The following is a 57,671-nucleotide window of genomic DNA, read 5'->3' as shown; positions in this document are numbered from 1 at the left end:
CGGGTGGCCGCTCACCCGCGCCCGGTACGCGGCGAACACATCACGGGCCAGCGGAGCCATCGACGCACCGTCGGCCGCGATGTGATGGACCACGACCACCAGCACGTGCGCGTCCGGCGCGGTGCGATACAGCCGCGCCCGCACGGGCACCGATTCGGTGATGTCGAATCCCGCTTCGACGGCTTGCCGGATCCGATCGGCCAGTTCCGTCGCACCGGCGACCGGCTCCGGCGCGAATGTCACGTCCGCGCCGATCGCCTCGACATCCCGCACGACCTGGCAGGGCTCGCCGTCCACCAGCGGGTACACCGTCCGCAGTGGCTCGTGCCTGGTCACCACGTCGAGGAACGCGGCCCGCAGCGCATCGGTGTCCAGCGAGCCGGTCAGCCGGGCCGCGAAGCAGATGTTGTATGCCGCCGAGGCGGTGTCGAACTGGTTGAGGAACCAGATCCGCCGTTGCGCCGCAGCCAGCGGGACCGCACCGCGACGTTGCCGCGCGGTCAGCGGAGCCACGGTGGACCTGGTCCGCACCGAAATCCGTTCGGCCAGGGCGGCGATCGTCGGTGCGTCGAACACGTCGCGGATGCCGACGTCGACACCGACGGCTGCCTGGGCCCGCGCCGCGAGCTGAGCGGCCGAGAGCGAGTTGACGCCGATCTCGAAGACGTTCGCCGTCACGCTCACCCGGTCCGCGCCGGTGAGTTCGGCGACCAGGCGCGCCAGCACCGCCTCGGCGTCGGTGCGCGGCGAGACGAAAGTCTCGCCGTCGTCGAACACCGGCCGGGGCAGCGCCGAGCGGTCGAGCTTGCCGTTCGCGGTGAGTGGCATCGCGTCGAGCACCTGCACACCGTCCGGCACCAAGTAGGAGGGCAGTGTGCGGGTCAGTTGCTCGCGAATCGCGCGGCCGTCGGTCACCGCGCCGGGAGCCAATGTCACGTATCCGACGATGCGTTCGGTCGTCACGATGGCCACCGCCCGCGCCACCTGTGGGACGGCGCGCAACGCGGCTTCGATGTCACCGGGCTCCACCCGCTGACCGCGCACCTTCACCTGGAAATCGCTACGGCCCAGATACTCCAGCTCACCGGTCTTCCGCCAGCGAACCAGGTCACCGGTCCGGTACAGCCGCTCCCCCGCCGCACCGAACGGGTCGGCGACGAAGGCGCCGCAGGTGAGATCGGCGCGCGCGTGGTAGCCGCGCGCCAATTGGACGCCCGAGACGTACAGCTCGCCGACCACGCCGACGGGCACCGGCCGCAACCGCGAATCCAGGACGTAGACCTTCATGCCCGCGGCAGGCGCTCCGATCGGCACCGTCGCGGCGGCCGGCGCATGCGGCGCACACCGCTGGGCGGTGACCACCTCCGCCTCCGCCGGCCCGTACCAGTTCACCACCTCCGCCTGCGTGAAGACACGCGCCGCGGCGTCGACCGTGCGTTGCGCCAGCGCCTCGCCCGCGACGAACACCCGCCGGATCGAGGGCAATTGCGCGACGCCCGAGGACTCCAGCAGGACATCGAGCATCGACGGCACGAAGTGAACGGTGGAGATCCCGTACCGCGCGATGACCTCCGCCAGGTACGCCGGGTCGCGATGGCCGTCGGGTTCGGCGACGACGATGTGCGCACCGGTCTGCAACGGCCAGAACAGCTCCCACACCGCGATGTCGAACGTGATCGGCGTCTTGTACAGCACCGCGTCCGACGTTGCGTGCGGCCACTGCCGCTGCGCCCAGGCCAACTGGCTCACGGTGGCGGCATGGGTCAGGGCCACCCCCTTGGGGACGCCGGTGGAGCCGGAGGTGAACAGCACGTAGGCCAGATGGTTCGGCCGCAGCGGCGTGCGCCGCTGCGCGTCGGTGATGCGGTCGCCGGACAGATCTGTCACGTCGATTCGATCGATCGGCGCGTACTCGAATCCCTCCGGCAAGTCGCCGCCATCGGCCGCGGTCGTCAGCACCAGCAGTGGACGGGCCGCGCCGAGGACGTGCGCGATCCGTGCGCTCGGGTGATCCGGGTCGATCGGCAGGAACGCCGCGCCCGCCTTCACCACCGCGTAAACCGCCGTGACCAGTTCGGCCGATCGGCGGATGGCCACCGCCACAATCGTTTCCGGCCCGGCGCCGCGCGCGATGAGCCAGCGGGCCAGCTTGTTGACCCGTGCGTCGAAGTCCCGGTAGGTCGAGGCGCTTCCGTCCGGAAGTCGCAGTGCCGTGTCGTCCGGGGTGCGGGCGACCTGCTCGTCGAAGACATCGACGAGCGTCCGGCCGGGTGCGGCGGAGCCACCGGTGTCGTTCCACCGTTCCAGCACCTGGGACCGCTCGGCCTCGTCGAGCAATCCGATCTCGCCGACGGTGGCCTCGGCCTCGCGGGCCGCGGCATCGAGGACTCCGACGAATCTGTCGGCGAAGCGCCGCACCGTGTCCTCGTCGAAGAGGTCCGTGGCGTAGGTCAGGCGCAGCGTCATGCCGGTCGGCTCGTTGTGCGTGCCGTGGCCTTCGCTCACCATCAGCAGCAGGTCGTAGATCGCCGCGCTGTCGCCAGGGTCCACATTCTCCACGGTGAGCCCCGGCAGTTCGACGCGAGCCCGCGCCATGTTCTGGTAGGCCAGCAGCACCTGGAACAACGGCGTATGCGCGGTCGAACGCACCGGGTTCAGCGCGTCCACCAGTTGCTCGAACGGCACGGTGGCGTGATCGAACGCCTCGATATCGGTGCGCCGTACCTGGTCCAACAGGCTCGAGAACGTCTGATCGAGCGTGACCGGCGTCCGCATCACCAAGGTGTTGACGAACATTCCGACCAGGTTGTCCAGCGACCGGTCGCCGCGTCCCGCGTGCGGCACGCCGACGGTGACGTCGTCGCTGCCGGACAGCCGCGACAGCAGCACCGCCAGGGCCGCGTGCACCACCATGAACGTGGTGGCACCGGCCCGCCGCGCCAGCGCTTCCACCCGGCCTTGCAGTTCCCCGGGGATGGCGACCTGTATCACCGCGCCGCGCTGGGACTGCTCGAGCGGCCTCGGCCGGTCGGTCGGTAATTCGAGCAGATCGGGCACGCCCGCCAATTGCGTACGCCAGTAGGCGATGTCGCGAGCGATGTACGAGTCCGGGTCGTCCGCGGAGCCGAGGACCGCGCGCTGCCACAGGGCGTAGTCGGCGAATTGCACGGGCAGCGGCGCCCAGCCCGGTGCGGCACCGCCGGAGCGCGCTCGATACGCCGTCACCAGATCGGCGGCCAGCGGCGCCACCGAGAAGCCGTCGCAGCCGATGTGGTGGGCGGCCAGCGCGAGCGTCCACGCCTCGTCCGACATCTGGTACAGCGCCACGCGCAGCGGCACGCCCTCGGCCACGTCGAATCCGGTGCCACAGAACTCGGCCAGCCGGTGCGGCAGTTCCCGCTCGCCGACCGCCTGCGGGGTCAGGTCGCACGCCGCCATCACGTCCTGGGCGTTCAGCACGACCTGGGTGGGCGTGCCGTCGACCGCCGGATACATGGTGCGCAGGCTCTCGTGCCGCTCGACGACATCGCCGACCGCGGCCGTCAAGGCCGCCAGGTCGAGCGCGCCGTCCAAACGAATCGCCAGCGGCACGATGTATCCGGGTGCGGACGGATCGAATTGATTGAGGAACCACATCCGGGTTTGCGCGTGCGACAGCGGGATACGGTCCGGCCGCGGGCCCGCAGTCGGCGCCGGAAGGCTCGGGACCGCGCGCAGCCGGGCGATCCGCTCGGCTAAACCGGACACGGTCGGGGCTTCGAAGATCGCGCGCACCGGAATGGTCACGTCCACGACGTCGCCGATCCGGCTCAACGCGCGCGTCGCGACCAGCGAGTTGCCGCCCAGCTCGAAGAAATTGTCGTCCGCGCCGATCTCGGGCCGGTCGAACAGTTCCGCGAAGACCGCGGCGATCGCCTGTTCGACCAGGCCGCGCGGCGCACGGAACTCCGACTCCCCAACCCCCGGGTCGGGCTCGGGCATCGCCCGGTAGTCCACCTTGCCGTTGGCGTTGAGCGGAATCGAGTCGATCCGGGTCACCGACGACGGCACCATGTAGGCCGGCAGCCGCTCCAGCAGGAAGCTTCGGACCTGCCGGGTGTCGAGCGCCGCGTCCGCGACCACGTACACGACCAGCCGCTGCTCGCCGCCGTCGGCGCGTACCTGCGCGACGGCCGCGTGCACCTGCTCGTGCGCGATCAGCGCGGCCTCGATGTCGCCGAGTTCGATCCGCAGGCCGCGCATTTTCACCTGGGTGTCGGCGCGACCGACGTAGCGCAGGTGGCCGCCCTCGTCCCAGCGCACGAGGTCGCCGGTGCGGTAGAGGCGAGCGCTGCCCGCGCCGCCGATGGGATCGGCGACGAACGTCGCCGCGGTCAGGCCCGGCCGATCGTGGTATCCGCGCGCCAACTGGACACCGCCCAGGTACAGCTCACCGGTGACGCCGATCGGCACCGGATGCAACCGCGAATCCAGCACGTGCACCGCCACATTCGCCTCGGGGGCGCCGATCGGCACGGCCACGCCCTCGACCCTGTCGATCCGATGTGCGGTGACGCTGACCGCCGCCTCCGTCGGGCCGTACAGGTTGTCGATGCGCGCATCGCTGAAATCCCGGAAACGGCGGACGGTCTCGACCGGCAGCGCCTCGCCGATGCACAGCACGCGCCGCAGGCCCGCGACCTGCTGCGGGGCGGCCACCTCGAGGAACGCCGACAGCAGCGACGGCACGAAATCCACCGTGGTCACCCGGTACTCGGCCAGCAGCCGAGCGACCTCGCGCGGGTCGCTGTGCGCGTCGGGACCGGCGACCACCAGCGCCGCGCCACAGGTCAGCGCGGAGAACAGCTCCCAGACCGACAGGTCGAAAGTCACGGGCGTGCGCAGCAGCATGACATCGTCGCCGCCGAGGCGGTAGTGCTCACGCATCCAGCGCAACTGGTTCACCACCGCGGCGTGCGGGACGGCCACGCCCTTGGGCACACCCGTCGAGCCGGAGGTGTAGATGACGTAGGCCAGATCCGCCGGGCGCAGCGGCCGCGTCCGGTCGGCATCGGTCAGCGCCGATCCGTCCATGTCCTGGGCATCGAGGTCGGCGAGCAACCAGACCGGTACGTCGCCGGGCAGACTCGCCCGGTCGGCCGGACGGGTGAGCACCGCGACGGGCCGCGCGGCGGAGAGGACGGCACGCACCCGGTCGACCGGGTGGTCCGGATCCAGCGGCAAGTAGGCCGCCCCCGCCGCGTGGATGGCATACAGCGTCGCCAGCAGATCCACCGAGCGGTGCATCGCCACCGCCACCACGGTTTCCGGCCCCGCCCCGCGCCGGATCAGCGCACGGGCCAGAGAATTCACCCGTGCCCCGAATTCCCGGTAGTCGAGCCGCGCCCCGCTCGTAGCGTCGAACACCGCCGGGTACTCCGGCGTCGCCGCGACTTGCATGGCGAACAAGTCCGCGATCGTCGCCGCCGGAGCCCGCGTGGTCGCACCGATCGACCGTTGCGCGATCCGGTGTGCTTCCGGCTCGGTCAGCAGATCGATGTCGCCGATGGCGCGAGTGGGATCGAGGACGATCGCGCGCAGCAACAGCAGGTAGCGGTCGAACATCGCCGCGACCGTCGACTCGTCGAAAAGATCTGTCGAATAGCCGAATTCGACGGCCATGTCGCCCGGTTCGCCATCCGGCTCCAAGGCGTCGACCAGGTTCAGGTGCAGGTCGTATTTCGCCACACTCGGATCGGCCATCTGCGCCGAGACCGTCAGGCCCTCGAACCGCACCGTCGGTATCTCGATGTTCTGGAACGAGAAGCCCACCTGGGTCAGTGGCGCGTGTGCCGTCGAGCGCGGCGGATTCAGCACCTCGACCAGGCGCTCGAACGGGATGTCGGAGTTCTCGAACGCCGCCAGGTCCGTGGCCCTGACCTGGTCCAGGATCCGGACGAAGGACGCGTCGGGCGCGATGTAGGTCCGCAGGACCAACGTGTTGACGAACATGCCGACCAAGCCGTCCAACCCCGGCTCGCCCCGACCGGCGATCGGCGTGCCGACCGCGATGTCCCCGGTGCCGGACAGCCGCGCCAGCAACGCCGCGTAGGCCGCGTGCATCACCATGAAGACCGTCGCGTCGTGACGGCGGGCCAACGCGACCACCGCACGATGCAGATCCGCGGGGAGCGTGGTAGCGACCGTCGCTCCGCGGAACGACTGCTTCGCCGGCCGCGAACGGTCGGTGGGCAGATCCAGTACCTCGGGCAGGTCGGCGAGGGCCGCGAGCCAGTAGCGGGTCTGGGCGACGGTCGGGCTGTGCGGATCGTCCTCGGTGCCCAGCAGCTTCCGTTGCCACAGCGCGTAATCCGCGTACTGCACCGGCAACGGCGCCCACTGCGGGGCCCGGCGCCGGACCCGAGCCTTGTACGCGGTCATCAGGTCCGCGGCCAGCGGCGCGAGCGAGGACCCGTCGAAGCTGATGTGATGGACGACGAGCACCAGGGCATGGTCGCCGGGCCCGCTGCGCAGCAGCGCGACCCGGAACGGAACCTCGGTGGTGACGTCGAAGCCCACCGTCACCTCGGCGGCGACGCGCGCCTCGACCTCGTTCGCCGCGACTGTCACCGGTGTCAGCGCAGGCAGCGCCGTTTCCACCGGGACGATCACCTGATGCGGCCCGCTGTCGCTGTCCGGATAGACGGTTCGCAGCGCCTCGTGCCGTTCCAGCACGTCGGCGACGGCCGCGTGCATCGCGGCCACGTCGAGATCGCCCGACATCCGCACGACCAGTGGGATGTTGTAGACCGGCGAGTTCGTGTCGAACTGGTTGAGGAACCACATGCGGGCCTGAGCGGGCGACAGTGGGATCCGGTCCGGACGCTCCTGCGGCGCCAACGGCACCCGGGTCGCCGCGTCGGCACTGCGCAGGCGCTCGGCCAGCGCACCGATGGTCGGCGTCTCGAAGATCGCGCGCAAGGGCACCTCGACACCGAACGCGCCGCTGAGTTGCGCCGCCGCGCGGGTGGCCGACAGCGAGTTGCCACCGAGATCGAAGAAGCTGTCGAGCACGCCGACGCGGTCGATGCCGAGCACGCCCGCGCAGATGTCGGCGACGATCTGCTCGGTCGCGTTGCGCGGCGCGACGAACTCCACCGCGGGAGCGAATTCCGGTTCCGGCAGGGCGGCGCGGTCGACCTTGCCCACCGACGACAGCGGGAGGGTGTCGAGCACCATGACCGTGTCCGGGACCATGTGTGCCGGCAGGCGTTGTGCCGCGTACTTCGTCAGCTCCGCGGTCTCCACGGCGCCGTCGGCGGGTACCACGTACGCCGCCAGCCGTGATCCGCTCTCGGCGTGCACGCCCACCACGACCGCTGCCGCGACGCTCGGATGTCCGGCGAGGACGGCTTCGATCTCGCCGAGCTCGATGCGCTGGCCGCGGATCTTCACCTGAAAATCGGTGCGCCCCAGGTATTCCAGGGTGTGATCGGCGGTCCAGCGCGCCAGGTCACCGGTGCCGTACATGCGGGTGCCCGCGGGGCCGTAGGGGTTGGCCACGAACGTGGCGGCCGTGGACGCGGGCCGGTTGAGGTACCCCCGCGACAACTGCACACCCGAGACGTACAGCTGACCGGTCACCCCGACCGGGACGGGCCGCAGCCGCTCGTCCAATACCACCGCGTCCACACCACGGATCGGGCCGCCGATGGTGACCGGGTCACCGACGCACAGCGGATCGCTGATCGCGACCATGATGGTGGTCTCGGTGGGGCCGTACCCGTTGTGCAGCCGTCGCCCCGGCGCCCACACGGCGACCGTCTCGGCCGACACCGCTTCCCCGCCCGCCACCAGCACCTGCAGCGAATCGAGACCGGCGGGCGACATCGTCGCCAGCACGCTGGGCGTCACGAACGCATGCGAGACCTCTTGTGCGCGAATCAATTCCGCCAGCTGCGCACCGGCGAACACCTCCGGCGGCGACACCACCAGCACCGCGCCGTTCGCGTGCGCCATCAGCACCTCCAGCATCACCGCGTCGAAGCCGGGCGCGGCCACCTGCAACACGCGAGACCTGCGATCGACGCGGTAGCGCTCACGCTGCTCGAGCGCGAAATTCGCCAAGCCCTCGTGCGTGACCGCCACGCCCTTCGGTTTGCCGGTCGAGCCCGAGGTGTACACCACGTAGGCCGCGTCGGCGACCCGGCAGGCTCGCACGCGATCGGCATCGGTCACCGCCGCGGCGGATTGCGTCGCGACGAACGCCTCGGTGCCCGGGTGGTCGAGGATCAGTTGCCGCACCTGATCGGGCAGCAGGGTGCTCGCGGCCTCGACGGTGAGCGCGACCTCCACATTCGAGTCCGCGATCATGTGCGCCACCCGCTCGCTGGGGTAGCGCGGGTCCACCGGCACGAACGCGGCACCCGCCCGCGCTACCGCCCACACACCGACCACGAACTCCACCGACCGCCCCATCGCCAGCGCGACCTGGTCCCCCGGCCCGACGCCCCAGTCGATCAGTACCCGGGCGAGACGATTCGACCACTCGTCCAGCTGCCCGTAGGAGAGCACTCGATCCCCCGCCACCACGGCCGGCGCGGTGCGCTCACCGACCAGCAGCACATCCGCCAGCACCCGGGGCTTTTCGGCGCGACCACCGGAAGCCGGGACCAATCCCAGCCGCTCGACACCGGACAACAGATCCACTTCGCCGACCCGAGCCCGGGGATTGGATACGAACGCGTCGAGCATCCGGTTCAGCCGCTCGGCGAGTTCTTCGACGGTCTCCCGGTCGAAAAGATCCGTGGCGTAGTTGATGCGCAGCGCGACATCGCCACCCGCCGCGGTGTTCTCGGCGACGGTGACGATGATGTCCACCTTCGCCGGTTCGGCGCCCGGATCCAGCAGCTCGACGGTGAGTTCGGACAACTCCAAGCTCGCCCGGTCCATGTTCTCGAACGCCAGATACACCTGGCACAGCGGCGCGTACGCCATGGACCGCTTCGGGTGCAGTTCGTCCACGACGCGCTCGTAGGGCAGGTCGCTGTTGGCGAAGGCATCGACGTCGATGTCCTTGACCCGCGCCAGGAATTCGGTGAACGACTCCACGAAGGACACCTCGGTGCGCAGCGGCACCGTGTTGACGAACATGCCGATGAGCGGTTCCAGCGCGCGTTCGCCACGGCCGGCGACCGGCGTGCCGATGGTGATGTCCGCCGAACCCGACATCCGCGCCAGCAGCACGGCCAGTGCGGCGTGGACCACCATGAACGTCGTGACGTTGGCCGCGCGAGCCAGCCGCTCGACCCCGGCGAAGGTCTCTGCGGGGATCACGGTGTCCGCGACGTCGCCGCGCATGGATCGGCGGGCCGGACGCGGGCGGTCCGCGGGCAGCTCCAGCACCGGCGGCATCCCCGCCAATCGCTGCGACCAATACCGCAACTGGTGGGCGGCTCGCGAATCCGGATCGTCCGGGTCGCCGAGCAGGCGGTGGTGCCAGACGCTGTAGTCGGCGTATTGCACGCTCAACGGCTCCCAGTCCGGGGTCTTCTCCTGCACCCGAGCCTCGTAGGCGATGGCGACATCGACCGCGAGCGGCCGCAGCGAGGATCCGTCGCAGCAGATGTGGTGCAGGACAACGGCCAGGACATGCCGTGAGCGATCGGCCGCGGCGAGCAGCGCCACCCGGATCGGGGCGCGTTCGCGCAGATCGGTCCCGGCCGATGCCAGGTCACGGATCCGCTGCTCGATATCGTCCGGATCGGTCGGCTGTGGGGTCAGGTCGAGACCGGCGACGACCTCCTCGGCAGGCAGGATGACCTGTGTTCCCTCGCCGTTCACGGCGGGGTAGACGGTGCGCAGCGATTCGTGCCGATCGATCACGTCGGTCAGCGCGGCTCGCAGCGCCGCCGCGTCGAGACGTCCGGTCAGCTGCACGATCAGCGGGATGTTGTAGGCGGCCGAGTCCGGGTCGGTCTGGTTGACCAGCCACATCCTGTTCTGCGCCGGCGCCAGCGGTATGGGCTCGGGCCTGACTGCCGCGCGCAGCACGGGCCTGCCGGAGCGGCCGCCGTCCTCGAGGCGCGCGGCGAGCCCGGCGACGGTCTGCTCGACGAACAGGTCGCGGACCGACACGTCGCACCGGGTCACCTCCGCGATACGCACGGCCGCGCTGGTCGCGGTGATCGAGTTGCCGCCGAGTTCGAAGAAGCTGTCGAACACGCCCACCCGGTCTGTCCCGAGCACCTCCGCGAAGACGTCCGCGATCGATTCCTCGACCACCGTGCGGGGCGCGACGTACGCCGCGGCCGAATCGAAGACCGGCTCGGGCAGCGCCCGGTAGTCCACCTTGCCGTTCACGGTCAGCGGCACCGCGTCGATCACGACGACGCTCGACGGCACCATGTATTCCGGCAGCATCCCGGCGACATGCGTACGCAGGCCGTCCGGCTCGCAGGTCGCGCCGACGGCGGGGACGACATAGCCGACCAGCCGAGCCGCCTCGGTGCCGGGCAGATGCACGACGACGACCGCGGTGGCGACGCCGGCGTGGCTCAGCAGCGCGTTGCGGATCTCGTCCAGCTCGATCCGGAACCCACGCAACTGCACCTGCTGGTCGGCACGACCGCGATATTCGAGCTCGCCCTTGTGATTCCAGCGCGCGACGTCGCCGCTGCGGTAGAGGCGCTCCCCCGGCCGCCCGAACGGATTCGCGACGAAGCGTCCCGCGCTCAGCGCCGGTCGCCGGAGGTAACCGCGAGCGAGTTGCGTTCCCGCGACGTAGATCTCGCCCCAGGCGCCGAGCGGGCACGGACGCAACCGCTCGTCCAGCACATAGGTTCGCAGGCCGGGCAACGCCGGGCCGACCGTGCTCGGTGCGCCCGGTACGGCGATGTCCGGCGTGAGGTCGGTGTAGGTGACGAAGACGGTGGTTTCGGTGATCCCGTAACTGTTGGCCAGAACCGGCAGATTCGGGTTGTGCTCGTACCAGTCGGCCAGTGCGGCGGGATCGAGAGCCTCCCCCGACAGGATGACCACCCGCAGCGACAATTCGCCCTCGGGCTCCCCGGCGTGCGCGTACCGCTGCCGTGCGGCCGCGAACTGGTAGAACGCCGACGGCGTTTGGCTGAAGACCGTGACCTTCTCGCGTGCCGCGAGGCGCACCATGTCGTCCGGCGATCGAGTGATGGGGCCGTCCACGACGACGATCCGACCGCCGGTGACCAGCGCACCGAAGATCTCCCAGACCGAGTAGTCGAAGGCGAAGGAGTGGAACAAGGTCCAGACGTCGTCGGGCCGGACGCCGATCTCGGCACACGAGTTCACCAGGTAGGTGGACACGGCGCGATGGGTGATCGAGACGCCCTTCGGCCGGCCGGTCGATCCGGAGGTGTAGATGACGTAGGCGAGGTGGTCGGGGCGCAGCAAGCCGGTCCGATCGGCCTCGGTGATCGGGTCCGCGGCCTGCTCGGCGGCGAGAACGTCGTCGAACAGCACGACGCGGCCGGGATCGCCCGGTACGTGCTCGCGCATGCTTCGCTTCGTCACCACCGCGATCGGGTTCGCGTCGCTCAGCACATATTCGAGCCGTTCGGCCGGATGAGCCGTGTCCAGCGGGAGGTACCCAGCGCCCGATTTGAGCACGCCGAGCACGGCGACGATCAGATCCGCATCCCGTGGCAGCGCGATGGCCACCAATGATTCCGGCCCCGCGCCGAGGGCGATGAGCCTGCGGGCGAATCGATTGGATCGTTCGTCGAGTTCGCGGTAGGTGAGCGTGGCGGCGTCCGAGGTCACGGCGACCGCGGACGGCGTGGCCGCCGCCTGCTCCGCCAGTAGATCCACCAGTGTGGCGGAGGGGGATTCGCCGTCGTGTCCCGCGAGCTCCTCGACGATGCGCAGTTCCTCGGCGGGTCCGACGAGCTGGATGTCACCGATGCGGGTGTCCAGGGGCGAGTCCATCATGCGGTGCAGGAAATCGAGGAACCGGTCGGCGTGCGCCTCGAGTTCGTCCTGCCCGTAGAGGTTCGGATTGCCGTGCAGTTCGATGAGCAACGGGGCGTGCGCGCCCGAGCGGTACAGATTGAGCTGCAAATCGTCGAGCGCACCGGAGGTCAGTGCGCGGTAGCGGCCGACGGCCGAGCCGAGACGAATCTCCGAGTCGAAGAACAGGATGTTCACGATCGGGCCGAAGGAATTCGCGGCCGAGTCGATCGCGGCGGAGTCGCGGCGCAGGTCCTCGAACCGGTACAGCTGGTGGCGCATCGCCGAGACCAGCTCGGAGACCGACGCGTGGACCAGTTCCTCCACGGTGGTCGAATGGTGCACGGCGAAGCGAATCGGCACCATGTTCGCCAGCATCGCGGCGGCGTTGCGCAGGCGCTTGGTCACGCGGGCGGTCACCGGCAGCGACAGCGCGACGTCCTCGGTGCCGGTCATCCGGGCGAGGAAGGCGGCGAAAGCGGCGATCACCACCTGCGCGGCGGACGCGTTCACCTCGTCGGCGAAGCGGTCGAGCCGGTCGGACAGGTGTTGGGGCAGTTGCAGACCGGCCACCCGGTCGACCTTGCCGAAGCGGGCCGTGCGGCCGGACAAGCTGACCGGCGTGGGCAGGCCGGAAACCTTGTTCAGCCAGAACGCTTTGTCCGCCTCGTAGCGCGAACTGGTGCGATAGGCGTGCTCCGCTGCGACGATGTCGTGCAGGCTCGCCGCGTCCAGTCGCGTCGGAGGCCTGCCCTCCAGCAGAGCGTTGTAATGCTCGGCCATCCGCATCAGGCTGTTGAAGGCGCCGTACCCGTCGATCACCAGATGGTGCGCGCGGCCGTACCAGAAGTAGTGGTCCTCGCCGACCCGGATGAGCCTCGTCACGGTGAGCCGGTCGCGGCTGAGGTCGACGGCTTTGGTGTTGTAGTCGCGGCGCATCCATTCCATCGCCGCCGCGACCGGATCCTGCGCATCGCTGAAATCCAGCACCGGCTCGTCGTAGATGATGCTGCGGTCGACGAATTGATACGGCCGGCCGTCGGATTCGATTACGCGCACGACAAGGGACTCGGTTTCGTGCCCCCCGGCGTTCACCGCCCGCGTGAACGCGTCATGGTCCACCGGGCCCTCGATCTCGACGCAGTGTGCGATATTGACAGCCGGTCCACCGGGCATATGGTCCGCGAGCCACATGCCGTACTGCGCACTCGAGAGCGGAATCAGCCCCAGATCGCCGTCGGCGGTTCCGTCTGACTTCAGATTCATCGCATGACCCCTTATTCCTACCCGGACGCGCGAGGGCACGGCCGAAGGACGTCGGCCCACCGCATCCGAAATCTGTCGCTTATATGCACTTCGTCTACGTCGAGCGGCGCCACCCCTGCTCGGCACCGCGCCTATACCAGGTCTCGCGTGTAGCTGGATCCGCCGGTGTCCGTGTCCGCAATCCGAACTCGGACATCTACGGGGACTCCCACACCTCCCGTTTGTCGGCATTCAAGTCGTCTCAAAATCTGAAAACAGAACTTTTGAACCTGCGGTGAAGATCGACACTCTGGTGGGGCAAGCTATCTGACAGCAGCTCGACTCAGTCTAGTGGCATCAAACCTCCCAGCTCCGCACGGAGGCCGGGCGTTTCGAATCTCGGTTCGAGCGCAGCGGCCGTGACACGTCCCGCGCGATGCAGCCTCCGCGCGCTCGTATCGCTCAATGAAGTGCCTGGTGCAGAGCGGTGGATCCACTAGGGAGCACCCGCGATCGGGCATCGTACATGCCGGGTAGATGCCGGAATCAAGTCGGGATGGCAGTCGAGCCCCAGAAGGCGGTCGGCGACTCCCGACAGCCCGGCGTCGACATCACACTATCGATCAGAGGCGAATTGATCTTCGAATAGCAATATACTGGCAATCTCGTCTTCTGATATAAGAAGCCGCTTCGACACATTTATCGACTCCGGCTAATCAATTTCCGAATCCACAGCAATGCCACTCGATTCAATGGCAGGTCCGACACCGAATTCGCAGTACATACTTCCGCCTGGAATCGCGTTGCTACGCTACCAATTCCGCGTCGGGCGCCGTTGTCTTTCGCGGAAGGGTGTCACCCAGTCACGAGCGTTTCAGCGCTCGCGTCCCGCACGGTTCGGCGCGCGGACCGAAGGCGGCCGGCGGTCGACGGCGGGCCACCGAGCGGTATCCGGCCGGTCAGACCGCGAATCGGCTTCGCCGACCGGTTCGGCGGCCACATGCGGAAGACCGGCATGTGGCCGGCGCATTCGCCCACCGTGCCTGCGCAAAGCATGGCGCCCCGCCATGGAGTGCGTTATTCCCGCGGCGGAACTCGCACATCATGGCGAAACCGCGCACGATCTCGCCGGATATGCCCACGAATAATTATCGGGATGATGGTTCGGTAAATCCGAACTACCCTCGCCCGCTGCGGCTCAACGCTGTTACTCGACGAGTCGGAAGCCGGTGACGATCGTGGGTTCGATCGCGATGACCGTATCCATGATCCCCTCGGCCCACGGCCGCAGCAGCCGCGTATAGCGCGCGACCCGCGCGGGGTCGGTGACCGTCCGGGCCAGGCCGGTCACGACGACCGACCAACCCACATGGCTCACCGCGTCGATGTCATCGGCCTCGTAGGCCACGACGACGGAGGGATCGGCACGGACGGTGCCGGTGAGCCGCGAGGTGACCCGGGTACGCACGATGACTGCTCCACCGTCGACGAAATGGTTGACCGGGCGGATCGCCGGGAGCGCGTCGCGGGTGAACACCACGCGCCCGTAGGCCACACCCGCCAGCAGTCGCAGCGCCTCCTCGCGGTCGATCTCGACCATCGTGCGGCCGGGAATGCCGTTGTCCGCCACGCGGCCGCCGGAGGCGATCATGATCTCGTGCCGAGGCACATCGCGCGTGCTTCCACCTGCCAACGACCTCGCTTCCCGGTCTTCACTCGACATCACGGCCTCCCATACCATCACCGAGTCCTACTGCCGGACAGGGCAGAAAGTCCCCGATCGGTCCTCTCCCGGCAGGCACACCCGCGCAGCCCGAGGCCCACTCGCCGACCGCTGCTGGTCACGGTCCGGAAACCTCCGGCCGGGAGGGTCGCCGGATCTCGGCACGCTGCCGTAGCCGCCGGATCTCCCGCTCGATCCCCTCGGCGAGCACCGCGATATCGGGCGTGGTGTCGAAATCTCCGGTGATGCCGAACGTCAGCTGCCCCGCATAGCTGAGGACCGCGATCGCGGTGCGCAACCGCATCGCGATGGGCGTGGCCGGAAGCAGTTCCGTCACCGTGCGCCCCCGGACGGTCAACCGGTCGCGGGGACCGGGCACGTTCGTCACCAGCGCGGCGACGGTTCGCTGCGGAAACCTTGCCAGCAGACGGAGACTCCACGCGATGGGCGCGAACGGGAACCGGCCCGCCAGCGCGAGCAGCGAGTTCTCCGCTTGCGCTTCGCCCCGCGCCTTGTGTCCGGTCATCCGCTGCCGAATCGCTTCCAGCCGCTCCACCGGGTCGGCGACATCGATCGGCAGGAATGGCAGCATCGCCGAAATACGATTGTCCAACGTGGACTTCGCCTGGTCCGATCGCATCGATACCGGGACGACCGGCCCGAGCCACGACATACCGGCGCTGCCGTCCGATGGGTCCGTTCAGCGAACATTCCGCGGCGGGCGACACGACGGCGGACACCAGTGGCGTCAGACCGCGCGTCATGGCGGCCACGGAACGTGGCACGACGACGGGCAGCCGCGTCACGCCGCGAACCACATCGAGCCATCGCAGCTCGCCGCGGCCGCGCGGCTCGGCCGCGGCCGTCCCGGTCTCTCCTGGGACGGCATCGCAGAGACTCCGGAACACCGAGATGCCGGACACGCCATCCACCAGGCTGTGATGCGCTTTGACCAGCAGCGCCCAGCGGTCGCCCGCGAGATGTTCGACGACGACGCACTGCCACAGCGGATGGTCGCGATCGAGTCGCTCCTCCAGTTCCGTGGCCACCAGTTCACACAACGCGGGCTCGTCGCCCGGCGTGGGCAGCGCGGTCCAGCGAATGTGGTGTGCGAGATCGAAATTCGGGTCGTCTTCCCATACCGGCGTGGCCAGATCGAGCGGCGCCCGCCGCACCTTCTGGCGCAGGCGTGCGTTCTGCTCCACTCCCCTGGCGAGGACGCCGCCGAACTCGCGCCTGCCCGGTGGAGCACCGGAGATGATCGCCACCGCGCCGATTCCGAGACTGATATGCCGGTCGGAGTCCTCCAATTCCATGAAGCCCGAATCGAGGGGCCGTAGTTCTGTCATGGGCATGCTCATTCCGGTGGTCGAAATCCGGCGCTTTCCGGCCGCAGGGCACGGGCGAGGAACATCGCGACACCTCGATCACTGTTCGTCGCGGGCCCGCCGGATCCGGTCCGTCGTCGGCGACCGGCGCGAGCGGCCCGAACAGGGTTTACTCGGTACGTCCTCTCAGCATCGCGCGAAGCATCGGCGCAGATGATGGCCGAAGGTCACCGAAAGCAGAGCACTCCGGCCACGCCGCGCGCATCGACGGCTGACGGGCACGGTGCGGACCGACGCCGGACCACTCGGTCATGCCCGGTGTCAAGGCGCAGCGGGCTCGACTCGACCGCGCACCAGGTGAAGAATCGACGTATGCGAACCGTACTCGTTCTCGGTGCGGGGTTCGGAGGGCTCGAGCTGGCCACCCGTCTGTCGGGCTCGCCGGCCGACGATCTCCATGTCGTCATCATCGACCGCAACGACGCCTTCACCTTCGGCTTCGCCAAACTGGACATCTTGTTCCGCGACCTACCGCCGGAGGCCGCCCGCGTCCCGTACGCGCGCTTCGCTCATCCACGCGTCGAATTCCGGCAAGAGGAGGTCATCGGGATCGACCCGCGGACCCGCCGCGTACGCACCGACCGCTCCGTGTACGAACCCGACATCCTCGTCGTCGCGCTCGGCGCCGACTACGACTGCGGCGCGACCCCCGGCTTCGTCGAAGACGGCTACGAGTACTACTCGATCGAGGGCGCCCGCCGACTGCGCGACCGCCTCGCCGGCTTCGAGGGCGGGGCCGTGGTCGTCGCGGTGCTGAGCGTTCCCTTCAAGTGCCCGCCCGCGCCGTATGAAGGTGCGATGCTGCTGCACGAGCAGCTCACCCGGCGCGGGGTCCGCGACCGCACCCGGATCCGGTTCCTCACCCCGATGGACTCCCCGATTCCGGTATCTCCGGATACCTCCGCCGCCATCATCGAAGCGCTGACCCGGCATGGGATCGATTACTCGCCGGGACAACCGGTCCACGCGCTCGACCCGAGCCGTCACGTCGCGGTCACCCGCGACGGCGATCTGCCCTACGACCTGTTCGTCGGTATCCCGAAACACCGGGTTCCCGCCGTGGCCGAGGCATCGGGGCTCACCGAGGGCGGCGCCGATGGCTGGATCGCCGTCGACCCGCGGACCTTGCGAACGCCGTACGCGGGCGTCTATGCCATCGGTGACTGCGCCGACGCACCGGTCCCGCGTGCGGGCGTGTTCGCCGAGGACGCCGCCCGCACGGTCGCCGCGGGCATCGAAGCCGAGCTGTGCGGATCGGCGGGCGCGCAGCGGTACCGCGGGCGGGGTACTTGCCATATCGAGTTCGGGGACGGACTGGTCGGAAAGGTGGAGGCCGATTTCCTCTCCGGTCCCGCGCCGGTCGCGCCGTTCTCCGCGCCGTCGGTGGAACTGGCCGGGGAGAAGGCCGCGGCCGCGGAGGCCCGGCTGCGCCGCTGGTTCACCGGCTGACCGGGTGCTGCCCGCCCGGTTCGCCCGCCTGCCACGCCCGTGTCAGTACGTCGGCGATGCGGGCCAGACCGGATGCCGTGGTCATCTGCCAATGTGTCGTCGACACGCCGTGGTTGTGCAGGCGGCCGTCGACGACCGCACTCCAGATCGACGCGCCGACCGACCCGGTCGGATCGTCGAGTGCGGCGGTGAAGTAGATGACGTCGCCCTGGTACGCAGGCGGGTCGTAGGCGCTGCGCAGCGCGACCGAGTGCACCGCCGCGTCGAGGATCCGGGTGACGCGATCGGAGCCGAACGACGCGAACGGCTCCGGGAGTTCGGTCATCTTCTCGGGCAGCGCGGCCCAGTCCACATCCGCGACGTTGCCGAGGTCACCGGCTTGCTCACCGAGCAGACCACCGATCAATTCGGCCACCGGCACTTTGCCCGCGTCGGCGGGCGGGGTGCCCGGTGGATCTGCCATGTAACTGTCCATCACCGCGAGCAACGCGACCTGCTCGCCGTCACGTTGCAATTGCACCGCCATCTCGTGTGCGAGAACGCCGCCGAAGGACCAGCCGAGCAGATGGTAGGGACCGGTCGGTTGTTTCGAACGGATCAGCCGGACGTAGCGCTGGGCCCATTCCTCGATCGAACCCGGCATCGCCTCGTCGGTCCCGAGCACGGGCGTTTGCAGACCGTAGAGGGGGCGTTCGGGGTCGAGGTAGGCGGCGAGGCCGGCATACGACCAGGAGATTCCCGAGACGGGGTGAACGCAGAACAGCGGCGCGGCCGAACCCGCGGGGCGCAGCGGCAGCAGCATGTCGAAGGCCGCTTCGGTCTCCACCGCGCCGCTCGTGCGGCGAGCCAGATCGGCCACCAGCTCCGCGGGCGTGGGTGCGGTGAACACCCGCATCACCGGAATCCGAGTGCCGAGCGCGGTCGACAGCCGAAGCGTCAGCTTCGCGGCGAGCAGGGAGTTTCCGCCGTGTTCGAAGAAGTTGTCGTCCATGCCGAAGCGCTCGGCGCCGAGCACCGCGGCGAAAGCGGCGGCGACGGTCGCCTCGACGGGAGTGGTGGCCGCGCGGAATTCCCGCGTACGGAATGTGGGTGCGGGGAGCGCCCGCCGGTCGAGCTTGCCGTTGGGGGTCAGCGGAATGGCATCGATCACGACGATCGCGGCGGGCACCATATAGCCGGTCAGGTATTCGGCTACCTGGGCGCGCAATTCGGCCGGGTCCGGCCGCGCGCCCGGCTCGGGTAGCACGTAGCCCACGAGCTGATCGCCGAGCGCGGGATCGGTCCGGACCAGCGCGACGGCCTGACACACGCCGGGACAACGCCGCAGCGCCGATTCGATCTCGCCCAGCTCGATCCGGAAGCCGCGCAACTGCACCTGCTGATCGCCGCGACCGGCGTAGGCGAGCCCGGCGGCGTCGCCGACCCGGCTCCAGCGCGCGAGGTCACCCGAGCGATACATCCGGGATCCGGGCGGCCCGAACGGATTCGCGACGAATCGCGTCGCGGTGAGTCCGGGCCGTCCCGAGTAGCCGCGGGACAGCTGAGCGCCCGCGACATAGATCTCACCGGGAGTACCGAACGGCGCCGGGCGCAGGCGGATGTCCAGCACGTGGGTGTCCAGCCCCGGCAGCGCCCGGCCGATCAGGCTGATCGGACTGTCCATCAGGTGCTCCCCGACCTCGAGGAAGGAGACGTGCACGGTGGTCTCGGTGATGCCGTACATGTTGACCAAGCGCGGCGTGTCCCCCGGATGACGCTCGGACCACCGGCGCAGGTGCCGCAGATCCAGCGCCTCACCACCGAATATGACGTACCGCAGCGCGAATTCCCCGGACGTCTGAACGGCGTCGCGGTCGGCTTCGACGAGTTGGCAGAACGCCGACGGCGTCTGGTTCAACACCGTCACCCGCTCGCGAACGAGCAACTCGCGCAACAGCTCCGGTGAGCGCGACGTCGGGTAGTCGACCACGACGACGGTGCCGCCGGTGACGAGCGCGCACCACAGCTCCCACACCGAGAAATCGAAGGCGAAGGAGTGGAACAGCGTCCAGACGTCGCACTCGCCGAACGCGAACAGCGGCTGCGCCTCGGTGAACAGTCGCACCGCATTGCGGTGTGTCACGCCGACACCCTTCGGCACGCCCGTCGAGCCCGAGGTGTAGATGACGTAGGCCAGGTTGTCCGCGAGCAGCGGCACCACCCGGTCGGCGTCGGTGATCGGATCGTCGGCGAACTCCGCCGTCTGCTCCAGCAAGACGGTGGGCACTCCGGCATCCGGGAGGGCCGATCGCTCGGCATCCGTGGTCAGCACGCACACCGGCGCCGCGTCGGCGAGGACGAAGGCCAACCGCTGCGCCGGGTAGGTGAGGTCGATGGGCAGGTACGCGGCACCGGCCGAGAGCACCCCGAGCAGCGCGACCGGCAGGTCTTCGGTGCGCGGCACCGCGACGGCCACAACGGTTTCCGGGCCCGCTCCGGCCGCGATCAGCGCGCGGGCGATGCGATTCGCGCGTCTGTGCAACGCCCCGAAACTCAGCGTGGCGGCGCCGAATCGGACAGCCACCGCCTCCGGCCTGCGCCGAGCCTGTGCACCGATCAGCTCGGGCAGCGTCGCCGCCGGCGCCTCGCACGATTGCGTTGTCGCCGGGGAGTTCTCGTCCTCGTCGAGGATATCGATGTCCCAGACCGGCGCCGCGGGATCTTCCGCGACCGCGGACACGATGCGCTCGAACCGGCGAGCGAAGGCGCGGACGGTCGAATCGTCGAAGAGTTCGGTGGCGTAGGTGAAGGTCACGGCCAGTTCGGTCCGGCCGTCATCGCGCCGTCGCGGCTCGACGACGACGTGCAGATCGAATTTGGCCGTGATCTCGCCGTTGTCGACAGCGGTGATCGTCAGGTCCGGCAACTCGAGGGTGGGCTGCTCGATGTTCTGGAACGACAGCATCACCGGGAACAGCGGGTTGTGTGCTCCGGTGCGCGCAGGGGCGGCCTCTTCGATCACGCGCTCGAAGGGCACGTCACCGTTGGCGAACGCCGAGAGAGCCGTTTCCCGGGTCCGGTCGAGGAGATCGTGGAAGGTCGCGGCGGGATCCACCTCGACACGCAGCGCCAACGTGTTGACGAACATCCCGACCAGGTCGTCCAGTGCGCGGTCGCCGCGCCCGGCGACCGGGGTGCCGATCACGACGTCCGTGGCGCCGCACAGGCGCCCGATCAGCGTGGCGAGCGCCGCGTGCACCACCATGAACAGCGTGGCGTTGTGGTCGCGCGCGATCCGGGTCAGCCGCTCGTGGATCCCCGCCGGAATGGTATGGCCGATCGACGCGCCGCGGGTCGAGGCAGTCGATGGGCGGGGGTGGTCGGTCGGCAGCTCCAGCGGCCCCGTCAGCCCGGCCAGCTGAGCGCGCCAATACGACAGTTGCCGCGCCGCAATGGAATCCTGGGCGTCCTCGGGTCCGATGGCGGCGCGCTGCCAGATCGCGAAATCGGCGTACTGGACCGGCAGCGGCGGCCAGTCCGGCGCGCCGCCCTCGAGCCGGGCCACGTAGGCGGTCACCAGGTCGCGGGCCAGCGGCGCGAGCGACGACCCGTCCGCCGAGATGTGGTGGGTCACGATGACGAGCAGATGATCGAGGCCCGAGCTGAACAGCCGCAGGCGAACGGGTGCGGCCGCGGTCACGTCGAAGCCCGCGGACATCAGCCCGTTCACCCTGTCCGTCACATCGGTGACGCCGTGCTCGACCGCGAGTCCGCCGGGCAGGACCGCGCCTGTGGGAAGGATTTCCTGGTACGGCTGCCCGTCGGCGTCGACCGGGTAGCGGGTGCGCAGCACCTCGTGCCGTTCGATCACGTCGGCAACCGCGTGGTCCAGTGCGCTCAGGTCGAGGACGCCGGTCAGCCGGACGGCGAAGGGCAGGTGGTAGGCGGGCGAGTCCGGCTCGATGCGGTTGAGCAACCACATTCGTTGCTGTGCGAGCGATAGTGGGATGCGATCCGGTCGTCGCGACCGCGCCAAAGGCGGACGAGCGGTGCCCGCCCCACCGGCGACCACCCGCGCGGCAAGCGCTGACACCAGCGGCGCCTCGAACAGGTCACGCACGGTGACCTGCGATCGCAGCGCCTCGTTGACCCGCGCGACGGCTCGGGTCGCGAGCAGCGAATTGCCGCCGAGGGCGAAGAAATCGTCGTCGATGCCCACGCGCTCGACACCGAGCAGGTCGGCGAACACTTGAGCGACGGCCTGTTCGACGGCATCACGAGCGGCCCGGAACTTCCTGACCTCGACCACCGGCGCGGGCAACGCCTTGCGATCGAGTTTGCCGCTCGCGTTCAGCGGCAGCGCGGGCAGCTCGACCAGCGCGGACGGCATCATGTACGCGGGCAGGACCGCCGAGATCGCGGCCATGAGTTCTGCGTCGTCGACGACCTGCCCGGGGCACGGGACCACATACGCCGCCAGCCGCTCCCCCGACGCCGAACCCACCACCGCCGCCACCGCTTGGCTCACCGACGGCTGCGCGAGCAGCGCGGTCTCGATCTCACCGAGTTCGATCCGCTGTCCGCGGAGCTTCACCTGGAAATCGGTGCGCCCGAGGTATTCCAATCGCTCGGGCTCGTCCGCGCCGGGTGCGCGCCAGAGGGCCAGGTCGCCGGTTCGGTACATCCTGGTGCCGCGACCGAACGGGTTCGCGACGAAGCGGCCCGAGGTCTGTGCCGCCTGCCGCACATACCCACGAGCGAGCTGATCCCCGGCTAGGTACAGCTCGCCCGGTACCCCGGCCGGCACCGGCCGCAGCTGCGAATCGAGCACGTAGACCTGGGTGTTCCACTGCGGCCGGCCGATCGGCACCGTCTTCCCGCCGCCCGTTCCCGCGGGCTGGTACGTCACCGACACCGCGGCCTCGGTGGGTCCGTACAGGTTGTGCACCTGCGCACCGGTGACCGACCGGACCGCGCGCACGGTCTCCGGCGGCAGGGCTTCGCCGATGACGAACAGATGCCGCAGTGTCCCGAGGCTTTCGGCCGGCGCGTGCGCGGCGAACGCCGTCAGCATCGACGGCACGAAATCGGTGACGGTGACGCCGTGCGCGGCGATGGTCGCGGCGAGGTAGGCCGCGTCGCGGTGCCCGTCGTGTTCGGCGACGACCAGCTTCGCGCCCGACCGCAGCGGCATCAGGTAACCCCACAACGAGACGTCGAAGGTGGCCGCGGTCTTCTGCAGGTACGCATCCCCCGGCCCCATGGGGTACTGGTCGAGCATCCACGCGATCTGGTTGCCGATCGCCTCGTGCGAGACCGCCACACCTTTCGGACGTCCGGTCGAGCCCGACGTGAAGATCACATACGCCGGGTGCTCCGGCAGCACTGTGCGCGCCAGTTCCTCGGCCCGGAGCGGAGCGCCCGAGCGCCGATCGGCTCCGAGGGCGTCCAGATGCAGGACGGTGACGTGGCCGGGCATCGGCACCGCGTCGGCGGAGGTGGTGAGCACGCAGACGGGCCGGGCGACGTCGAGAACGTGCGCGATCCGCTCGGCGGGATGATCCGGGTCCAGCGGAACGTACGCGCCACCGGCGGTGAGAATCGCGTACATGCCGACCACCAGATCCAGCGAACGCCGAACCGCGAGTCCCACCAGCGTTTCCGCGCCGACACCGTGGTCGACGAGCACCCGGGCGAGCCGGTTGACCCGCTCGTCGAACTCGCGATAGGTCAGCTGCCGGTCTACGCAGGCGACCGCGACATCGTCCGGATGCCGTTGCACCGCATGCCGGTACCCGTCGAGCACCAGACCCGCTGGGACCGGATGCCCGGTGTCGTTCCACTTGACCAGGATCGCCGTGCGCTCCGCGGCATCGAGCAACTCGATCTCGCCGACCACGTGATCCGCCGACTCGGCGACCGCCGTGAGAATTCCGCACAGCCGCCGGGCGAACCCCGCCACCGTCGCCTCGTCGAACAGCTCGGTGGAATAGGTGAACGCCGCCGAGATCCCCAGCGGCGTCCGCTCGTCCTCGTGCGGAACCATGGTCAGTTCGAGATCGAATTTCGCCAGCGGCAGCGTGAAGTCGAGCGCGGAGACGATGAGCGCGGGCAGTTCCAGCGTCGCAGGCGCGATGTTCTGGAAGGTCAGCATCGTCTGGAACAACGGGTGATGCGCGCTCGACCGCACCGGGTCCAGCACCTCCACAAGGCGTTCGAACGGCACGTCGGCGTGCCCGAACGCCTCGAGGTCCCCGGCGCGCACCCGCTCGAGCAGCTCGGCGAAGGTCTGGCCCGGATCGATCTCGATGCGCAGCGCGAGGGTGTTGACGAACATGCCGATCAAGCCGTCCACCGTGGCCTCGCCGCGGCCGGCCACCGGCGTGCCCACGGTGATGTCGCGGGTATTCGACAGCCGGGCCAGCAGGACGGTGTACGCGGCGTGCACGACCATGAACAACGTCACGTCATGTCGGTGCGCCAGCCGGTTCAGCGCGGTATGCACCGTCGTGTCGATCTTGAATTCGTGAGTGGCGCCGCGACCCGAGAACACCGCGGGGCGCGGGCGGTCGGCGGGCAGGTCCAGCCTTTCCGGCAGGTCCGCCAGCCGCTGCCGCCAGAATCCGATCTGCCGGGCGAACGGGGAGTTCGGATCGGTCTCCTCGCCGAGCATTTCGCGCTGCCACAGCGTGTAGTCCACGTATTGCAAGGGCAGCGGCTTCCAGGTGGGAGCGCGGCCGGCGGCCCTGGCCGAGTACGCGGTCATCAGGTCGGCGGTCAGCGGGCCCATGGAGGAGCCGTCCGCGGCGATGTGGTGGACCACCCCCACCAGCACGTGCTCGGTCTCGTGCGAGCGCAGCAGACGCAGCCGGATCGGCGGCGCCGCCGTGACGTCGAAGCCCTCGATCACCGCGGCGACCGTACGCTCGGGGATGTCGGTTTCCGCCACGTCGAGCACCGGCAGCTCGGGCACCGCTTCCGGATCCGACATCGCGTGCACCCGTTGGGTGCCCATCCCCTCGTGCTCGGGGTAGCTGGTCCGCAGCACCTCGTGCCGCCGCACCAGGTCCCGGATCGCGGCCCGCAGCGCCGCCACGTCCAGCTGCCCGCTCAAACGCACCGCCAGCGGGATGTTGTTGCTCGCTGCGGCCGGGTCGAACCGGTTGAGGAACCACATCCGCCGCTGCGCGAACGACAGCGGCACCCGCTGCGGTCGAACCATCGGTCGCGGCACGGAACAAGACGCCGGGCCCAGTTCGTCGAGACGTTCGGCCAGCCTCGCCACCACCGATGCCTCGAACAGCAGCGCGACCGGAACCCGGACGCCGAGCGCGGCGCCCAGCCGTGCGGCCGCCTGCGTCGCGATCAGCGAATTGCCGCCGAGCTCGAAGAAGTCGTCGCCGGTGCCCACGCGGCCGGTGCTCGCGCCGCTCGGCGGCAGAAGCAGCGCCGCGAAGACCTCGGCCACCACCCGCTCGGTCGGCGTGCCGGGCTCCCGGAACTGCCGGGCGGTGAGCACGGGCTCGGGCAGCGCTGCGCGATCCAGCTTGCCGACCGGCGTCAGCGGCAGTGCGTCGAGAACCGTAATCGCGGCCGGAAGCATATAGGCCGGAACGGTTTTCGCGAGAAATTCGATGAGTTCGGTGGTGTCCAGCGCCACCCGGCCGCTGCCGCCGGGGATGGACCCCACCCGTGGTAGCACGTAGGACGCCAGCGCCGCCGCGCCGGACGGCAGTGTCGTGCCAAGTGTCGCGGCGTAGTCGACGTCGGGGTGGGCGGTCAGCGCGTTGTCGATCTCACCGAGCTCGATCCGCAGCCCCCGGATCTTGACCTGGAAGTCCACCCGGCCGTGGTGTTCGAGGAGTCCTGCCGAGGTGCGCCGCACCAGATCACCGGTGCGATACATGCGGGCGCCGGGTACCGCAGCGAACGGATTGGCGACGAACCTGCCCGCGGTCAGCTCGGGTCGCCCGAGGTACCCCTGTGCCAGCGCGGGACCGGAAAGGTACAGCTCCCCGATCACGCCCGTGGGCACCATCCGTAGCCGCGCATCGAGAACATGGACGCCCAGCGCCGGTACCGGAGTGCCGATATGAGTGGCGCCGCCCACGGGGATCGCCTCGGTGCCGGTGGCGAAGACAGTGGTCTCGGTGGGGCCGTAGACGATGTAGAAGGACCGGTCACCGGTCGCCCACCGGGCAACCAGTTCGGGACCTACCCGCTCACCGCCGCACAGGATGGCGCGCAGATCGTCGAGTCCGGCCGGTTCGATGGATTCCAGCGCTCCCGGCGTGATGCACAGGTGCGTGACCCGCTCGCGCCGCAGCAGATCGGCCAGCTCGACGCCGCCGAATACCACGGGTGGCGCCACGACCAGAGTCGCGCCCGCCGAAAAGGCGAGCAGCATCTCGATCACCGAGAAATCGAAGCTCGGCGTGCACAGATGCGAGACGCGCGACTCCCGGGTCACCGCCCGGGCGGCGATTTCGTGCTCGACCAGATTCGCGAGACCGGCGTGGGTGACCGCGACGCCTTTCGGCTTGCCCGTCGAGCCGGAGGTGTAGATCACGTAGGCGAGGTGCTGTTCGGTCAGGACGCGCGATCGGTCCAGATAGCAGACCGAATGGCCGGGCTCGGCGGCGGCCCGCTGCCGGTGGACGACGGAGTCGAGTTCGATCCACTCCATCCCGGGCGCGGCGAGTGCGGCCCGGTGCGCCGAGGTGGTGAGGCCGAGGAGCGCGCCGGAATCCGCGATCATGTGCGCGATTCGCTCCGGCGGATACGACGGATCGATGGGCACGTAGGCGGCACCGGTCTTCGCGACCGCCCAGACCGCCAGCACCGACTCGATCGAGCGGGTGATGGCCACGGCGACGAAATCTGCCGGCCCCACACCGAGTCCGATGAGATAGCGGGCCCAGCGCGAGGACGTCTCGTCCAGCTCCCGGTAGCTCAGCTCACGTTGATCCGCGGGATCACCGGTGGGATTGTACCGGACGGCAACCGAATCGAAAGCCGTGTCGACCGCGGCCGTAAGCAGTTGGGGAAACAGGAGATTGCGTGCTCGTGAATGCTGGGCGCGACGTGCGGAACGGCGTGTCATGGTCATACGGCGGGGAGTTCACTCTCTGGTCGATCACTGTCCGCTCTGGCTATGGAGCCAGAAGCGGTGCCTCAAATGCGTGAACCATGACCCGAGCGTGCGGATCGGACCTTAGCGAACTCCGCGCGGATCGGCGCGCCCAGGTTGGGAAAGGTGACAGGAGTACCCCGGCGCACTTTGGGCTACGACATGGTGTGATGCGAAGTACATTCATTGCTGTATGTAATAGATGTGACTGAGATCACTACTCGCCAACGCGGTTGACCCTCCCGACCCCGAGTTTTCCGGCGACCTCTCGCGCCGAGACCGGCATGATCGAACCAGAACGATCCTTGACCGTGAGCGAGGAGGAACCGTGCGAAGTCCATCCCTTCATGTCGCCTCCCTATACGAGGGCGAAGAGATCTACCGCAGCGAACTCGGCTCTCTCACCCGGCTCACCGCCGACAGCTTCCCGATCCTCAACGGGCTCTCGATCAAACGCCTGACGCTCGCACCGGGCGCCATCCGCGAACCGCACTGGCACGCCAATGCCACCGAACTCACCTATTGCACCGCGGGGCGGGCGCTGGTCTCGGTTCTGGACGACGGCAGCCGATTCTCCTCGTTCCTGGTGCGCGCGGGCGAGATGTTCCACATCGATTCCGGCGCGTTGCATCACGTGGAGAACGTCGGCGACAGCGATGCGGAGTTCATCCTGGCTTTCCGCCACGAACGGCCGGAGGACTTCGGCTTCAGCGCCGCGCTGGGAGCGATGACCGATTCGGTGCTCGGCAATACCTACGACCTGCCCGCCGAGGACTTCGCGAGGATCCGGCGCTGCACCACCGCGAAGCTCGTCGTGCGACGCGACGGAGACCCCGACATTCCACCCACCGCCCACTTCGGCGACCCGCACCACTTCGCGCTCGAGGCGATGCCCGCGCCGGTGGACTCGCCGGTCGGTTCCGCGCGCACCGCCCGCGCACAGTTCTGGCCTGCCCTGCACGACATATCGATGTACTCGCTACGGGTCCGCGAAGACGGGATGCGCGAACCGCACTGGCACCCCGTGACCGCCGAGATGGGCTACGTCCACCGAGGCTCGGCACGGATGACGATCATGGATCCGGACGGCGCCTTGGACACCTACACCGTGCACGAAGGTTCGGTGTACTTCGTCCCCCGCGCCTACCCGCATCACATCGAGGTCGTCGACGCCCCGGAGATCCACCTGCTGATCTTCTTCGACCAACCCACACCCGCGGACATCGGCTACCGCGCCTCGATGAGCGCTTACTCCCGCAAGGTGCTCGCCGCGACGTTCGGCGTCGCTCTCGACGCACTTCCCGACTTGCCCTTCACTCCCACCGACCCGTTGATCGTCACACGGAACAACACGCTCGCCCCATAGCCGAGTCCGCCCGACCCTTCCGCCCCCGCAGCTGCCAATTGACTCACTGGTAATTTACTATCGGGTCAATTCAACTCTGCGAATGGATACCAATTGGCGACAAAGTCATGGTGGGGATGGGGCAATCGGGAAGACGCGGTCACCGGCCCCGAACGATCGGCGCTGACGAAGCGCGTAGCGGCCCTGCTCCCGGACGCCGATCTCGCGGTGCACGACGCGCCGGACCTGACGACGCTGGATGTACCCGCGCCCCGCATCCGAGTGCCCGCCGCCCTGGCCCCGCTGGCCTCCGAATACCTCGCCGATCGCGTCGCCCACGGCAACGGGCAGGCATTTCGCGATGTGGTGCGCAATCTGCTCGGCCGGGTCGACCACGTACCCGATCAGGTGTTGCGGCCACGAGCCGAGCAGGACGTGGTCGACATCCTGGACTGGTGCGCGAGCGCGGGCGTCGCCGTGGTGCCGTTCGGCGGCGGGACGTCGGTGGTGGGTGGTGTCGAACCCCGATGCGCCGACGACTACGCCGGGGCCGTGGCACTGGACACCAGCCGCCTGGACCGGCTCATGGAAGTCGACCGCACCAGCCGGGCGGCGCGGATTCAAGCGGGCATCCTCGGCCCCGCCCTGGAAGCGGGACTGCGACCGGACGGCTTGACCCTCCGGCACTTTCCGCAGTCGTTCGAGTTCTCGACGCTCGGCGGCTGGCTGGCCACCCGGGCGGGCGGCCACTACGCGACCGTCTACACCCACATCGATGACATGGTCGAATCGATGCGGGTGGTGACACCGGCCGGGATCAGCGAATCGCGCAGACTGCCCGCGTCGGGCGCTGGCCCCTCACCGGATCGGATGTTCCTCGGGTCGGAGGGCGTCCTCGGGGTCATCACCGAGGCCTGGATGCGCTTGCAGGATCGGCCGCACCTGCGGTCCGGAGCGTCGGTGGTCTTCGACGACTACGGTGCGGCCGTGGCCGCGACGCGCGCCATCGCCCAGTCCGCGCTGTACCCGGCGAACTGCCGGCTGCTGGATCCGGTGGAGGCGTTCATCAACGCGGGTGCCACCGCCGCCGGCGGAGTGCTGATCCTCGGATTCGAGTCCGCGGATCACCCCGTGGACGAACCGATGCGCCGGGCGGCGCAGATCTGCCGCGAGCACGGCGGCGCCATCCCGGACGGCATTCGAACCACCGACTCGGCGCGAGACCCGGCCCGCACGGGCGCGGCCGACACGTGGCGCTCGTCGTTCCTCCGCATGCCGTATCAGCGCGACGCGCTCGCGGCCCAGTCCATGATCGTCGAGACCTTCGAAACAGCCTGTACCTGGGATCGTTTCGAGGCCCTGCGCGCGGCGGTGCAGGACGCGACCACGGCCGCGTTCCGATCCGCCGGGGTGACCGGTGTGGTGACCTGCCGGTTCACCCACGTCTACCCGGACGGGCCCGCGCCCTACTTCGGCATCTACGCCGCGGGCCGCTGGGGCCGGACCGTCGAGCAGTGGGACGAGATCAAGACCGCCGTCTCGGAGGCACTCCACGCCGGCGGTGCGACCATCACCCACCACCATGCTGTCGGCCGCGACCACCGCCCCTGGTACGACCGCCAGCGACCCGAACCTTTCGCCACGGCACTACGGGCGGCCAAGTCGGCACTCGATCCCGCCGGGATACTCAATCCCGGCGTGCTGATCGACCCGGCTGCTGGCCTGCCCGCGCCGGAGCTCCCATGAGCAGGCCGGGCACCAAGGGGGTGCCGCGCGGGCAGCGGGAAGATCAGATCCTCGACGTCGCCACCACCGAGTTCGGTGAGCACGGCTACGCCACGGCCTCCATCGCCGAGATCGCCTCGGCCGCAGGCGTTTCCAAGCCGCTCGTGTACGCCTACTTCGGCTCCCGCGACGGCCTGCACGCGGCCTGCGTGCACCGCGCCGGGAAGAGTCTGGTCGAGGCGGTCGCGGCCGCTCAATCCGCACAGGGGGCGCACGACCGGGCGCTCGCGACACTGACCGGCATCTTCCACGCACTGGACGGGCGCACGCAGAACTGGAAGATCATCTACGACGCCACACTGCCACGACCGAGTGCGGCCTACTCGGTGGCCCGGCGGTACCAGGACGCCTTGAACGGCATGGGCTCGGCGGGTGTCTCCCAGATCCTGGCCGATGCGGGCAGCCGTGACGGCGACGATCACTCGCTGCTGCTCACGCTGTGGTTCAGCATCGTGTCCAGCACGATCTCCTGGTGGAGTGATCATCCCGCCCACTCACCCGAGGACATGACCGAACGCTGCCTGCGCCTGTTCACCATGATCCGCCCGACGACCGCTCCTGGAGCGTGACCGTTCCAGCGGTGGTCACCACTTGTTTCAGTGCAGAACCCGCGCTCGGTCGATACGTTGCGCGGGCTGGAAGCCGGTGCCGATGGTGAACGCGAGCGGAATGAACGCCGCCTGCATGACCTTCTCGTACGTTCGCCGTGCTGGAACACCAAGAGCGCGAACAGCTCACCGGATCGCTCGGAAACTGCTCGCCGCGCGCTGACGATCCGACCGGCAGGCGCGTCTCCCGGGAACCACCCACGCCCGGATAAGCGCCGAAGCCCGCAGTCTCGTTCGACCGAACCGCAGTGCAGCACGACTGACGATGGCCGCCGCTTCCGGCCACGCCCGGGCTACCACCTCGGCCGGAGAGGGCACCGGGAGCGGCGTGACCCTTTCGCGCTCAGCCGCTCGGCGTCGAGGCGCGGAGGGGCTCGTCGAGTTCACGCCGGTAGAAGTCCAGGAAACCGTCCGGGTCGGGGCCCGCGTTCTGCATCACGAGGTGGTCGAAGCCCGCATCGGTGTACTGCTTCGCGGCCTCGAGATAGCGGGCCGGGTCCGGACCGCAGGCGAAGTTGTCGAGGATGTCCGCCAAGCGGACGGTGGTCGTCGCGGCGGCGAAATTGACCGGGTTGGGCAACTCGCTCATCACCTTCCATCCGGTGACAGCCCAGCGCGTCGTATCCAGCACCGCCTTCGCGGCCGTCTCCTCGTCGGGAGCCCACGCCATGCCGACCTCCGCGTATCGGGGCCCGGTGCCGCCCGCCGCGCGATAGCTCTCGACCAGCTCGGACTTCGGTTCGGTGGCGAACAAGCCGTCACCGAGCTCGGCGGCGATCCGGGCCGCCTCCGGCCCGCCACCGGCGACGGCGATCGGTGGAAGCGTTTCGGGCAGGTCGAAGACGCGAGCGTCGGAGACGGTCAGGAACTCCCCGTCGTAGGACTGGTAGCCGCCGCTCCAGAGCAATCGGATGATCTCGAGGGCTTCGCGAAGCATCCGGTGGCGGATCCGCACGGGCGGGAACTCACGGCCGACCACATGTTCGTTGAGACGTTCGCCAGAACCGACTCCGAGGGTGAAACGGTTGTCGGACAAGATCGCCAGAGTGGCTGCCGCCTGGGCGATGATCGCGGGGTGATACCGCAGGATGGGGCAGGTCACGCCGGTCGCGAGTTCGATCCGCTCGGTCTTCGCCGCAATGGCTCCGAGCACGGTCCAGGCGAACGGCGAATGCCCCTGGTTGTCCAGCCAGGGATGGAAATGATCGCTGATCTCGACGAAGTCGAACCCGGCCGCTTCCGCCCGAACGGCTTGGCGGACCAGTTCGTTCGGACCGAATGCCTCGGCCGCCAGCTTGTACCCGATGCGCATCGCCACCTCCTGCTTCGGCTGGGAGCGGCCGGCCATCTCCAGAACCGGCTCTTGGCGCGCTTACCCGGCATCCGGCAGCGAAAACTCGGCCGCACCCGTACCGCCACGGGTTCGCTCGTGGCGGTGGCTACCGCGTCACCCGAACACCGTCCGGACCGTCGGCGGGACACCGCACGGTCCGCTCAGTCGCGAGTCGGCCAGTAACTGGCGGCGTGCCTGCCCTGCGGGACGTAGGTGTTCTCGTCGTCGACCTCGGTGACGCCCAAGTGGAGCAGTAGCAGGACGGTCACCAGGCTGATGCTCACGATCAGCGGGGTGAGCAACTGCGTCGCGCCGACGCCGGCGGGTGGATGCATGTGCTGGGTTTCGTGCACATGCATCGCGAACATGCCCGTGTAGTGCATGCCGGACACCGCGACACCCATCACCAGCGCCGCGCCGATGGTGGCGATCGTGCCGCGCACGTGCAGGGTGAACCACAAGGCGGCGGTCGCCGCGACTACCGCGATCACCATGGACACCGCGACGATGCGTCCGTCGTAGCCGATCGTCGCGTCGGATTTCATCGCGTACATGCCCGCGTAGTGCATCGCGCCGACGCCCAGACCGGTGACCGCACCGCCCGAGAACAGCGCCAGCGGCCCCAATGTTCGCTGGTGAGCGATGCGCAGTCCGATCCAGACCACGCCGATCGCGATCAACGCGCTGATCAGGGTGATCGGGACGTCGTAGCGGATCGACGCCCCGTCGATGGCGAAACCGAGCATCGCGATGAAGTGCATGACCCAGATTCCGGTGCCGCCGATCGCGACCGCCGCGGCCAGCAACCAGCCGTCGCGGGCGGAACCGTTGCGCGACCTGGCCATGCATCGCAGCCCCAGCAATGAACCGGTGAACGACATGACATAGGCGAAGATGGGCGTGAGCCACCCGTGGCTGAAGTGGTCGATTTCCAGCACGCGACACTCCCTCGCTGGATAGATTCGAAGCCTCGATCAGACTAGCTCGAACCTCACATAGTGAAACTGCAGGTAGATGATTTAGAGTACTACTATCCTCTTTAAAAACATAGGATGAGTCCCGGATAGCGGGAAATGCGCTGAAGTGCCTAACGGATCGTTCGCGCTCCCACCCTCCCCCTGTATCCGGCCGCCGAAGCGGGAATCAGCTAGCAGATGGCTTCCACAGCGCCATAGCGGGGCGCGCGTCGCACGATCGAGGGCTTCACTGGCACGGCCGCCGGTCCGGCTACGCGCGACGACCGGACCTGTGCCGAGATCACGGCTGCCGACCGGTTGCTCTCGGAGAACCGAGAATTTGCTGCATGGGAGCAGGCGATCCACGACAATGGGAAGAACGGCTTCGAGTAGGGACTTCTCATGGAAACCCACACCGACGAGATAGCTGAGAAGATCTACCGCATCTCCACCTTCATTCCGGAGGTGGGGCCCACCGGCTTCACGGTCAACCAATTCCTGCTCGACGCCGAGGAGCCGTTGCTGTTCCACTGCGGCATGCGCGCGCTGTTCCCGGTCGTGTCAGCGGCGATCACGCGGATCATGCCGGTGGAGCGGTTGCGCTGGATCACCTTCGGCCATGTGGAAGCCGACGAGTGCGGCGCGATGAACCTCTTCCTCGCTGCCGCGCCACAGGCTCAGGTCGCCCACGGCCTGGTCGGATGCCTCGTCTCGCTCGACGATCTGGCCGACCGGCTACCCCGCCGGTTGACCGACGGCGAGGTGATGGATCTCGGTGGCCGTCGCGTGCGGCATCTGGACACCCCGCACGCACCGCACAACTGGGAAGCGCGGGTGCTCTACGAGGAGACCACCGGTGTGCTGTTGTGCGGCGACCTGATGACCCAGCTGGGCAAAGGACCAGCGCTGACCTCATCGGACCTGGTGGAGCAGGCCGGAGTCGCGGAGGATGTCTTTCATCCCACGTCGCTGGGGCCCGCCGTGCCCGCCGCCCTGAATCGGCTGGCCGAGTTGGCGCCGACCACGTTGGCGATCATGCACGGTTCGAGTTTCGCCGGCGACGGGGCCACCGCTCTGCGCGAGCTCGCGAACGTCTATCAGGACCGCCTGGACTCCTGAGCGCCGCCGAATCGCTGTCGCGACGCAGGCCGGACTTCTCGCCGCATCCGAGTTCTCGGCCGGCCCGTCCCGGCTCGATCCCCCGGTCGTTCGTCGAAGTGCCGCGGAGGACAGACGAACCCGTTTCCGAATGCACGTGCAAGAGTCGATTCCCGAACAGCGACTGACTCTTTCAGCAAACGAGCGTTGGGGCACAATCGCAGTTAACTCTCGCTACGGTGCACCGCCGCGATGCGGCGAGAGCGGCGACTCGCTCCGGTACACACCTTTCACCCCCCGGAACCCGCTGGGCCCGCTGTCCGGCAGCAGCGCGAACGGGACGAACGAGACGCTGGTTCCGCAGCGCGACAAGCCGACCCGAGTGTCGGCCGAGATCCGTTCTTCGATGCACTTCACGACATCTGGCGAACTTTCAGCGTTTCTTCGTATGTCTCACCGGGGTAACGGCGTATTGTCGCGCTATGCCGACTGCGACGTCGATCGACACCGGAGCCGAACACCTCGCCTGCTGGGTCACCGTCGTCGGGCAACGTCTACATCAGTTGCCCACCGCAAACCCGCATGTCCTACTCGCGCACGCGATGAGCGGGTTCCTCGCGATCGGGCGAGCGAGCATGGCCCTGCTGACCACTTCCGCGAATCCCACCGACATTCGAGACCACGATCTCGTCTTCGAGATCACCGCCGACGCGGAACGATGGCTCACCGACGCGGCGACCGAACCGGTCGTCGCGAAGATCACCGATCGTGGCGAGCACATTCAGCGCTACCTCAGTCCCGTCGCGCTGGATACCGTCGCGAAAGCCCGCCTGCGGCGCTGCGCACAGGCAACGGCGATCCACACCCGCGATCTGCTGGCCGGGATCGACGCCGACCCGGATGCCTCGGACGATATCCGTGACCTGGCCCGGGATCTCGCCGCGCGAGCGAACATCATCGCCACCGTCTACGCCGAGGACCCGCAACAGCTGCTTTCGATGTCCAGCAGGTGATCCGCCCGGCTACGCGGTCGGCGAAAGACCCGGTATGACACAAACAGTGCTGATTCTCGCCAGTGCGAACAATGGGCTGACGCAACGAGCCGCGCTCGCGATTCGCCGGTCCGGACGCCTCGCCCGGACCGAAATCGTGCACTGCGCAACGGATATCCGCGCGGCGGTGGAATCGAACTGCTTCGATATCGTCGTCTGCCCCTATCTGACGACGAGAATACCCACTGACGTCCATTCGAAGTGGACGTGCGTCATCGTTCATCCCGGACCGGTGGGCGATCGCGGCCCCCATTCCCTGGATTGGGCGATCAGTGAACGCGAACCCTTCTGGGGCGTCACGGCGCTGACCGCCGTCGAGGAAATGGACGCCGGGCCCATCTGGTCCACGCGAATATTCCCATTGCCGGCCGAACGCAAGTCCGCCGTCTACAACACCGTGGTCGCGGACGCCGCGATCGAGTGCCTGCTCGAAGCGCTCGACAAGGCCGCCGACCCGGCCTGCTCCCCCATTCCGCAGTCCGAGGCGCCGCGACCCATCGCGCATGCGCGGACCCGGCCGCCGATGCGTCGTCACGACCGCGCGATCTGCTGGAGCGACGACGCGGTCATGATCCTGAGCCGCATCCACGCAGGCGACGGCGCACCCGGGGCACCCGCGACCATCGGCGACGCACCGATGCTCGTCTACGACGCATTCCTGGGACAGGGCGATCCCCAGGCGCCGCCGGGCACCGTGATCGGCCGCCGTGACCACGCCATCGAAGTCGCCTGCGGCGACGCGGGCATCTGGATCGGCCGCCTCCGGCCCCGCTCCGGTGGCCGGCCGTCGTGTAAAGGACCAGCCGTTCAGGTACTTGCCGCGTCCGGCTTTCCGGTCCAGGCGATACCGTTCGAGCAGTCCGGTGCAGCTCGGGAGATCCGATACCGGCGCGAGGGCGATATCGGATTCCTCGACATCGACTTCTACAACGGCGCGATGGACACCGCCCGCTGCGACCGGCTGCTCGCGGCGTTCACCGACGCGGCGGCGCAGGACACGAAGGTGCTCGTGCTCGCGAACACCGGCCCGTACTTCAGCAACGGCATCGACCTGAACTCGGTGGAATGGTCCGCCGATCCCGAGGGCGAGACCTGGCGGAACCTGCTGGCCATCAACAACCTCTGCCGGGCGATGCTGACTTGTCCGACCCAGGTCACGGTGGCCGCGGTGTCCGGAAATGCCGGAGCGGGCGGTGTCATGCTGGCCTCGAGCGCCGATCTGGTCGTCGCTACCGAAAGAGCGGTGTTCAACCCCCACTACCGGACGATCGGATTGTCGGGTTCGGAATTCCACACCTACACCTTGCCGCGACGGGTCGGCAGCGCATCCGCTCATCGGCTGCTGAACGAGTGTCAGGCCCTGGACGCGGCCTGCGCCGTCGAGCTCGGCATGATCGATGCGGTGGCACCCAGCGGACGATTCGGCGAATGGGTGGCGGAGCTCGCCGGGGAATGCGCCCACCCGGCCAGGTGGGCGGCGATCATGGCCGCGAAGCGGACTCGCTCGATCGACTTGAATTCCGTCGAGGCCGCCGAGCTGCGGCGGATGGCGCAGGACATCTTCCTCGACCGGAACGAATTCCGCCGCAAGCGGCAGGAGTTCGTCTACAAGGGGACACGGCGCCCTTCGGCAGCCGGAACCGGACCGTAGAACCCGACCAGCGCGCGTTCACATCGCCACCGCGATGATCGATAATGGTCGTATGCCGACGGTGTTGCTGGGCGGCGACGTCATGCTGGGTCGAGGGGTGGACCAGATCTTGCCCCATCCCGGCAACCCGACGCTGCGCGAACGGTACGTCGACGACGCACGAACCTACGTCGAGTTGGCCGAACGCGCGTACGGCGAGTTCACCCATCCGATCGGCTACGGGCAATTGTGGGGTGATGTCCTGCCGTTCCTCGACCAGATCGCCCCCGAGGTGCGGTTGCTGAATCTGGAGACCTCGATCACCGCCGACGGCGCGTTCGCGCCCGCCAAGGGCATCCACTACCGGATGCATCCGGACAACGTCCCCGCGTTGACCGCGATCGCACCGGTGGTCTGCGCGCTGGCCAACAATCACGTCCTCGATTTCGGAATTCCCGGAATGGCCGAGACCCTCGTGACGCTCGACGCAGCGAATATCGACCGTGCCGGCGCCGGGGCGGACCTAACGGCCGCCCGTGCCCCCGCCACGGTGGAACTCACCGATGGCCGCCGCGTGGTGATCGTCTCGGTCGCCGCCGGTTCGAGCGGAGTCCCGGAATCCTGGTCGGCCCGCAGTGACCGGCCGGGGCTGTGGCGAGTGGGCTACTCCCCCGGCGCCGCGGCGGCCGAGGATGTCGCGGCCGAGGTGGCGGCGCACAAGCGTGACAACGATATCGGCATCGTGTCCGTGCACTGGGGACCGAACTGGGGTTACGAAGTCACGCGAACCGAAATACAGTTCGCGCATCGATTGATCGACGCTGGAGTCGACTTGGTGCACGGACATTCCGCCCATCATCCGCGTCCGATCGAGATCTACCGCGGCAAACCGATCCTGTACGGATGCGGCGACGTCATCGACGACTACGAAGGCATTCGCGGCCACGAGCGCTACCACGCCGACCTGCATCCGCTGTATCTGGCATCACTGGATCCCGGCTCGCCGGAGGTCCGGCTGATTCCACTGCGGGTACGGCACATGCGCCTGGAATGGGCTCCGCGCAGCGAGACCCGCTGGCTGTGCGAGAAGATCGAGGACATCAGCCGCAGCTTCGGCACTCGCGTGGCACCCCGATCCGGTGATCTTCCGGTGGTGTTCAGCGCAGCACGACGGTGAGATGGCGCTGGAACCACTGCACCGCCAGGTCGGCGACTTGTGCGAGCGCCCCGGGTTCCTCGAACAGATGTGTAGCGCCCGGGACGATGTCCAATTCGCTCGGACATGGCATTCGCATCTGGGCCTCCCGGTTGACCCCCAGCACCCACTTGTCGTCACCGCCCACGATGAGCAGCGTGGGGGCGCGGACCGAACCCAGGCGCGGACCCGCGAGGTCCGGTCGCCCGCCCCGGGAGACGACCGCCGCGATCTCGGCGCCCGGTTCGGTCGCCGCCCACAGCGCGGCGCCCGCGCCGGTGCTCGCCCCGAAATATCCGGTCGGCAGGCCGCCGACGTCCGGCCGCGTCCGTAACCAGCGGGTCACCTCGACCAGGCGATGAGCGAGCAGCGGGATGTCGAAGACGTGTGCGCGGTCGCCCTCTTCCTCGGCAGTCAGCAAGTCGACCAGCATCGTCGCGAAACCCGCCCGGTTCAGGACCTCGGCAACGAACCGGTTTCGCGGACTGCGCCTGCCGCTGCCGCTGCCATGCGCGAAGGCGATCAGGGCGGTGCTGTCCGGTGGCACGGCCAGTACCCCGGCCGGCCGGGTGTACTCCGACGGCACGATGACTTCTTCTGTCCACGTCGGGGACCGGTGTGCGGACGGCATCGAACACCTCCTGGTATCCGGGGTACCCCAGTGGCCGGTCGTGCGCAAGAGGCGATCGCGGACCGCTTGCACGACGGGCGCGACGGTGGCAACGGAATGTGCGACCGAGGTGGTTGGTCCATTCGGGCGAGTCTCTCCCGCCCCACATGCCGCGCCCGACAGCCGACGGTCAGTCCGCGTCTTCGGGTTCGGCCGGCCGCTTCGACGAAACGACCTGCACGTGCCACGGCAGACTGAACAGGCCGCCGGATCGGTTGCGGATCCACTGGGCGACGGCGGCGACGGCCGAGCCGAGCGATGTCGCGCCGGCGAGCAGCGCCCACGGCGTGAGACCCGCGGACGAGTACGCGACCTGACCGATACCCGGCACGACCAGTCTGCCGTTGCCGAACGCCCAGCTCATGAGAGATCCGATCTGTCCCCCGAGATCCGTACGGCGTCCGACCATCGCCTTCATGTCACCGCCCTTGCTGTTGATGTAGAGCACGGTGAACAGCACGAACAGTGCGGCGACCAGCGAGGACAGCGTCGCCAGCCGACTGAGGGCGGCGATGCGCAGGCGCAGGTTGATCACGATCACCAAGATCGTGATCACGATGGCGGCGCAGGCGAGCAAGGCCCAGAACCCGGTGATCTGCGCGGGACGCGGACCCGAGCGCGACCAGACGTTCATGAACCGGGTGGTGATCTGCATCCGGCCGAACGCGTTGGTGCTGACGCTGCCGTCCGCACCGCGCGCGGTCATCCATGGCTGGAACAACAATATGAGCGTCACAAGGCTTCCGACCGCGGCCCACACATAGCCCCAGTACCCGCGCAGCGCGACCGAAATTGCCTTCGCCGGCACGGCACCCTTCTCCACCCAGTTCTGCTTGGCGGGGCGGCCGTCTCGAGTTTCATTCGACTGCCAGGGCGTTGGCTGCACCATTGCCTCAGTTTAGGGTCGCGCAACCGCCCAATTCGGGCACGGCTCACCGCCGGTGGGAAGTGCCGCACTGCCGAGGCCGTCGACACAGCGACCGGAGTCCGGCTTCTGGTGTCGACGGCATCGAACTGGGCCGAGTCGAGGCCGAAACAGTAGGACAGGGGTGCACGGCGCGCATCGGCCGGGTAACGATCTCCGTTATCGTGCGTCGCCCCTTCATCGACAAGCCGGTCATGCGGTGCCGCCGCGGCGGCGGCACCGGCCTCGGACGGTCACCCACCGCCACCACCTGGCAACGCCGGTCTCCATTGAGCAAAGATTGGCGAATACGCACCGGAGTACCCAATTAGGGCGTGAGGTGGGGGCGCAGGAATCTTTCGGTATGTTTTGCACCCGCGTTCGGGTCCGCTACCCCGAAATAGGCACCAGAAGTGATCTTCCTGTTACGCAACGCCGGGGACCTTGACATTTCTTTGCCTGGCGTTCACCGCCCTTAAGGTGAAGCATGAAATCCGTGAGTCAGAGATAAGTTTCACTCAAGTCAAAGGATGCGTAATGTCCACCAGAATCACGAAAGTTCTCGCCGCTACCGCAATGGCGGTCTCCGTGGGTGTCCTGGCGGCTCCGGCTGCTTCCGCCGAAACGACGCCGTCGGATCTGGCGACGCCGGTTTGGGGCTCCGTCGTGCTCTGCATTCCGCTCGGCAGCGCCGTTTGGTGCATCTGATAGCACCTGGTGTGCGGCCGCGCCGAACCGAGGCGGGTCGCACTCCGGCGGGGTCCGAGGCATTCCGCCGGGTCTCGCGCGAACTGACGGAGGGAGGTGCAGCACAGTAGTCGCCGCCGCACGTGGATCGACCGTCGCGGCGGCGCTGTGACGCATGCCCCCTTGTGTCACACTCCGCCTCGCCGCTTCGTCCACTCGATGAACCACTGAGACGAAGGAGTAGGCGATGCGGATAGCGGTCATCGGTGCAAGCGGGCGGCTCGGCCGGGACGTGATCGACGTCTTGGCGAACCAGGGTCATGAGGTGGTGCGGATCAGCCGGTCGACCGGCGTAGACGTCTACACCGCAGACGGTTTGGCGGGGGCGTTGGCCGGAGTGGATGTCGTGGTCGACGCGGTGAACGCCACGACCACCGAGACCCATGCGGTGACCGACTTCTTCCGCACCATCGCGCGGAACGTGCAACGTGCGGCGGCCGCCGCCGGAGTGCGCCGGATCGCGGTGGTCTCCATCATCGGCATCGACCCTTTCACCGCGGGGCACTACGCCGGGAAGCTGGCCCAGGAGAACGCCTACCGCGAAGGTCCGGTGCCCGTGCGGATCCTGCGCGCGGCCCAGTTCCACGAATTCACCGAGATGATGCTCGACTGGACCACCCGCGGCGACACCGCTTATGTCCCGAAGTACCGGGCTCAGCTCGTCGCCGCGCGAACTGTCGCCGAGCATTTGGCACAGCTCGCCGTCGCGGAGACTGCGCCCGAGCAGGTCGAGATCGCCGGGCCGGACGAGTTGGGCCTTGCCGCGGCGGTAGCCGAGGTGGCCGCTCGAAGGGGCGAGCCGGCCCGGGTGGAAGAGATCGTCGACACCGGCGACCCGGATCACGAATTGCAGGCCGGTGGCGCGCTCTTGCCCGGGCCGGGTGCGATCCTCGCCGGGCCGACTTTCGAGCAATGGCTCGAGCGGAAGTACGCGGCACAGCCGTGACCCGCGCGCACAGAACGAAGGTTCGCTCTTCTTGACTTCAGGTCGACCTCAACTCGCAAGCTGAACGCACTACGAGGAGAGGGAAACGTGACAACCTTCGGAGAAAAGCAGAGCCGAGACTACGACCAGCGGGCTACGCGCCTGCTCGGGGGCCTGTACCGCAGGATCGCCGCCGACATCGACGCGGCGGCGCACCCGGGCGCGGGGGTGCTCGACGTCGGGACCGGGCCGGGGAAAATGCTGGCGCTGCTGTATTCACGGCGGCCGGACCTGCGTCTGCACGGCGTGGACCTGTCGTCCCACATGATCGACCTCGCCGATGCGGCGCTGTCCGGCAGCCCGGCGGAACTCTCGGTCGGCGACGTCGCGGCGCTGCCCTACCCCGACGACAGCTTCGACCTGGTCGTCTCGAGCCTGAGCATGCACGAGTGGCCGGAAATCGATCGCGCGATCGCCGAGCTGGCACGCGTATCGCGCCCCGGCGGCACCGTGGCGATCTACGACTTCCGGTTCACGCGCTCGGCAGCCGCGCAGCGCGCGTTGCGCCATTCGTTCGAGGCTGTGACGGTACGGCGAGAGCCGGTACGTCCGCGGTGGCATCCGATCGGGATGTACCTGCGGCTCACCGCCCGCGCCGCCTAGAGTGCGGGTATGGCGGGCGGCGACATGTCGATCGGTGAGCTCGCGGCGCGCTTCGCCCTGGCCACCCATGTGCTGCGGCACTGGGAGGAAGTCGGATTGCTCGCGCCGCGGCGGGACACGGCGGGCCGGCGTCGATATCACGATGACGACGCGGAGACCGTGGCGATGATCCTGCTCGGCAAGCAAGTGGGTCTGTCGCTGGAGGAACTCGCCGCATTGTTCGCCGAGGCCTCCGACCGGGCCGCTCGCCGCGATCTGCTTCGGGCGCACCGCGATCGGCTCGTCCGCCGCATCGCTCAGGCCACCGCGGCGCTGGAGTCCATTTCGCACGCTCTCGATTGCGCCGCCGAGGACTTCCGCGACTGCCCGCACTTCCAGGCCAAGGTCGCCGACGCCCTCGCGCTGGTAACAAACCGGTCAAGGCCGCGAGGGTAAATCGTTATGGCGCACGGAATTCCGCCTGACGACGGAGTTTGCGCCCGGACAGTCGGTGCGATGCGCTTCGGCGGCAACCGGGGGGGTTCTGCGCCTGTTTTCTCGGATTAGGATCGATTCCTGCGAACAGTGACACAGCAGCCAGTGACACGTCGACTCGATAGAGGTGCCCCGTGAGCAGGACAATTCGAATTCCCGCGGCGGAACTCGCCGATCATATCGGCGAGTCCGTCGTCGGATACGGCACCCTCACCCAAGCGGGAGCGGTTCAGCCGGGCGGCCATTCCGTGGTCGCGGTCTTCGGCGTGGAGACCAACCGGCGCGAGAAATCCTTCACGCCAGGACAATTGGTCGAACTGGAGGTTGCCGACTGACCGCTAGGCCGGCCGGGAACGTACCGGTCGACCGCCTCAGCCGATCAGCGCGTTCATGATCGTCCCCGCGCTGGTGGCGATGACGCCGCCGAGCATGCCGCCTGCGACCATTTTCGCCGACGCGAGCGGACCGCCGTTCCACTTCTCCCAGGCGAATCTTCCGCCGGCGTAGGCGATTCCGGTGACGCCCGAGAGAATCACGAACCACGTGAAATACCGGAACAGCTGGAGGATTTTTTCCGAGCTCGGGGGAGCTTCGGGGACCGGGTTCTCCACCTGAGCCAACAGAAATGCTTCGACTGCCGTATGGATCATCATTGATCTGTCTCCATCGCGTTTCCGCAGGACGAGTTATACGCAATCGATATGACTTTCGAAGTATCGCGATCCGCCTGGCTCACGTCAACCCTCTCGCGGGGGCGAGGACATCCGCGGCGGCATCGTTTCTCACCAGAAGCCGTGTCAGGTCCCCATCGGCGGGTAGTGCGTCACCGTGAGCGACGACGGTGACGGCACGGCAGCCGGTGATCTCGATCCGGTGGCCGCGCGGGCGGTGATCGAACAAGCCGATCGGATCGCACGCCGGGCGCGGACATCTGATTGTCCGGTCCTCGTCCGTATCCGCCGACGCGTGGGCTACCGCTTCTGGGCAACGACGAATACTCGCCGGAATGGCAGCCACGTCGTGCCGTCGGCGCGCCGCGGGTAGGCGTTGCGCAATAGCGGAGCGAGTTGCGCGGTGAACTCTCGCCACCGCGCGTCGTCGAGCGCGCCGCGCACGGGTCGCAGCGCCGTGCCGGTGAGCCATTCGAGCACCGGATCGTCACCGGTCAGGCGCTGTAGATAGGTCGTCTCCCAGGCGTCGACATCCGCGCCCGCGGAGGCGAGCAGGTCGGCGTATCCGGCGGGATCGAGCACCGCCCGCGGTTCGAGGATGCCCGCCCGGCCGAGACTGTCACGCCACTCGTCGCGAGCGGCCACCACACGGATCGCCCGGTGGGAGGCGGCGTCGAAGTTGCCGGGCACCTGAACGGCCAGGAACGCGCCGGTGCGGAGCCTGCGCATCCACTGCGCCATCAGGCGAGGATGCTCGGGTACCCAGTGCAGGACGGCGTTGCACACGACGACATCGGTCGCGGGGCCCGGCTCCCACTCTTGCACCGCCCCGAGCGTCGCATCGACGCCGCGCTCACGCGCCGCCGCGACCATCTCCGGCGACGAGTCGAGTGCTCGCACGGTTGCCTCGGGCCAGCGCCGCGCCAGGGCGGCCGTGAGATGCCCGGGACCGCAGCCCAGATCCACCACCACCTGGGGACCGGCCGCCGTAACCCGGGTCATCAGGTCGAAGAAGGGCCGGGACCGGTGGTCGTCGAACGCGAGGTACTGCTGGGGATCCCACATCGGCCGCTCCCGAGACGTTTACCAAACCGTACGTACGTACTTTACGCCGATCCGTCATAGTTGGGCCGTCATCACGGTTTCGTAACGGCACGCTCTGGGTATCACATAGCTATGACGGATCACCGACCAACCCGGATCGCCGGTGTGGAACCGGGAACCGGCGCGCTCGCTTCAGCCACGTGCCTTGCCTTTTCGATCGGCATCGCGACGATCACCCAATCCGCGTTCACCACCCTGGTGGCGTGCGTGAGCATTGTGGCGGGGCTCACGCTGGTACTGAACATCCTGCCGCACCGGCCATAACCGCACGGCCCTTGCCTCGCACGCCGAATCCTGGTGGCATCTACCGGGTATCGACGTCAATCGGAGGCAGGCATGCTGTCGTTGCAGGAGATTTCGGATCGACTCGAGATCGAAGACCTGATGGTGCGGTATTCGCACGCGGTCGACACTCGGCAGTGGGACCTGCTGGACAGGGTGTTCACCCCCGACGCACAAATCGACTACTCGGCCATGGGCGGCTCGGTGGGCGATCTGGCGACGACGAAGGAATTCCTCGCGTCCGTGCTCCCGAACTTCCCGGCCTTTCAACATCTGATCAGCAACTCGTCCATCGAAGTCGACGGTGACACTGCCACAGGACGGACGATGTGCCACAACCCGATGCTGGTGTCCGGCGGCGACGGGCCGCCGACGATGATGCTGTGCGGACTCTGGTACCTGGACACGTTCGTCCGCGTAGACGGACAGTGGCGGATCGACAAGCGCGTCGAGGAGAAGAGCTTCCTCTTCGTGGCGCCGTCCGCGCCAGGCATGGGCTGACGCCGCGGGAGCGCCGTTCGCCGCCCTTCAGCGGGCAGTCAGCGCCGAGGGCGGGGCGTCGGAGGTGTGCAGCTGTTCGCCGGGAGCGGGGTTCGCGCCCCCTGCGACGCTGCGCCTGCCGGCGATCAGGAACAGCACGACGAGCACCACGCTGAACCAGACATACGTGTTGCCGATGAAGTGCTGCCAGGGGGTCCACGCGGTCTCCCGGTGCTCGCCGTCGGGCAGCCAATTGTGCGGGCCGATGACGAAAATGGCGGCGGTCACCACGAACGTCACCCACCAACCGATCGCCCGCTTCGCGGGCAGGCGAGTCGCGTGCCCGACGACGGCGAACAACGCGGGCGCGATCCACACCCAGTGGTGCGACCAGGAGATCGGCGAGACCAGCAGCGTGAAGACGGCGTTGAGGGCCAGCGCGAGCGCGGGCAGACCGGCGGCCCGGCGCATCGCGGTGACGACCAGCGCGAGCAGTAAGACGGCGAGGACCAGCCAGATCGCGGTGAAGGCGGGCTCGGGCACTTCGAATCGAGCGAACATCGCTTGAATCGACTGGTTGGTATGGAATGCCGAGCCGCTCAGCCCGGATACGTTGCCGAGACCGCCGAACCAATACTTGACCGATTCCTTCGGCAGGATCGCGAAGCCCAGCGCCGTCGCGGCCGCACCGGTGACCGCGGCGGTCGCGGCCGCACGGTAGTCCCGGCGGACCAGGAAGTAGAGCACGAACGCCGCGGGTGTCAGCTTGATCGCGGCGGCGATGCCGATCAGCATGCCCCGGCGCCAGCGCGGCTTGTGGGTGAGGCAATCGGCGGCGACCAAGGCCATCAGCAACAGGTTGACCTGACCGAAGTCCAGCGTGGAGTGGATCGGCTCCAGCAGCAGTCCCAGCGGAGTAGCACACGCGGTGGCCCAGACCGCGAGCCGGCGCTGCGATTCGTCGGGCCATACCCGCCGTGCCACCAGATAGAGCGTGAGAGCGAGCGCGGCCACCGAGGAGACGAAGAAGCTGGCGGCGGCCACGTCCCAGGGCAGCATCGCGAACGGGCCGAGGGCGAGCGCGGCGAACGGCGGGTAGATGAACGGCAGCCCCGCTCCGATGGTGGTCTGCGGCAATTGCCCGTACATGTCGGCGCCGTGCCGCATGGCGTCCACGCCCAGCCGATACACCTGCAGGTCGATGAACCCGCCGGTGATCTTGTGGAACGGCCCGACCGGTGTCAGGAGACAGAACGCGGAGAACGCGATCGAGAGGACCGGCGCCAGCCGAAGCACACGCCCGAGTCGACGGTTCTGGGACATCGGCGTTCCGGCGGTGGCGGTGACACTACTCATCCGCGGCGACTATACCGACCCCGGTCCGGTCGTTCAGCACGTGGGAGGGCGATTCGCGCCCGGCGCGTGAGTGCCGCGCAAACGGGTAAGCCGACACCGGCATCAGGCGGCAGAGGAGGTCGGCGCATGGCGGTCGCGGCTCCGTCGGCGGCAGGAGGCGAACAGCGATGAAGGCGCCCGGCGCCGCGATGTTCGTCCCGGAGGACGCGGACTTGGCGCGGCTGCGCGAGGCGGCCCGCGACTGCCGTGGCTGCGATCTGTACCGCCACGCCACGCAAACGGTGTTCGGTGCGGGTCCCCCGGACGCGGACGTGGTGTTGATCGGTGAGCAACCCGGCGACCAAGAGGACGTGGCGGGACAGCCGTTCGTCGGCCCGGCCGGACGACTGCTCGACCGGGCGCTGGCGGACGTCGGCATCGATCGCGACGCGGTTTATTCGACCAATGCGGTGAAACACTTCAAGTTCGTCGAGCGCGGCAAACGACGGATCCACAAACAACCCGGCCGCACCGAGGTGGTGGCCTGCTCGGCGTGGCTCGACGCCGAACTCGATCTGCTGCGGCCGCGGTTGGTGGTGTGTCTCGGCGCGATCGCCGCGCAGGCGCTGCTGGGACCCTCGTTCAAGGTCAGCGAACGCCGCGGTGAGGTCATCGAGACAGCGGGCCATCGCGCGATCGCCACGGTGCATCCGTCGTCGGTGCTGCGCGCGCCGGACCGCACCGCGGCCTACGATGCGTTCGTCGCCGATCTGCGCATAGTGCGCGAACAACTGGGAAAGTCCGCGGCAACGCGCCCATCCGGGCGCGACCCAGGACAGGAGAGCGGATGAGCACCGACGAGATCGATCCGGAACTGCTCGAACTGGCCACCAAGGTGTTCGACTTCGCTCGCCACGGTGACGCCGCGAGGCTGGCCGCCTACGTGGACGCGGGCGTGCCGGTCGACCTCACCAACGAGGCGGGCGACACGCTGCTCATGCTCGCCGCCTACCACGGACAAGCCGAGGCCGTGGCGGCGCTGCTGAAGCGGTCGGCCGATCCGAACCGCGCGAACGACAAGGGCCAGACGCCGCTGGCGGGGGCGGTTTTCAAGGGCGAGACCGAGATCGTCCGGCAGCTCACGGCGGCCGGAGCCGACCCCGACGCGGGCACTCCGTCGGCCCGCGACGCCGCGGTCATGTTCGGCAAGAACGACCTGCTCGAACTCTTCGGCGCCTGAGCGCGCTACCCGCGCTTGCGCACCGCGGTGACGGCTTTGCGCGCGGCCACCAGAACCGGGTCCCACACCGGGGAGAACGGCGGCGCGTAGCCGAGGTCGAGCATCGTCATCTGCTCGACGGTCATCCGGGCGGTCAGCGCGACCGCCGCGATGTCGACGCGTTTGCCCGCGCCCTCGCGACCCACGATCTGGGCGCCGAGCAGGCGGCCGGTGAGACGCTCGGCGAGCATCTTCACTGTCATCGGCGCCGCGTCCGGGTAATAGCCCGCCCGGTTGGTGGCTTCGACCGTGACGGTCACGTATTGCAGACCGGCCGCCTGGGCGTCCTTCTCGCGCAGGCCCGTACGAGCCACCTCGAGTTCACAGACCTTGCTGACCGCGGTGCCCACGACGCCGGGGAAGATCGCGTATCCCCCGCCGATATTCGCGCCGATGATCTGACCGTGTTTGTTGGCGTGGGTGCCCAGGGGAATGTGGCGTTCCCGGCCCGAGACAAGATCGAGCACCTCGACGCAATCGCCGCCGGCCCAGATGTTCTCGTGCCCACGCACCCGCATGGCGAGATCGGTCCGCAGCCCGCCGTGCTGCCCGAGCGGAAGTCCGGCGGCGCGGGCCAGTTCGGTTTCCGGGCGTACGCCGATGCCCAGCACCACGACGTCCGCCGGATACTCCCCGGTGCCGGTGACGACCGCGGCGACCCGGCCGTCGGCATCGGTGCGCAACTCGGCCACCTCCGCGTCGCCGACGACCTCGATGCCCATCCCGCACATCGCGTCACGCACCAGGGCGCCCATGTCGGGGTCGAGCGTGGACATCGGTTCGGGACCGCGGTTGACCATGGTGACGTCGTAGCCGCGCCGGATGAGCGCCTCCGCCATCTCCACGCCGATGTAGCCCGCGCCCACCACGACGGCGCGGTTGGCGCGGGCCCGCTCCAGCGTCTCGAGCAGCGCCTGCCCGTCAGCGAGGGTCTGCACGCCGTGCACACCCTGCGCGTCGATACCGGGCAGCGGTGGCCGCACCGGGCGAGCGCCGGTAGCGATCACCAGGTGGTCGTAGGGCATCCACGCCGAGGCGCCGGTTTCCCGGTCGCGGTGGCGCACCCGTCCCCCGTCGAGGTCGATCTCGGTCACCTCGGTGTACAACCGCAGGTCGATCTCGCGGGAGCGATGTTCCTCGGGCGTGCGAGCGATCAGAGCGTCCCGCTCGGCGACGTGTCCGCCGACCCAGTACGGAATGCCGCAGGCCGAGTACGAGGTGAACCCGCCGCGTTCGAAGACGACGATCTCCAGCGCGCTCGCGTCCTTCATCCGGCGTGCCTGCGACGCCGCCGACATGCCCGTAGCGTCACCGCCGATGACCACCAGTCGCTCGCTCATGGTCCTCACGCTACGTTCGGCATGGCCCGGGCGGGCGCCAGGGCCGCCGTTTCGCGAATTCGCTGGTTGGCCTGCGGTCGACCGGTCGGTACTTCACACTGATCTTCTGGCAAACGCGGTATGAGGGCAGCGTTTTCACCCGGGAGCACGATATGACCGACACCCGATCCCCTTCCGACGACGAACGTCGGCTCGCCGAACTGGGCTACAAACAAGAACTCGCCAGATCCTGGTCGGGCTTCTCCAATTTCGCCATCAGCTTCACGATCGTATCCATCCTGACCGGCGGGTTGGCCAGTTACGGCATCGGTTTGGCGAACGGCGGGCCGATCACCATGGCCTGGGGATGGCCGCTGGTCTCGATCATGGTGCTGTTCGTGGGGCTCGCCATGGCGGAGCTGGCTTCCGCCTACCCCACCTCGGGCGGGCTGTACTGGTGGGCGGCCGAACTGGGCGGACCGGTGTGGGGCTGGTTCACCGGCTGGTTCAATCTGATCGGGCAGATCGCGGTCACCGCGGCGATCGATTACGGCGCGGCCATCTTCACCACCGTCGTGCTGAACGTCGTCGGGATCGAGATCGGCACCGACCGCACCGCGATCTTCCTGGTGTTCGCCGCCATTCTCGTCGTGCACGCCGTCTTGAACGTGCTCGGCCCGCACCTGTCGGCGGTGATCAACAATGTGTCCGCGTGGTGGCATGTCGGTGGCGTGGCGATTTTCGTGGTCGTCCTCGGATTCGGAGCGCAACACCACCAAAGTGCCGGATGGGTCTTCACCGAGACCGTCGACAACAGCGCGATCGGATTCGGCGGGGTCGCGTTCAGCTTCCTGCTCGGCCTGCTGCACGCGCAGTACACATTCACCGGCTACGACGCTTCCGCGCATATGTCGGAGGAAACGCACGACGCGTCCCGGATGGCCGCCAAAGGCATCATCAACACTATCGTCGTCTCGGCGATCGCCGGATATCTGCTCATCATGGCGGTGACGTTCGCCATTCCGAATCTGGACGACGCGCTGGACCCGTCGAAGAACAGCGGTTACCCCGTCATCTACATCCTGGAGAACTCGCTGAGCGGGTTCTGGTCGGGGCTGCTGCTGATCATCGCGGCGGTCGCGCAATTGTTCTGCGGATATGCCTCGGTGACCTCCGCCTCCCGGATGCTGTTCGCGTTCGCCCGCGACGGCGCGGTGCCCGGGTCGAAGTTCTGGTCGAGGCTTTCCCCGCGGAGGGTGCCGGTGCACGCGGTGCTGTTCATCTCGTTCTTCGCGTTCGTGCTGCTGATCCCGTCGCTGCTGGTACCTCCGGCGAACGCACCGACCGCCTACGCCGCGGCCACCTCGATCGCGACCATCGGGCTCTATATCGCCTACGGCATTCCGATCCTGTTGCGGCAGCGACACGGTGCTCGATTCCGCACCGGCCCGTGGCGCCTCGGTGCGTGGTACCGCCCGATCGGGTCGGTCGCGCTGATCTGGATCGCGCTGATCAGCGTGCTGTTCCTGCTGCCCACCGACGCCCGAGGATACCCGTGGCACAGCGAATTCACGTGGAGCACCGTGAATTACGCGCCGATCACCCTGGTGGGCGTGGTGGGCGCGATCGGCGTCTGGTGGCTGGCGTCGGCGCGGACCTGGTTCACCGGGCCGAAGCGGACGGTGGACGAGCCTCCGGCCGGTCAGCCGGAGGAGGAGGCACCGGCCAACGCCTGAGATGGAACCCGGCACGGCGCGGCTTCCCGGATCTGGCATGTCGAGTTTGTCGGTCTCGGTCGCTAGGGTGGGTCGGCATGGAAAGGACCGACCTGGTGCGTTTCTCGCCCGCCGGGAGAATAGTGTTCCCGGGAAATCCGTGGCCGGAAGGGCACGCGATCGAAGAGTTCGCGTGGACCGGCCGCATGGACCAGGCCGGCAGCCTGTGGTTCGATCTGCATCTGCGCTCCGCGGCATACAACGCCGAACGTGACGCCGATGACGACGAGGATGCCGGCGAGAGCTGGATGTCGCCGATCACCTGGCAGAACTATCACAGCTGCACGCTGTCGTCCACGTACTGGGGCGAAGACGACGCCACCGGGCTGCGCGCCGCGGCGCCCGGCCGCCCTTTCCTGCTGAAATCCGAGCAGCCGCAACGTCTCACGGTCGATCCGCTGCCCCTCGCCCACGCCGACGACGTCGAGTACCTTGCGTTCAACATCTATCTGCTCGGGCACGATTCGGTCGCCGACCAGGAAGTGTTCTTCACCCGGCGCCCCGACGGCAGGCACGACATCGACTGGCAGGGCCGCATCGCGCTGACCTACGCGGGTCACGTCGAATTCCGGTACCGATTCCGAGCCCGGATATCCGGCGCCACGCTCGAATACATCCGTTTTCCGGTGGAGATCTCGGCGGATAGAGCGCTCCGCCAACTCGGCGCCGTGCTCGATGCTCCCGAGGAGTTCGAACTGGGCCTGGTCGACGGGCAGCCCGCGTGGGTGTCGAGAATGCCGGCTTAGCTGCTCGGGCGCGGATTCACCGACCGGCGGAATGACCGGGCAGCACGCACACCGAATCCAGGCCGAGCACATGGTTCAGGCGGCCGAAAGCGAGCCATGAGCCGATGCTCATACTCAGTTCCACCACTTCCGCCTGGCTGTAGTGGGCGAACATCCGTTTCCAGAACGCTTCGTCGAGATTGTGGTGGTCGATGGCGTAGCGTTCGGCGTATTCGGCGGCGAGCCTGGTGCGCTCGTCGAACGCGTCGGTGGTACGCCACTGGGTGACCGCGTCGGCGAATTCCGGCTCGACCTTGGCTCCGTCGCGTTCGGTGCGCCAGTCCATGCAGAACAGGCACCCGTTGATCTGAGCGATGCGCAGCCGGGCCGCCTCGAATTCGCGCAGGCCGAGCGTGCTGTGCGAGTACACCGACAGCGAAAAATTCGAGGCGGCGACGCCGATGCCGGGAACCATCTCGCCCCAGACGTAGCCGATCGGATCCTTCCCCTCGGGGACATCGATGATCATGGGCGTTTCCTTCCGAGTTTTCCTGCCACGGGACGCAGCGGGATGTCCAGTGCGTCGTAGAGTCCGGGTTGCGCGGCCACCAGCCAGTCGATGGCGCCGACCAAGCGGCCGACGGCCGTGGCGTTCCCGCCGGCGGAGCGGTTGCCGTCTTCGGCGGTGGCCTCGACGGTCACCTCGATGCGCGGGTGACCCTCGATGATCACCCGGTGCGCGCCCGCACCGCCGTCGGCCGGTGCGGGCCAATCTGGCGCACAGGACGGATGGATGCGGGTGACGTGCTCGATGATCAGACGCGGCTGCCCCTCGACGATGCCCTGAACTTCGAATCGCACGGCGCCTTGCGTGCCCGCCGCGAACTCTCCCATGGACGTCGTGGTGACGGTGGCGTCCAGGGCACACCGGTCCAGCGTCTCGCGGATCTCGTCGAGTTCGGCACCGAGCGCCCGCGCCATGAGCCGGACCTGCCCGCCCCACACCATGGTCGGTACCGACGGCGCGAGCATCGGCGGCTGATAATCCATCGGCTGCCCCATGCCGACCAGGTAGCGCACCGAATCCGGCTGGTCGTAGGTGGAGTAGTCGAAGATCTCCTGACAGCGGATCGTCTCGACGGTGCTGCCGAGCCCGCTGATCAGCAGGGGCAGCACATCGTTGCCCCACCCGGGGTCGATGCCGGACACGAACAGCGATCCGCCGCCTTCGGCGATCGCGGCCAGCACCGGGTCGCGGACCTCCGGCGGTGCGTTGCGCGGGTCGTAGAGGGCGTAGAGGGCCGGGGTGACGACCACCGCGCCCGCGCGGAGTGCGCGCAGGACATCGGCGAGCGCGTCGTCGGGACGGATATCGCCGGACGCCGCGTAGACCACCGCGTCCGGATGCGCGCCGAGAACGCCGCCGACGTCGTCGGTGGCCGGGACGCCGAGGTCATGGTCGAGTCCGCCGAGTTCGCCCGCGTCGCGGCCGATCTTCGCCGGATCGTGCACGAGCACTCCGGTCACGCGCAGCGCCGGGTGGGCGTCCACGGCCCGGATGGCCGCCCGGCCGACATTACCGGTGCCCCAGACCACCGTGGAGATCATCGATCGAGCGTAGCAAGCGCTTGGTCGACTGTTCGGTGTTCTGCGGGAAGCGCTTCCCGATCCCCGTCGATCAGACGATGTCCGTCGCGACACGGCGATACGACGCTCCCACGGCGCACCCCGGCCCGCCGGTTCCGGGGCGACGGTCGCGGCGGGCCGAGGCAGGCACTGTGGGCCCCCGCACACGGGCGATCACGGGCTGGCCATGGGGCCGGACGCACCGCTGCGCACCATTGGGAAATCAGGTGAACCCCCCGGTAGCGTTGGGGCGCGGGGCATCACCTACGGCCAAGGGATTGCGAAGCAGTCGCGGTTCGCGGCGAGTACGGTATACCCCGCCGACCGGCGCGGGGGCGGCGGTCGGGATCGGGTGGAAAGGCAGGCGCACGACAGTGAACGAGCGGTATTCGTCGTGGGCTGCCCGGAATACGCCCGAAGAGCTGCCGCTGGCCGCGCGCTACCAGAGCGCGGACCCGATTCGCTGGCACGGCAGCATGGTCTACCCGATGTACACCGAGCAAGTCGGTCCCGCGCCCACCACCGTCACCTTGACGATGATCTCGGCGGCGCCACCCGCCGGACTGCGCGGGCTCGGGATGGGCCTCTCGGTCGTCGACGGCTACCTGGATCTGCACGGACGGTCACTCGCCGGCGTCGACGCGTGGAGCGACGCGCTGGGCGCGGGCGTCAGCTTCGACGTCACGCCCGCCGCTCCGGTGACCCTGGTGACCCTGACGCCGGTCTGGGTCGACGAGTTCGGCACCCAGAAGTCCTGGGCGGGCAACTACGGCATCGTCGTCGAGCACCAGCCGAACGGTCGCGTCGTCCTGTGGTGCAGCATCGGCGAGGGACCGCCGAACTTCGCGAACCTGGTGGTGGAGGTGTCCACCGCTCCCACACCCGTCGCGCCGGGATCGTCGGCGCCCACCGCGCCCGCGACGGCTCCGATCGGCATGGGCCCGCCTTCCTCGCTCTCCGCTTCTTCGGCGGGTCCGCCCACCGCGCCGACCATGCCGGTTCCGCGCATCGACGCCGCCGCCGTCTCGCCCGCTGCTCCGGTCGAGCGGCTCGCCGCCGATCCGGCCGCAGCCTTCGACGGCCGGAACGGGCAAGCGTCGCAGAGCACGCCGCCCCAGCGGGCGGGTGACCTTTTCCTGAACCTGCAGTCGTCCCGCGCCACGCGATCCACTCCGGAAACTCCGCCCGCCGCCCCCGGCTCCCCGGCCCCGGACAACGCAAACCCGGTGCCGAGCCCGTTCACGAGGCAGTCCGTGACGGACGCCGCGCACAGCGGTCCCGAGCAACGCGCCACCGAGAGCCGATCCGAAACGGATGACGTCGCGCAGGCTGCGCAGATGCAGGCCGAGGCACCCGCGCAAGGTTTCGATTCCCGCCCCCGGGCCGAACGACCCACGGCGGACCCGTACGGCGCCTTCGGACCTCCGGTCGCGCATACGCATCCGCCCGAAGACCCGGCACGCCCGGTCACCGGCCTGCTGATCGGCAATTCGCCACCTGTATCGGATCTTGCGGCCACCCCTCGCCCTGCGGCCGAAGGACCACGCACCGGATCCAGCCCGCTGGTCGCGAACCCCTGGGCCGCACCGGACCCCTTCCGCGCATGGGCCGCCAACGGCAGGCAGACCCCGTCCCACCCGGAGCCTTCGCCTCCGGCTTCCGTGCCCCCGCTCGCAGACCCGCATCCCACCGAAGCCTTTCCTGATGCCGCCCCCACTCGACCGGCGGCGGACGGGCCACGCACCGATTCCAGCGCGCCGGCGGCGGACTCCTTTCGCCCATTCGATCCTGTCGGCACGCACCCGCAGCCCGTGGCCGACATTCCACTTGCCGATCCCGGCTCCGCGAAGCCGGATCTCGCGCCGGACGCGGCGAAATCTTTCGGCGGACCGGTGTCGCAGACGCCGCCCGCAGCGAATGCACCCGCCCGGGACAGCAGCCCCCTGGTGACGAGCGCCTCTCCCCCGGCGAGGACGCCCATTGCCGCGCCCGGCATCCGGGTTACCGACCCCCCTCCGGCTTCGGGCGGGTTGCCGCAGCTCGCGGAACGCTCTGCGCCGGTCGATGCCGCACCGCGGGCGAGCACGCCCACGCAGTCGGGCGATCCCGGATATCGTGGTGCGCTCTACGACCTGGGCGTCGCCATGTACCGCCGTGGCGAGGAAGAGCAGGCGTGCGGATTGTGGGCGCAGGCTTCCGAGGCCGGGCATGCCGGCGCGGCATACGAACTCGGCATGGTGCGACTACGGCGCGGCGATCCCGTCGGAGCCGAAACCTGGTGGCGCACCGCCGCCGACCGCCGCGAGCCGCGCGCCATCGCCGAACTCGCCGATCTGCTCGACCAGCTCGGCAAACACGCGGAGGCCAAGTCTTGGCGGACCTTCGCCGCCGAGGTGCGCGACCCGGACGTGGCGGGTCAGCCGACGAACCACTGAACCCGGCACCGGCACACCCACCGCGACCTCGCGGGAAAAGAAGTGGCACCCGGTCGCGCGGATGTCTTATGTTGCGGGACATGTGTGGCAGTCCTGGCGTGAACGGAGCGTACGCGGTCGGCGCGTATTACATCCGACTGCGTACGGAGGCCCGGGCTCTGCCGGTGCACCGTATCGCCGCGATCTCCTGATCCGTTCGATCGGAATCCGCATCGGCGGCCGCTAGCGGCCGCCGGGTTCTTCGTGCCCCGGCATGGGTCCGGGCGAATCGACTCTCCCGATTCGACCACTCCGTTCGGAGGACACCCATGTCCCATCCTCGTTCCCCTTCGCATGCCCGCGGCCGCGCGGCGGCCCCCGCGAACACGCGAAAACTGCTGTCGCAGAATTTCCTCATCGATGCCGGCGTCGCCCGGCTGATCGTGCGTGCCTCCGGCGTCACCGCCGACGACCTCGTCCTCGAAGCCGGACCCGGTGACGGCATGCTGACCAGGCACCTGCTGAACGCGGGCAGCCAGGTCCGCGCTTACGAGAAGGATCCGCGCTATGCGGCGCTGCTACGCCGCCGATACGCCGACGATCCGCGAATTCGGTTGTACCACAAGGATTTTTGCACGGTGCGTCCGCCGCGGGAGCCGTTCTCGGTGGTGGCCAACGTGCCGTTCGGCCGCACGACCGACATCGTGCGCTGGTGTCTGGCCGCGCGCGGGCTCACCTCCGCCACCCTGCTCACCCAGCTCGAATTCGCCCGCAAGCACTCCGGCGACTACGGCCGATGGACCAAGCTCACCGTCGGCCACTGGCCGACGACGGCGATCGAGCTGGGCGCGCGCGTCGGCAGGCACAGCTTCCATCCGGTTCCGCGGGTGGATGCCGCCATCCTGCGGTTGCGCACGCGGCCCGCTCCGCTGCTGCCGCGCGAGCGGATCGGTGCGTACCGCGCGCTGGTCGAGCTGGCTTTCTCGGGCGTCGGGGGCAGTGTGGCCGCGTCGTTGCGGCGAGAGTTCCCCGCCCGCGCCGTGCGCGGCGCCTGCCGGGCAGCGGGGATCTCGCTCGAACAGCCCGTCGGGTTGGTCTCCCCCGATCGCTGGCTGATCCTGTACAGGGCGCTACGCGCCTGAGCGGAACCGAGCTCGCTACAGGAACGTATCGGATACATTCATGCATCGAGAAGAGGACAGGAGCGGCGTGACCAACTTCGGCGACTACCAGAACGAGATCTACTTTCAAGGGCTCGGAGGTGTGCTGCCCGATTTCCCGATGACGTACGCCGAGTTGGAAGCGAAAGCCGAGGCGGCGCTACCTCCGGGCATCTGGTCGTACGTGGCAGGTGGGGCCGGCGATGAACGCACCCAGCGGGCCAATGTGGCGGCTTTCGAGAAATTCGGCCTGATCCCCCGCATGCTGCGCGCGAGCAAAACGCGAGACCTGTCGATCGAACTGTTCGGCATGACCCTGCCGACGCCGATCTTCCTGGCCCCGGTCGGCGTGATCGGATTGTGCGCCCAGGACGGGCACGGCGACATCGCCACCGCGAAAGCCGCGGCGCGCACCGGCGTCCCGATGGTCGCCTCCACCCTCACCGTGGATCCGCTGGAACAGGTGGCGGCGGAGTTCGGCGGCACCCCTGGAATGTTCCAGCTCTACACCCCCACCAACCGGGACCTCGCGCAAAGCCTGGTCCGGCGGGCCGAGGCCGCGGGCTTCGAGGCCATCGTGGTCACTTTGGACACCTGGGTGCCCGGCTGGCGACCGCGCGATCTGGCGGTGTCCAATTTCCCGCAATTGCGGGGACACTGCCTTGCCAACTACTTCAGCGATCCGGTGTTCCGCGGCTTGCTGTCCAGCCCACCCGAGCACGACCCGAAGACCGCCGTCCTGACCTGGATCTCACTGTTCGGCAACGCGTTGACCTGGGACGACCTGGCGTGGCTTCGGTCGCTGACGAAGCTGCCGCTGGTACTGAAGGGCATCTGTCATCCCGAGGACGCGCGGCGGGCCAAGGACGCGGGCGTCGACGGCATCTACTGCTCGAATCACGGCGGCAGGCAGGCCAACGGTGGCATCCCGGCGATAGAGCATCTGCCGGAGGTGGTGGCGGCGGCCGACGGCCTGCCCGTGCTGTTCGACTCCGGCGTCCGCACCGGCGCCGACATCGTCAAAGCGCTGGCGCTCGGTGCGACGGCCGTCGGGATCGGCCGTCCCTACCCGTACGGGCTGGCCCTCGGCGGCGTCGACGGACTCGTGCACGTGGTGCGTTCGCTGCTCGCCGAGGCGGATCTGCTGATGGCGGTGGACGGGTATTCGACGATCGCCGACCTGGGTCCGGAAGCGATCCGGCGGCTTGCCTGACCCGAGCGTCAGGGCGCCGGGTACC

At 68.6% G+C, this 57,671-nt stretch carries 35 protein-coding genes and 2 pseudogenes (1 of these 37 running past the window's edge); 22 read left to right on the top strand and 15 right to left on the bottom strand.

All coding sequences use genetic code 11. The features are described 5' to 3' along the window. The 4 genes and pseudogenes from ACFU5M_RS03420 to ACFU5M_RS03405 all read right to left on the bottom strand — a co-directional run. Positions 1–13,269, bottom strand: the 5' portion of a protein-coding gene (locus tag ACFU5M_RS03420; RefSeq protein ID WP_379042980.1) for a non-ribosomal peptide synthase/polyketide synthase. Its footprint begins 11,226 nt before the window's first position; the window shows 13,269 of its 24,495 coding nt (coding positions 1–13,269); the start codon lies at positions 13,267–13,269; the stop codon falls past the left edge of the window. Positions 13,270–14,416: 1,147 nt separating this feature from the next. Then, positions 14,417–14,860 (bottom strand): pyridoxamine 5'-phosphate oxidase family protein, encoded by a 444-nt coding sequence (locus ACFU5M_RS03415; RefSeq protein ID WP_379043173.1) that lies wholly within the window; start codon positions 14,858–14,860, stop codon positions 14,417–14,419. 190 nt (positions 14,861–15,050) lie between these two features. Further along, positions 15,051–15,524: a WS/DGAT domain-containing protein gene (locus ACFU5M_RS03410; protein WP_379042977.1), complete on the bottom strand. Its 474-nt coding sequence runs from the start codon at positions 15,522–15,524 to the stop codon at positions 15,051–15,053. Positions 15,525–15,651: 127 nt separating this feature from the next. Beyond that, positions 15,652–16,248 (bottom strand): annotated as a pseudogene (locus ACFU5M_RS03405) (wax ester/triacylglycerol synthase domain-containing protein); the annotation flags it as partial. A 384-nt stretch (positions 16,249–16,632) separates the two neighbouring features. Between ACFU5M_RS03405 and ACFU5M_RS03400 the strand changes: the two are divergent. After that, a complete protein-coding gene (locus ACFU5M_RS03400) occupies positions 16,633–17,769 on the top strand; it encodes an NAD(P)/FAD-dependent oxidoreductase (protein ID WP_379042974.1) in 1,137 nt (378 codons plus the stop codon). On the opposite strand, the gene ACFU5M_RS03395 is transcribed toward ACFU5M_RS03400, so the two are convergent. Then, the gene (locus ACFU5M_RS03395) at positions 17,759–26,857 is read right to left on the bottom strand and encodes an amino acid adenylation domain-containing protein (RefSeq protein WP_379042971.1); all 9,099 of its coding nucleotides are present in this window, start codon (positions 26,855–26,857) and stop codon (positions 17,759–17,761) included. The two genes, ACFU5M_RS03400 and ACFU5M_RS03395, sit on opposite strands and share 11 nt — an antisense overlap. Positions 26,858–27,206: 349 nt before the next feature. Between ACFU5M_RS03395 and ACFU5M_RS03390 the strand changes: the two genes are divergently transcribed. The 3 genes from ACFU5M_RS03390 (at position 27,207) to ACFU5M_RS03380 (ending at position 30,577) form a co-directional block, all read left to right on the top strand. Beyond that, entirely contained in the window at positions 27,207–28,244 is a 1,038-nt protein-coding gene (locus tag ACFU5M_RS03390) for a cupin domain-containing protein (protein WP_379042968.1), read from the top strand. Positions 28,245–28,337: 93 nt separating this feature from the next. Continuing rightward, entirely contained in the window at positions 28,338–29,969 is a 1,632-nt protein-coding gene (locus ACFU5M_RS03385) for an FAD-binding oxidoreductase (protein WP_379042965.1), read from the top strand. Then, positions 29,966–30,577 carry a TetR/AcrR family transcriptional regulator gene (locus ACFU5M_RS03380; protein WP_379042962.1) on the top strand — a complete coding sequence of 204 codons (612 nt, stop codon included), beginning with the start codon at positions 29,966–29,968 and terminating at the stop codon, positions 30,575–30,577. The genes ACFU5M_RS03385 and ACFU5M_RS03380 overlap by 4 nt, the downstream gene beginning before the upstream one ends. 382 nt (positions 30,578–30,959) lie before the next feature. On the opposite strand, the gene ACFU5M_RS03375 is transcribed toward ACFU5M_RS03380, so the two are convergent. After that, on the bottom strand, positions 30,960–31,928 hold the full coding sequence (locus ACFU5M_RS03375; RefSeq protein WP_379042959.1) for a TIGR03557 family F420-dependent LLM class oxidoreductase: 969 nt from the start codon (positions 31,926–31,928) through the stop codon (positions 30,960–30,962). Positions 31,929–32,110: 182 nt separating this feature from the next. Beyond that, positions 32,111–32,887 carry an MHYT domain-containing protein gene (locus ACFU5M_RS03370; RefSeq protein ID WP_379042955.1) on the bottom strand — a complete coding sequence of 259 codons (777 nt, stop codon included), beginning with the start codon at positions 32,885–32,887 and terminating at the stop codon, positions 32,111–32,113. 420 nt (positions 32,888–33,307) lie between these two features. Here ACFU5M_RS03370 and ACFU5M_RS03365 point away from each other — a divergent pair, with 420 nt between their 5' ends. The 4 genes from ACFU5M_RS03365 to ACFU5M_RS03350 all read left to right on the top strand — a co-directional run bounded on the left by ACFU5M_RS03365 (position 33,308) and on the right by ACFU5M_RS03350 (position 37,862). Next, entirely contained in the window at positions 33,308–34,024 is a 717-nt protein-coding gene (locus tag ACFU5M_RS03365) for an MBL fold metallo-hydrolase (RefSeq protein ID WP_379042952.1), read from the top strand. A gap of 461 nt (positions 34,025–34,485) precedes the next feature. Then, positions 34,486–35,016 carry a hypothetical protein gene (locus tag ACFU5M_RS03360; protein WP_379042949.1) on the top strand — a complete coding sequence of 177 codons (531 nt, stop codon included), beginning with the start codon at positions 34,486–34,488 and terminating at the stop codon, positions 35,014–35,016. 34 nt (positions 35,017–35,050) lie between these two features. Then, positions 35,051–36,706: an enoyl-CoA hydratase-related protein gene (locus tag ACFU5M_RS03355; protein WP_379042946.1), complete on the top strand. Its 1,656-nt coding sequence runs from the start codon at positions 35,051–35,053 to the stop codon at positions 36,704–36,706. A 34-nt stretch (positions 36,707–36,740) separates the two neighbouring features. Further along, positions 36,741–37,862 (top strand): CapA family protein, encoded by a 1,122-nt coding sequence (locus ACFU5M_RS03350; RefSeq protein ID WP_379042943.1) that lies wholly within the window; start codon positions 36,741–36,743, stop codon positions 37,860–37,862. Here the strand turns inward: ACFU5M_RS03350 and ACFU5M_RS03345 are convergent. Together ACFU5M_RS03345 and ACFU5M_RS03340 are read right to left on the bottom strand one after the other, a co-directional pair. Continuing rightward, positions 37,843–38,403: pseudogene (locus tag ACFU5M_RS03345) on the bottom strand (dienelactone hydrolase family protein); the annotation flags it as partial. The gene ACFU5M_RS03350 and the pseudogene ACFU5M_RS03345 sit on opposite strands and share 20 nt — an antisense overlap. Before the next feature lie 277 nt (positions 38,404–38,680). Further along, positions 38,681–39,439, bottom strand: coding sequence for a hypothetical protein (locus tag ACFU5M_RS03340; protein ID WP_379042940.1), 759 nt, complete (start codon positions 39,437–39,439; stop codon positions 38,681–38,683). Between the two features lie 552 nt (positions 39,440–39,991). On the opposite strand from ACFU5M_RS03340, the gene ACFU5M_RS03335 reads away from it, so the two are divergent. The 5 genes from ACFU5M_RS03335 (at position 39,992) to ACFU5M_RS03315 (ending at position 42,598) form a co-directional block, all read left to right on the top strand. After that, positions 39,992–40,162, top strand: coding sequence for a hypothetical protein (locus ACFU5M_RS03335; RefSeq protein ID WP_379042937.1), 171 nt, complete (start codon positions 39,992–39,994; stop codon positions 40,160–40,162). A 226-nt stretch (positions 40,163–40,388) separates the two neighbouring features. Continuing rightward, a complete protein-coding gene (locus tag ACFU5M_RS03330; protein WP_379042934.1) occupies positions 40,389–41,147 on the top strand; it encodes an SDR family oxidoreductase in 759 nt (252 codons plus the stop codon). A gap of 87 nt (positions 41,148–41,234) precedes the next feature. Further along, the gene (locus ACFU5M_RS03325; protein WP_379042931.1) at positions 41,235–41,789 is read left to right on the top strand and encodes a class I SAM-dependent methyltransferase; all 555 of its coding nucleotides are present in this window, start codon (positions 41,235–41,237) and stop codon (positions 41,787–41,789) included. A 9-nt stretch (positions 41,790–41,798) separates the two neighbouring features. After that, positions 41,799–42,224, top strand: a complete 426-nt coding sequence (locus tag ACFU5M_RS03320) for a MerR family transcriptional regulator (protein WP_379042928.1) — start codon at positions 41,799–41,801, stop codon at positions 42,222–42,224. 173 nt (positions 42,225–42,397) lie between these two features. After that, positions 42,398–42,598, top strand: a complete 201-nt coding sequence (locus ACFU5M_RS03315) for a hypothetical protein (RefSeq protein ID WP_379042925.1) — start codon at positions 42,398–42,400, stop codon at positions 42,596–42,598. 36 nt (positions 42,599–42,634) lie between these two features. On the opposite strand, the gene ACFU5M_RS03310 is transcribed toward ACFU5M_RS03315, so the two are convergent. Further along, positions 42,635–42,913 (bottom strand): hypothetical protein, encoded by a 279-nt coding sequence (locus tag ACFU5M_RS03310; RefSeq protein ID WP_379043170.1) that lies wholly within the window; start codon positions 42,911–42,913, stop codon positions 42,635–42,637. A 321-nt stretch (positions 42,914–43,234) separates the two neighbouring features. Then, the gene (locus ACFU5M_RS03305) at positions 43,235–43,999 is read right to left on the bottom strand and encodes a trans-aconitate 2-methyltransferase (RefSeq protein ID WP_379042922.1); all 765 of its coding nucleotides are present in this window, start codon (positions 43,997–43,999) and stop codon (positions 43,235–43,237) included. A gap of 111 nt (positions 44,000–44,110) precedes the next feature. Between ACFU5M_RS03305 and ACFU5M_RS03300 the strand changes: the two genes are divergently transcribed. Both ACFU5M_RS03300 and ACFU5M_RS03295 read left to right on the top strand, forming a co-directional pair. Next, positions 44,111–44,302: a hypothetical protein gene (locus ACFU5M_RS03300; RefSeq protein ID WP_379042919.1), complete on the top strand. Its 192-nt coding sequence runs from the start codon at positions 44,111–44,113 to the stop codon at positions 44,300–44,302. A gap of 72 nt (positions 44,303–44,374) precedes the next feature. Further along, on the top strand, positions 44,375–44,821 hold the full coding sequence (locus ACFU5M_RS03295) for a nuclear transport factor 2 family protein (protein WP_379042916.1): 447 nt from the start codon (positions 44,375–44,377) through the stop codon (positions 44,819–44,821). A gap of 27 nt (positions 44,822–44,848) precedes the next feature. Here ACFU5M_RS03295 and ACFU5M_RS03290 read toward each other — a convergent pair whose 3' ends face one another. After that, positions 44,849–46,156: a glycosyltransferase 87 family protein gene (locus tag ACFU5M_RS03290; protein ID WP_379042913.1), complete on the bottom strand. Its 1,308-nt coding sequence runs from the start codon at positions 46,154–46,156 to the stop codon at positions 44,849–44,851. Positions 46,157–46,323: 167 nt separating this feature from the next. On the opposite strand from ACFU5M_RS03290, the gene ACFU5M_RS03285 reads away from it, so the two are divergent. Together ACFU5M_RS03285 and ACFU5M_RS03280 are read left to right on the top strand one after the other, a co-directional pair. Then, positions 46,324–46,986, top strand: a complete 663-nt coding sequence (locus ACFU5M_RS03285; RefSeq protein ID WP_379042910.1) for a UdgX family uracil-DNA binding protein — start codon at positions 46,324–46,326, stop codon at positions 46,984–46,986. Then, positions 46,983–47,375 carry an ankyrin repeat domain-containing protein gene (locus ACFU5M_RS03280; protein WP_379042907.1) on the top strand — a complete coding sequence of 131 codons (393 nt, stop codon included), beginning with the start codon at positions 46,983–46,985 and terminating at the stop codon, positions 47,373–47,375. Before ACFU5M_RS03285 ends, ACFU5M_RS03280 begins: the two co-directional genes overlap by 4 nt. Positions 47,376–47,380: 5 nt before the next feature. On the opposite strand, the gene ACFU5M_RS03275 is transcribed toward ACFU5M_RS03280, so the two are convergent. Then, positions 47,381–48,754 (bottom strand): FAD-dependent oxidoreductase, encoded by a 1,374-nt coding sequence (locus tag ACFU5M_RS03275; RefSeq protein ID WP_379042904.1) that lies wholly within the window; start codon positions 48,752–48,754, stop codon positions 47,381–47,383. 152 nt (positions 48,755–48,906) lie between these two features. Between ACFU5M_RS03275 and ACFU5M_RS03270 the strand changes: the two genes are divergently transcribed. Continuing rightward, positions 48,907–50,469 carry an amino acid permease gene (locus tag ACFU5M_RS03270; protein WP_379042901.1) on the top strand — a complete coding sequence of 521 codons (1,563 nt, stop codon included), beginning with the start codon at positions 48,907–48,909 and terminating at the stop codon, positions 50,467–50,469. Positions 50,470–50,546: 77 nt separating this feature from the next. Continuing rightward, positions 50,547–51,254, top strand: a complete 708-nt coding sequence (locus ACFU5M_RS03265) for a hypothetical protein (RefSeq protein WP_379042898.1) — start codon at positions 50,547–50,549, stop codon at positions 51,252–51,254. A 16-nt stretch (positions 51,255–51,270) separates the two neighbouring features. Here ACFU5M_RS03265 and ACFU5M_RS03260 read toward each other — a convergent pair whose 3' ends face one another. Together ACFU5M_RS03260 and ACFU5M_RS03255 are read right to left on the bottom strand one after the other, a co-directional pair. After that, the gene (locus ACFU5M_RS03260) at positions 51,271–51,762 is read right to left on the bottom strand and encodes a carboxymuconolactone decarboxylase family protein (RefSeq protein WP_379042895.1); all 492 of its coding nucleotides are present in this window, start codon (positions 51,760–51,762) and stop codon (positions 51,271–51,273) included. Further along, positions 51,759–52,841 carry a dihydrodipicolinate reductase gene (locus ACFU5M_RS03255; protein ID WP_379042892.1) on the bottom strand — a complete coding sequence of 361 codons (1,083 nt, stop codon included), beginning with the start codon at positions 52,839–52,841 and terminating at the stop codon, positions 51,759–51,761. The genes ACFU5M_RS03260 and ACFU5M_RS03255 overlap by 4 nt, the downstream gene beginning before the upstream one ends. 392 nt (positions 52,842–53,233) lie before the next feature. Here ACFU5M_RS03255 and ACFU5M_RS03250 point away from each other — a divergent pair, with 392 nt between their 5' ends. The 3 genes from ACFU5M_RS03250 (at position 53,234) to ACFU5M_RS03240 (ending at position 57,646) form a co-directional block, all read left to right on the top strand. Beyond that, a complete protein-coding gene (locus ACFU5M_RS03250; RefSeq protein ID WP_379042890.1) occupies positions 53,234–55,294 on the top strand; it encodes a hypothetical protein in 2,061 nt (686 codons plus the stop codon). A 308-nt stretch (positions 55,295–55,602) separates the two neighbouring features. Continuing rightward, entirely contained in the window at positions 55,603–56,415 is an 813-nt protein-coding gene (gene erm / locus ACFU5M_RS03245; protein ID WP_379042887.1) for a 23S ribosomal RNA methyltransferase Erm, read from the top strand. A 67-nt stretch (positions 56,416–56,482) separates the two neighbouring features. Continuing rightward, positions 56,483–57,646 carry an alpha-hydroxy-acid oxidizing protein gene (locus ACFU5M_RS03240; protein WP_379042884.1) on the top strand — a complete coding sequence of 388 codons (1,164 nt, stop codon included), beginning with the start codon at positions 56,483–56,485 and terminating at the stop codon, positions 57,644–57,646. Positions 57,647–57,671: the final 25 nt, after the last annotated feature.

The organism is Nocardia sp. NPDC057455, from assembly GCF_042802775.1.
Classification (GTDB): Bacteria; Actinomycetota; Actinomycetes; order Mycobacteriales; family Mycobacteriaceae; genus Nocardia.
This window is presented reverse-complemented; position numbering and strand designations above follow the sequence as displayed.

What these genes read in the sequence shown, in the direction of transcription:
- ACFU5M_RS03290 (WP_379042913.1), bottom strand. Translation starts at nt 46,156, where the DNA reads ATGAGTAGTGTCACCGCCACCGCCGGAACGCCGATGTCCCAGAACCGT.
- ACFU5M_RS03395 (WP_379042971.1), bottom strand. Translation starts at nt 26,857, where the DNA reads ATGACCATGACACGCCGTTCCGCACGTCGCGCCCAGCATTCACGAGCA.
- ACFU5M_RS03260 (WP_379042895.1), bottom strand. Translation starts at nt 51,762, where the DNA reads ATGATCATCGATGTCCCCGAGGGGAAGGATCCGATCGGCTACGTCTGG.
- ACFU5M_RS03285 (WP_379042910.1), top strand. Translation starts at nt 46,324, where the DNA reads ATGAAGGCGCCCGGCGCCGCGATGTTCGTCCCGGAGGACGCGGACTTG.
- ACFU5M_RS03310 (WP_379043170.1), bottom strand. Translation starts at nt 42,913, where the DNA reads ATGATCCATACGGCAGTCGAAGCATTTCTGTTGGCTCAGGTGGAGAAC.
- ACFU5M_RS03410 (WP_379042977.1), bottom strand. Translation starts at nt 15,524, where the DNA reads ATGCTGCCATTCCTGCCGATCGATGTCGCCGACCCGGTGGAGCGGCTG.
- ACFU5M_RS03380 (WP_379042962.1), top strand. Translation starts at nt 29,966, where the DNA reads ATGAGCAGGCCGGGCACCAAGGGGGTGCCGCGCGGGCAGCGGGAAGAT.
- ACFU5M_RS03350 (WP_379042943.1), top strand. Translation starts at nt 36,741, where the DNA reads ATGATCGATAATGGTCGTATGCCGACGGTGTTGCTGGGCGGCGACGTC.
- ACFU5M_RS03305 (WP_379042922.1), bottom strand. Translation starts at nt 43,999, where the DNA reads ATGTGGGATCCCCAGCAGTACCTCGCGTTCGACGACCACCGGTCCCGG.
- ACFU5M_RS03375 (WP_379042959.1), bottom strand. Translation starts at nt 31,928, where the DNA reads ATGCGCATCGGGTACAAGCTGGCGGCCGAGGCATTCGGTCCGAACGAA.
- ACFU5M_RS03335 (WP_379042937.1), top strand. Translation starts at nt 39,992, where the DNA reads ATGTCCACCAGAATCACGAAAGTTCTCGCCGCTACCGCAATGGCGGTC.
- ACFU5M_RS03360 (WP_379042949.1), top strand. Translation starts at nt 34,486, where the DNA reads ATGCCGACTGCGACGTCGATCGACACCGGAGCCGAACACCTCGCCTGC.
- ACFU5M_RS03275 (WP_379042904.1), bottom strand. Translation starts at nt 48,754, where the DNA reads ATGAGCGAGCGACTGGTGGTCATCGGCGGTGACGCTACGGGCATGTCG.
- ACFU5M_RS03265 (WP_379042898.1), top strand. Translation starts at nt 50,547, where the DNA reads ATGGAAAGGACCGACCTGGTGCGTTTCTCGCCCGCCGGGAGAATAGTG.
- ACFU5M_RS03340 (WP_379042940.1), bottom strand. Translation starts at nt 39,439, where the DNA reads ATGGTGCAGCCAACGCCCTGGCAGTCGAATGAAACTCGAGACGGCCGC.
- ACFU5M_RS03365 (WP_379042952.1), top strand. Translation starts at nt 33,308, where the DNA reads ATGGAAACCCACACCGACGAGATAGCTGAGAAGATCTACCGCATCTCC.
- ACFU5M_RS03415 (WP_379043173.1), bottom strand. Translation starts at nt 14,860, where the DNA reads ATGATCGCCTCCGGCGGCCGCGTGGCGGACAACGGCATTCCCGGCCGC.
- ACFU5M_RS03400 (WP_379042974.1), top strand. Translation starts at nt 16,633, where the DNA reads ATGCGAACCGTACTCGTTCTCGGTGCGGGGTTCGGAGGGCTCGAGCTG.
- ACFU5M_RS03355 (WP_379042946.1), top strand. Translation starts at nt 35,051, where the DNA reads ATGACACAAACAGTGCTGATTCTCGCCAGTGCGAACAATGGGCTGACG.
- ACFU5M_RS03300 (WP_379042919.1), top strand. Translation starts at nt 44,111, where the DNA reads ATGACGGATCACCGACCAACCCGGATCGCCGGTGTGGAACCGGGAACC.
- ACFU5M_RS03295 (WP_379042916.1), top strand. Translation starts at nt 44,375, where the DNA reads ATGCTGTCGTTGCAGGAGATTTCGGATCGACTCGAGATCGAAGACCTG.
- ACFU5M_RS03320 (WP_379042928.1), top strand. Translation starts at nt 41,799, where the DNA reads ATGGCGGGCGGCGACATGTCGATCGGTGAGCTCGCGGCGCGCTTCGCC.
- ACFU5M_RS03270 (WP_379042901.1), top strand. Translation starts at nt 48,907, where the DNA reads ATGACCGACACCCGATCCCCTTCCGACGACGAACGTCGGCTCGCCGAA.
- ACFU5M_RS03330 (WP_379042934.1), top strand. Translation starts at nt 40,389, where the DNA reads ATGCGGATAGCGGTCATCGGTGCAAGCGGGCGGCTCGGCCGGGACGTG.
- ACFU5M_RS03255 (WP_379042892.1), bottom strand. Translation starts at nt 52,841, where the DNA reads ATGATCTCCACGGTGGTCTGGGGCACCGGTAATGTCGGCCGGGCGGCC.
- erm (WP_379042887.1), top strand. Translation starts at nt 55,603, where the DNA reads ATGTCCCATCCTCGTTCCCCTTCGCATGCCCGCGGCCGCGCGGCGGCC.
- ACFU5M_RS03280 (WP_379042907.1), top strand. Translation starts at nt 46,983, where the DNA reads ATGAGCACCGACGAGATCGATCCGGAACTGCTCGAACTGGCCACCAAG.